Raw genomic sequence first — 55361 nt, 5'->3', positions numbered from 1 at the left:
ACGTGGTCGACGCCTCGACCGGCGAACTGCTGGCCCAGGCCAATGACGAGATCACCGACGAGCAGCTGCAGGCCTTCCGCAAGGCCGGTGTGGATGCCGTGGGCACCCTGTGGGTGAACGATCTGGATCGTGGCCCGTACCTGTCCAACACCCTGCGCATCGACCCGACCAAGACCCAGCTGGAAGCCCTGGTCGAGATCTACCGCATGATGCGTCCGGGCGAGCCGCCGACCAAGGATGCCGCGCAGAACCTGTTCCACAACCTGTTCTTCACCTTCGAGCGCTACGACCTGTCCGCGGTCGGCCGCATGAAGTTCAACCGTCGCGTGGGCCGCAAGGAAACCACCGGCGAAGCCGTGCTGTACGACCGCAAGTACTACGGTGAGCGCAACGACGAAGAGTCCAAGCGCCTGGTTGCCGCCCACGGCGACAGCTCCGACATCCTGGACGTGATCAAGGTCCTGACCGAGATCCGCAACGGTCGCGGCGTGGTCGACGATATCGACCACCTGGGCAACCGTCGCGTGCGTTCGGTCGGTGAAATGGCCGAGAACGTGTTCCGCGTGGGCCTGGTCCGCGTCGAGCGCGCGGTCAAGGAGCGCCTGTCGATGGCCGAGTCGGAAGGCCTGACCCCGCAGGAGCTGATCAACGCCAAGCCGGTCGCCGCTGCCATCAAGGAGTTCTTCGGCTCCTCGCAGCTGTCGCAGTTCATGGACCAGAACAACCCGCTGTCGGAAGTGACCCACAAGCGTCGCGTCTCGGCCCTGGGCCCGGGCGGCCTGACCCGTGAACGCGCCGGCTTCGAAGTGCGCGACGTGCACCCGACCCATTACGGCCGCGTCTGCACCATCGAAACCCCGGAAGGCCCGAACATCGGCCTGATCAACTCGCTGGCCGTGTACGCCCGCACCAACCAGTACGGTTTCCTCGAGACCCCGTACCGCAAGGTCGTGGACGGCAAGGTCTATGACGAAGTCGAGTTCCTGTCGGCGATCGAAGAAAACGAGTACGTCATTGCGCAGGCCAACGCCCTGACCAATGCCGACAGCGTGCTGACCGAGCAGTTCGTTCCGTGCCGCTTCCAGGGCGAATCGCTGCTGAAGCCGCCGGCGGAAGTCCACTTCATGGACGTCTCGCCGATGCAGACCGTGTCGATCGCGGCCGCGCTGGTTCCGTTCCTGGAGCACGATGACGCGAACCGCGCACTGATGGGCGCCAACATGCAGCGTCAGGCCGTGCCGACCCTGCGTGCGCAGAAGCCGCTGGTGGGTACCGGTATCGAGCGCGCCGTGGCGCGTGACTCCGGTGTGACCGTGAACGCCCGTCGTGGTGGCGAGATCGTGCAGATCGACGCCGCCCGCATCGTGGTCAAGGTCAACGAGGAAGAGATCGTTGGCGCCACCGACGCAGGCGTGGACATCTACAACCTGGTCAAGTACACCCGTTCGAACCAGAACACCTGCATCAACCAGCGTCCGCTGGTCCAGGTGGGTGACGTCATCGCCCGCGGCGACGTGCTGGCCGACGGTCCGTCCACCGACATCGGCGAACTGGCCCTGGGCCAGAACATGCTGATCGCGTTCATGCCGTGGAACGGCTACAACTTCGAAGACTCCATCCTGCTCTCCGAGCGCGTGGTGGAAGAGGATCGTTACACCACGATCCACATCGAAGAACTGACCTGCGTCGCGCGTGACACCAAGCTGGGGCCGGAGGAAATCTCCGCCGACATCCCGAACGTCTCCGAGCAGGCGCTGAACCGCCTGGACGAGAGCGGCGTGGTGTACATCGGTGCCGAAGTCCGCGCCGGCGACATCATGGTCGGCAAGGTCACCCCGAAGGGCGAAAGCCAGCTGACCCCGGAAGAGAAGCTGCTGCGCGCGATCTTCGGCGAGAAGGCTTCGGACGTTAAGGACAGCTCGCTGCGTGTTCCGCCGGGCATGGACGGCACCGTCATCGACGTGCAGGTCTTCACCCGCGACGGCATCGAGAAGGACAAGCGCGCCCGTCAGATCGAAGAGTCTGAAATCAAGCGCGTCAAGAAGGACTTCGACGACCAGTTCCGCATCCTGGAAGCCGCCATCTACATGCGTCTGCGTTCGCAGATCGTGGGCAAGGTGGTCAACGGTGGCGCTGGCCTGAAGAAGGGTGACGTGATCAGCGACGCCTTCCTGGACGGCCTGAAGAAGGCTGACTGGTTCGCCCTGCGCATGAAGGACGAAGACGCTTCGGAAGCCATCGAGCGCGCGCAGAAGCAGATCCAGGCGCACGAGAAGGAATTCGAGCGTCGCTTCGCCGACAAGCGCGGCAAGATCACCGCCGGTGACGACCTCGCCCCGGGCGTGCTGAAGATGGTCAAGGTGTTCCTGGCCGTGAAGCGCCGCATCCAGCCGGGCGACAAGATGGCAGGCCGCCACGGCAACAAGGGTGTGGTCTCCAACGTGGTGCCGGTCGAGGACATGCCGTACATGGCCTCGGGCGAAACCGTGGACATTGTGCTGAACCCGCTGGGCGTGCCGTCGCGTATGAACATCGGCCAGATCCTGGAAGTGCACCTGGGCTGGGCCGCCAAGGGCCTGGGCCGCAAGATCCAGGCGATGATGGAAGCCCAGGCGGCGGTTGCCGACCTGCGCAAGTTCCTGGACGACATCTACAACCACGACGACACCAACGTGGCCAACCGTGTCGACCTGTCGCAGTTCAGCGACGAGGAACTGCTGCGTCTGGCCCGTAACCTCACCGACGGCGTGCCGATGGCCACCCCGGTGTTCGACGGCGCCACCGAAGCGGAAATCAAGCGCATGCTGGAACTGGCCGACCTGCCGAGCAGTGGCCAGACCCAGCTGTATGACGGCCGCACCGGTGAAGCGTTCGATCGCCACACCACCGTCGGTTACATGCACTACCTGAAGCTGAACCACCTGGTCGACGACAAGATGCACGCCCGTTCGACCGGTCCGTACTCGCTCGTCACCCAGCAGCCGCTGGGCGGCAAGGCGCAGTTCGGCGGCCAGCGCTTCGGTGAAATGGAAGTCTGGGCGCTGGAAGCCTACGGCGCGGCCTACACCCTGCAGGAAATGCTGACGGTGAAGTCCGATGACGTGCAGGGCCGCAACCAGATGTACAAGAACATCGTCGACGGTGAGCACGAGATGGTCGCGGGCATGCCGGAATCCTTCAACGTGCTCGTGAAGGAAATCCGCTCGCTGGCCATCAACATGGAACTGGAAGACAACTGATCCATGCCGGCGCGGCGGCCTCCGCCGCCGCGCCGCTGGCAGTCAACTGAAAGCCCATCGACACAGCATTCCTCCTTCTGGAGAACACCATGAAAGACCTGCTCAACCTCTTCAACCAGCAGCGCCAGACGCTGGACTTCGACGCGATCAAGATCGCGCTGGCCTCGCCGGACCTGATCCGTTCGTGGTCCTTCGGCGAAGTGAAGAAGCCGGAAACCATCAACTACCGTACCTTCAAGCCGGAACGCGACGGCCTGTTCTGCGCCGCCATCTTCGGCCCGGTGAAGGACTACGAGTGCCTGTGCGGCAAGTACAAGCGCATGAAGCACCGCGGCGTGGTCTGCGAAAAGTGCGGCACCGAAGTGACCCTGGCCAAGGTGCGTCGTGAGCGCATGGGCCACATCGACCTGGCCTCGCCGGTCGCGCACATCTGGTTCCTGAAGTCGCTGCCGTCGCGCATCGGCCTGATGCTGGACATGACCCTGCGCGACATCGAGCGCGTGCTGTACTTCGAAGCCTACGTGGTGACCGAGCCGGGCCTGACCGCCCTGGAGCGCCGCCAGCTGCTGACCGAAGAACAGTACCTGCAGGCGCGCCAGGAGCACGGTGACGACTTCGACGCCGCGATGGGCGCCGAGGCCGTGTACGAACTGCTGCGCACGATCGACCTGCAGTCGGAAATGACCCGCCTGCGCGAGGAAATTGCCGCTACCGGTTCGGAAACCAAGCTCAAGCGCCTCACCAAGCGCATCAAGCTGATCGAAGCCTTCCTGGAATCGGGCAACCGTCCGGAATGGATGGTCATGACCGTGCTGCCGGTGCTGCCGCCGGACCTGCGTCCGCTGGTCCCGCTGGATGGCGGCCGCTTCGCGACCTCCGACCTGAACGACCTGTACCGCCGCGTCATCAACCGTAACAACCGCCTGCGCCGCCTGCTCGAACTGAGCGCGCCGGACATCATCGTGCGCAATGAAAAGCGCATGCTGCAGGAATCGGTCGATGCGCTGCTGGACAACGGCCGTCGTGGTCGTGCCATCACCGGCACCAACAAGCGCCCGCTGAAGTCGCTGGCCGACATGATCAAGGGCAAGCAGGGTCGCTTCCGCCAGAACCTGCTGGGCAAGCGCGTCGACTACTCGGGCCGTTCGGTCATCGTGGTCGGTCCGTACCTGCGCCTGCACCAGTGCGGCCTGCCGAAGAAGATGGCGCTTGAGCTGTTCAAGCCGTTCGTCTTCGCCAAGCTGCAGCGTCGTGGCCTGGCCACCACCATCAAGGCCGCCAAGAAGCTGGTCGAGCGCGAAGAAGCCGAAGTCTGGGACATCCTGGAAGAGGTCATCCGCGAGCATCCGGTGATGCTGAACCGCGCGCCGACCCTGCACCGTCTGGGTATCCAGGCGTTCGAGCCGGTGCTGATCGAAGGCAAGGCCATCCAGCTGCACCCGCTGGTCTGCACCGCGTTCAACGCCGACTTCGACGGTGACCAGATGGCCGTCCACGTGCCGCTCTCGCTGGAAGCCCAGCTGGAAGCGCGTGCGCTGATGATGTCGACCAACAACATCCTGTCGCCGGCCAACGGCGAGCCGATCATCGTGCCGTCGCAGGACGTCGTGCTGGGTCTGTACTACATGACCCGCTCGCTGGAAAACAAGAAGGGCGAGGGCATGGCCTTCGCCAACATCGCCGAAGTGAAGCGTGCCTACGACAACCGCGTGGTGGAACTGCACGCGCGCGTCAAGGTCCGCATCACCGAAGTGGTGACCGACGAAGACGGCGTCAAGCAGCCGAAGACCTCGATCGTGGACACCACGATCGGTCGCGCCCTGCTGGCTGAAATCCTGCCGGAAGGCCTGCCGTTCGCGCTGGCCAACACCGAGCTGACCAAGAAGAACATCAGCCGCCTGATCAACTCCAGCTACCGCCAGCTGGGTCTGAAGGACACGGTCGTGTTCGCCGACAAGCTGATGTACACCGGCTTCGCTTACGCGACCCGCGCCGGCGTCTCCATCGGCATCGATGACATGCTGATCCCGGACGAGAAGAAGGGCATCCTCACCGAGGCCGAAGCCGAAGTGCTGGAAATCCAGGAGCAGTACCAGTCGGGTCTGGTCACCGCCGGCGAGCGCTACAACAAGGTGGTCGACATCTGGTCGCGCACCAACGAGCGCATCGCCAAGGCGATGATGGACACCATCGGTACCGAGAAGGTCGTCAATGCCAAGGGTGAGACCATCGACCAGAAGTCGATGAACTCGCTGTACATCATGGCCGACTCCGGTGCGCGTGGTTCGCAGGCGCAGATCCGTCAGCTGGCCGGTATGCGTGGCCTGATGGCGCGTCCGGACGGCTCGATCATCGAGACGCCCATCAAGGCGAACTTCCGTGAAGGCCTGAACGTGCAGGAGTACTTCAACTCCACCCACGGTGCCCGTAAGGGTCTGGCCGATACCGCGCTGAAGACCGCGAACTCGGGTTACCTGACCCGTCGTCTGGTCGACGTCGCGCAGGACGTGGTGATCACCGAGGTGGATTGCGGTACCACCGAAGGCCTGATCATGACTCCGATCGTGGAAGGCGGCGACGTGGTCGAACCGCTGAAGGACCGCGTGCTGGGTCGCGTGGTTGCCGAGGACGTGTTCCTGCCGGGCAACGACGAAGATCCGATCGTCACCCGTAACACCCTGCTGGACGAAGCCTGGGTCGCCAAGCTGGAAGACGCCGGCGTGCAGAGCATCAAGGTGCGTTCGACGATCTCGTGCGAATCGGCCTTCGGTGTCTGCGGTCGCTGCTACGGCCGCGATCTGGCCCGTGGCCACCTGGTCAACATCGGTGAAGCGGTCGGCGTCATCGCTGCCCAGTCCATCGGTGAGCCGGGTACCCAGCTGACCATGCGTACGTTCCACATCGGTGGTGCGGCGTCGCGAGCTGCTGCGGTCGACAACATCACCGTCAAGACCACCGGCTCGGTCAAGTTCAGCAACCTCAAGTCGGTCGAGCATGCCAACGGCTCGCTGGTGGCAGTGTCGCGCTCGGGCGAAATCTCGGTGCTCGATGCCCACGGCCGTGAGCGTGAGCGTTACAAGCTGCCGTACGGTGCGACCATCACGTCCAAGGACGGTGATGCGATCAAGGCTGGCCAGACCGTGGCCAACTGGGATCCGCATAACCACCCGATCGTGTCGGAAGTGGCCGGCTTCATCCGCTTCATCGACTTCGTCGACGGCATCACCGTCATCGAGAAGACCGACGAGCTGACCGGCCTCGCTTCGCGCGAAATCACCGATCCGAAGCGTCGTGGTACCCAGGCCAAGGACCTGCGCCCGATCGTGCGCATCGTCGACGCCAAGGGCAACGACCTGTCGATCCCGGGCACCGATCTGCCGGCGCAGTACCTGCTGCCGCCGCGCTCGATCGTCAACCTGCAGGACGGCGCTGCCGTCGGCGTGGGTGACGTGGTCGCCAAGATCCCGCAGGAAGCGTCGAAGACCCGCGACATCACCGGTGGTCTGCCGCGCGTGGCCGATCTGTTCGAAGCGCGCAAGCCGAAGGATCCGGCGGTGCTGGCCGAGCGTTCGGGCATCATCAGCTTCGGCAAGGACACCAAGGGCAAGCAGCGCCTGATCATCAAGGACACCGATGGTTCGGAGCACGAAGAGCTGATCCCGAAGTACCGCCAGGTCATCGTGTTCGAAGGCGAGCATGTCACCAAGGGTGAAACCATCGTGGACGGCGAGCCGAGCCCGCAGGACATCCTGCGTCTGCTGGGTGTCGAACCGCTGGCCGCCTACCTGGTGAAGGAAATCCAGGACGTGTACCGCCTGCAGGGCGTGAAGATCAACGACAAGCACATCGAGGTGATCACCCGCCAGATGCTGCGCAAGGTCGAGATCACCGACCAGGGCAGCAGCAAGTTCCTGAACGGTGAACAGGTGGAGCGTCAGCGCGTTATCGAGGAGAATGCGCGCCTGTCGACCCGCAACGAGCTGCCGGCGCACTTCGATCCGGTCCTGCTGGGTATCACCAAGGCCTCGCTGGCGACCGAATCGTTCATCTCGGCCGCGTCGTTCCAGGAAACCACCCGCGTGCTGACCGAAGCGGCCGTCCGCGGCACCTCGGACAACCTGCGTGGCCTGAAGGAAAACGTCATCGTGGGTCGCCTGATTCCGGCCGGTACCGGCCTGGCGTACCACAGCAACCGCCGTCGCGGCGCTTCCGGTCTCACCGAGTCGGAAATGCAGACCCTGGCCGGCACCCCGGCTGCGGTCGAGGCACCGGTGGTTGAAGCCGAAGCTGAACAGGCCTCGGGCGAAGAATGAGGTATCCGGTCCGGCCGCAAGGCCGGACCACCCCATCGGTCCATTGATGGGTAGGGAAAGGGCAGGGGAGGTCGTCCGCGATCGACCCGGCCAACCTGAACGGGGTACATGGAGGCCCCCCAGTAACGTTCCGGGATCAGGAACGGGCTTGACAGGAGGCGTTTGACTGCTTTCCTGGCAGGTTGCTACAATCGTCTGTCTCAGCAGGCCAGAATTTTGGCCTGCTTTAACATTTCCGCATCTCTGGCCGGATTTCCGGCCACCAATCAGAAGAACCTACTGATGGCGACGATCAACCAGCTGGTCCGCAAGCCGCGGCAAGCGACCACCTACAAGAGTGCCTCGCCGGCGCTCGACAAGTGCCCGCAGCGCCGTGGCGTCTGCACCCGTGTCTACACCACCACTCCGAAGAAGCCGAACTCGGCTCTGCGCAAGGTTGCCAAGGTCCGCCTGACCAACCAGGAAGAAGTGATCTCCTACATCGGTGGTGAAGGCCACAACCTGCAGGAGCACTCCGTGGTCCTGATCCGCGGCGGTCGCGTCAAGGACCTGCCGGGTGTGCGTTACCACACCGTTCGTGGCTCGCTCGACGCCGCCGGCGTTGCCAAGCGTCGCCAGGCCCGTTCCAAGTACGGCGCCAAGCGTCCGAAGGCATAAGGAGAGAGCACTATGTCGCGTAAGGGTAATACTCCGCAGCGTTCCGTCCTGCCCGATCCGAAGCACGGAAGCGAAACCATCGCCCGCTTCATCAACATGGTCATGCAGAGCGGCAAGAAGTCCGTCGCCGAAAAGATCGTGTACGGCGCCATGGACGTGATCACCGAGAAGAACAGCAGCGCCAACGCCATTGAGCTGGTGCAGAAGGCTCTGGACAACGTCGCTCCGGCGGTCGAAGTCAAGTCGCGCCGCGTCGGTGGTGCCACCTACCAGGTGCCGGTCGAAGTGCGTTCGTCGCGCAAGATGGCTCTGGCCATGCGCTGGCTGATCGACTCCGCGCGCAAGCGTGGTGAGAACACCATGCCGAAGAAGCTGGCTGCTGAACTGATCGACGCCTCGGAAAACCGTGGCGGCGCCATCAAGAAGCGCGAAGAAACCCACCGCATGGCCGAAGCCAACAAGGCATTCGCCCACTACCGCTGGTGAGTTTGACGGCCTTGTAAAACAGGCAGGGCAGCACCACTTCGGTGCGTGCTGCCTCGCGGTCCCAGAAGGACTGCGCCAATCCGAAGGCCGCCGAAAGGCGGCGTTCGGCCATCCGAAATCCAAGAAATCTGAGAGGCTCCCGTGGCCCGTTCCACTCCCATCGAGCGTTACCGTAACTTCGGCATCATGGCTCACATCGATGCCGGCAAGACCACCACGTCCGAGCGCATCCTGTTCTACACCGGCAAGAGCCACAAGATCGGTGAAGTGCACGACGGCGCCGCCACCATGGACTGGATGGAGCAGGAGCAGGAGCGTGGCATCACGATCCAGTCCGCTGCCACCACTGCGTTCTGGAAGGGCATGGACAAGTCCCTGCCGGAGCACCGCTTCAACATCATCGACACCCCCGGGCACGTCGACTTCACCATCGAAGTGGAGCGCTCGCTGCGCGTGCTCGACGGTGCCGTCTTCGTCCTGTGCGCCGTCGGTGGCGTGCAGCCGCAGTCGGAAACCGTGTGGCGCCAGGCCAACAAGTACCACGTGCCGCGCATCGCGTTCGTCAACAAGATGGACCGCACCGGTGCCAACTTCCAGAAGGTCGTCGGCCAGCTGAAGGCCAAGCTGGGCGCGGTTGCCGTGCCGATGCAGCTGCCGATCGGCGCTGAAGACAACTTCAAGGGCGTTGTCGACCTGCTGAAGATGAAGGCCATCCATTGGGATGAGGCTTCGCAGGGCATGAAGTTCGAATACGGTGAAATCCCGGCCGACCTGCAGGGCCCGGCTGAAGAGGCTCGCCAGTTCATGGTCGAGACCGCTGCCGAAGCCAGCGAAGAGCTGATGGAAAAGTACCTGGGCGGCGAAGAGCTGGCTGAGGCTGAAATCATCAACGCCCTGCGTACCCGCACCCTGGCCACCGAGATCGTGCCGATGTACTGCGGCTCGGCCTTCAAGAACAAGGGCGTGCAGGCCATGCTGGACGGCGTGATCCAGCTGCTGCCGTCGCCGGTCGACGTGCCGGACGTGAAGGGCGTGGACGTTGACGACGATACCGTCGAAATGACCCGCAAGTCGGACGACAAGGCTCCGTTCTCGTCGCTGGCCTTCAAGATCATCACCGACCCGTTCGTCGGCGCGCTGACCTTCTTCCGTGTCTACTCGGGCACCCTGAACGGTGGCGACACCGTGCTGAACTCGGTGAAGGGCAAGAAGGAGCGCATCGGCCGCATCCTGCAGATGCACTCGAACAACCGCGAGGAAATCAAGGAAGTTCTGGCCGGTGACATCGCCGCTGCCGTGGGCCTGAAGGACACCACCACCGGTGACACCCTGTGCGCCGTGGACGCCCCGATCATCCTGGAGCGCATGACGTTCCCGGAGCCGGTGATCTCGATGGCCGTCGAGCCGAAGACCAAGTCGGACCAGGAAAAGATGGGTCTGGCGCTGGGCCGTCTGGCGCAGGAAGATCCGTCGTTCCGCGTCAAGACCGACGAAGAATCCGGCCAGACCATCATCTCGGGCATGGGCGAGCTGCACCTGGACATCATCGTCGACCGCCTGAAGCGCGAGTTCAACGTTGAAGCCAACGTCGGCGCGCCGCAGGTGGCCTACCGCGAAACCATCACCCTGGCCGACGTCAAGTCGGACTACAAGCACGCCAAGCAGTCCGGTGGTAAGGGTCAGTACGGTCACGTCGTGATCGAACTGTCGCCGATCACCGCTGCCGACCGTGCCGATCCGAAGCTGGCTCCGGCCATCAAGGACGACTTCCTGTTCATCAACGACATCACCGGCGGCGTGATCCCGAAGGAATTCATTCCGTCGGTTGAAAAGGGCCTGCGCGAAACCATCACCAGCGGTCCGCTGGCTGGCTTCCCGGTCGTGGACGTCAAGGTGAAGCTGGTGTTCGGTTCGTACCACGACGTCGACTCCTCGGAAATGGCGTTCAAGCTGGCTTCGTCGATGGCCTTCAAGCAGGGCTTCGCCAAGGCCAAGCCGGTGCTGCTGGAGCCGATCATGAAGGTCGAGATCGTGACCCCGGAGGATTACCAGGGTGACGTGATGGGCGACGTCAGCCGTCGTCGCGGCGTGCTGCAGGGTTCCGACACCACCGGTGACGGTTCGGCCAGCATCATCAACGCGATGATCCCGCTGGGTGAAATGTTCGGCTACGCCACTGCGCTGCGTTCGCAGACCCAGGGTCGCGCCACCTTCACCATGGAATTCGATCACTACGAGCCGGCTCCGACCAACATCGCCGAAGCCGTCATGAAGAAGGGCTGAGCCTCGCTCAGCCTCTCTTGAAACCACTTACGAACAATCAAGGTATAGAACAATGGCAAAGGGTAAGTTCGAGCGCACCAAGCCGCACGTCAACGTCGGCACCATCGGTCACGTCGATCACGGCAAGACCACGCTGACCGCTGCACTGACCAAGATCGGTGCCGAGCGCTTCGGTGGCGAGTTCAAGGATTACTCCTCGATCGACGCCGCTCCGGAAGAAAAGGCGCGTGGTATCACGATCTCGACCGCGCACGTCGAATACGAATCCCCGGTCCGTCACTACGCCCACGTCGATTGCCCGGGCCACGCTGACTACGTCAAGAACATGATCACCGGTGCTGCCCAGATGGACGGCGCGATCCTGGTGTGCTCGGCCGCTGACGGCCCGATGCCGCAGACCCGCGAGCACATCCTGCTGTCGCGTCAGGTCGGCGTGCCGTACATCGTCGTGTTCCTGAACAAGGCCGACATGGTTGACGACGCCGAGCTGCTCGAGCTGGTCGAAATGGAAGTGCGTGAGCTGCTGAGCAAGTACGACTTCCCGGGCGACGACACCCCGATCATCGCCGGTTCGGCCCGTCTGGCGCTGGAAGGCGACCAGAGCGACATCGGCGTGCCGGCCATCCTGAAGCTGGTCGATGCCCTGGACAGCTGGATTCCGGAGCCGGAGCGCGCGATCGACAAGCCGTTCCTGATGCCGGTGGAAGACGTGTTCTCGATCTCGGGCCGCGGCACCGTGGTGACCGGTCGTATCGAGCGCGGCGTGATCAAGGTTGGCGACGAAATCGAAATCGTCGGCATCCGTCCGGTGCAGAAGACCACCGTGACCGGCGTTGAAATGTTCCGCAAGCTGCTGGACCAGGGTCAGGCAGGCGACAACGCTGGCCTGCTGCTGCGCGGCACCAAGCGTGACGACGTCGAGCGTGGCCAGGTCCTGGCCAAGCCGGGTTCGATCAAGCCGCACACCAAGTTCGAAGGCGAAGTCTACGTCCTGTCGAAGGACGAAGGCGGCCGTCACACCCCGTTCTTCAACGGCTACCGTCCGCAGTTCTACTTCCGTACCACCGACATCACCGGCGCAGCTGCTCTGCCGGAAGGCGTCGAAATGGTGATGCCGGGTGACAACGTCAAGATGGTCGTCACCCTGATCAACCCGGTGGCAATGGACGAAGGCCTGCGCTTCGCCATCCGCGAAGGCGGCCGTACCGTCGGCGCCGGCGTGGTCTCGAAGATCATCGAGTAATCTGGTAGTATCTGCGCCCCGATGTTGCCTGGGTAGGGCATCGGGGCGTATCAAATGGGAAAGCAGGCACAGGATGTGCCTTGTGTTCCCCGGACCAGGAAGGGTCAATGCCATTCAGGCGGCGTCAACAGGCGACTGTTGACAGCTGCCTTGCGTGCCGTTATGCTTCTACGTCTGGGCAGGCCGGGTAACTGGTCTGCCTACGTTTTTGAGGTCTATGGAGTGACCTTGGCGGCCTGCAGGAGTGTGGGTCGTCCGTATTCAGGAATTTCATGGGACAAAGCAACCCAGAGGCTTTGTCTGTCGCTCTTTTAACGAAGGAACCTACCGCCATGGCGGACCAAAAGATCCGGATCCGGCTGAAAGCGTTCGATCATCGTCTGATCGACCGTTCGGCCAGCGAGATCGTTGAAACGGCAAAGCGGACCGGCGCGCAAGTGCGTGGCCCGATCCCGCTGCCGACCAAGATCGAGCGTTACACCGTTCTCGTTTCCCCGCACGTCGACAAGGACGCGCGTGACCAGTACGAGACCCGCACGCACAAGCGCGTGCTCGATATCGTTGACCCGAATGACAAGACCGTGGACGCGCTGATGAAGCTCGAACTGGCTGCCGGCGTCGACGTTCAGATCAAGCTGACCTGAGGACTACGACCATGACGAAGAAGTATTCGTTGGGCTTCGTGGGCCGCAAGGCTGGCATGAGCCGCGTGTTCACTGAAGATGGCCGCTCCATCCCGGTGACCCTGATCGAAGCAACCCCGAACCGCATCGCGCAGATCAAGACCGTCGAAACCGACGGCTACAGCGCCGTGCAGGTGACCGTCGGCGCGCGTCGCGCTGCCCTGGTCAACAAGCCGGAAGCCGGCCACTTCGCCAAGGCGAAGGTGGAAGCGGGTCGTGGCCTGTGGGAATTCCGCGTTGAAGACGCGCAGCTCGGCGATTTCGCCGTTGGCGGCGAAGTCAAGGCGGACATCTTCGAAGTCGGCCAGATCGTCGACGTCCAGGGTGTCACCAAGGGTAAGGGCTTCCAGGGCACCATCAAGCGCCACAACTTCCGTATGGGCGATGCAACCCACGGTAACTCGCTGTCGCATCGCGCGCCGGGTTCGCTGGGTCAGCGCCAGACTCCGGGTCGCGTTTTCCCGGGCAAGAAGATGTCGGGCCACATGGGCGCAGTGCAGCAGAGCACCCAGAACCTGGAAGTGGTCAAGGTCGACGTCGAGCGCGGTCTGATCGCCGTTCGCGGCGCCGTTCCGGGCGCGGCGGGTGGCGACGTGATCGTCCGTCCGGCGAGCAAGGCATAAGGAGAGATGACGATGGAACTCGTTATCACGGGTAGCAACAACAAGGTCTCGGTCTCCGACGCCGTGTTCGGTCGCGATTTCAGCGAAGATCTGGTCCACCAGGTCGTCGTTGCCTACCGCAACGCCGGTCGCGCCGGCACCAAGGCACAGAAGACTCGCTCCGAAGTGGCTGGTACCACCAAGAAGTCGAAGAAGCAGAAGGGCGGCGGCGCGCGTCATGGCGCACTGACGGCTCCGATCTTCGTCGGCGGCGGTGTCACCTTCGCGGCCAAGCCGCGCAGCTTCGAGCAGAAGGTCAATCGTAAGCAGTACCGTGCCGCCATGTGCGCGATCCTGTCCGAGCTGAACCGTCAGGGCCGTCTGACCATCGTGGAGTCCTTCGACGTCGAAGTGACCAACACGAAGGGTCTGATCGCCAAGCTGGCCGGCCTGGAAGTGGGCAAGCGCCCGCTGATCGTCACCGAAGAAGCGTCCGAGCACCTGTACCTGTCCGCCCGCAATCTGCCGTACGTGCAGGTGCGTGACGTCCAGGGTCTGGATCCGGTCTCGCTGGTGGGTGCCGACACGGTCGTCATCACCGCTGACGCGGTCAAGAAGGTCGAGGAGTGGCTGGCATGAACAGCAACGAAAAAATCTTCAGCGTGCTGCGTGCCCCGCGTGTCTCCGAAAAGACCGCGCGCCTGCAGGAACTCTCCAACCAGTATGTCTTCGAAGTTTCGAACGAAGCCACCAAGGCCGATGTAAAGGCCGCGGTTGAGCAGCTGTTCGACGTCAAGGTCGAAGCCGTCAACGTGGTCAACGTCAAGGGCAAGAACAAGTCCTTCCGTAACCGTGCTGGCCGCCGCGGCGATTGGCGCAAGGCGTACGTTCGCCTGGCCGATGGCCAGTCGATCGATGTAACGGCCAAGGCCTGAGGTACATCCCATGCCATTGATGAAATTCAAGCCCACTTCCCCCGGCCGCCGTTCGGCCGTGCGCGTGGTCACTCCCGACCTGCACAAGGGTGCTCCGCACGCTGCGCTGGTCGAGTCGCAGAGCCGCTCGGGTGGTCGTAACCACCATGGCCGCATCACCGTGCGTCACGTCGGTGGTGGTGCCAAGCAGCACTACCGCATCATCGACTTCAAGCGCAACAAGCTGGGCATCCCGGCGCGCGTGGAACGCATCGAATACGATCCGAACCGCACCGCGCACATCGCTCTGCTGTGCTACGTCGACGGTGAGCGTCGCTACATCATCGCTCCGAAGGGCCTGAAGGCTGGTGATCAGGTGATCGCTGGTTCGGATGCCCCGATCAAGGCTGGCAACACCCTGCCGCTGCGCAACATCCCGGTCGGCACCACCATCCACTGCATCGAACTGAAGCCGGGCAAGGGCGCTCAGATCGCTCGCGCCGCTGGTGCGGCCGTGCAGCTGGTGGCTCGCGAAGGCATCTACGCCACCCTGCGCCTGCGCTCGGGTGAAATGCGTAAGGTTCCGGTCGAGTGCTGCGCCACCATCGGCGAAGTCGGCAACGACGAGCACAGCCTGGAAAAGCTGGGCAAGGCCGGTGCCAAGCGTTGGCGCGGCGTCCGCCCGACCGTTCGTGGTGCTGCCATGAACCCGGTTGACCACCCGCACGGTGGTGGTGAGGCCAAGGCCGGCCAGGGTAACCCGCATCCGGTCACCCCGTGGGGTGTCCCGACCAAGGGTTACAAGACGCGCCATAACAAGCGCACTCAGCAGTTCATCGTCCGCGATCGTAGGGGCTAATCGACCATGGCACGTTCACTCAAGAAGGGCCCGTTCGTCGATCACCACCTCGTCAAGAAGGTGGAGGCCGCTGCGGGCAGCAAGAAGCCGATCAAGACCTGGTCGCGCCGTTCGATGATCCTGCCTGACATGGTAGGCGTCACCATTGCCGTGCATAACGGCAAGAACCACATCCCGGTTCTCGTCAACGAGAACATGGTCGGCCACAAGCTCGGCGAATTTGCCATCACCCGGACCTTCAAGGGTCACGGTGGTGACAAGAAGTCGGGCAAGTAAGGAGAGATGACAATGGAAGCGAAAGCCATCCTGCGCACTGCGCGCATCTCCCCGCAGAAGGCTCGTCTGGTCGCTGACCAGGTGCGCGGTCTGCCGGCCGAGCGTGCGGTCAACCTGCTGAAGTTCTCGGACAAGAAGGCTGCCCACCTGATCAAGAAGGTGGTGGAGTCGGCTATTGCAAATGCCGAGAACAACCAGGGCGCCGACGTCGACGAGCTGAAGGTTCAGACCATCATGGTTGATGAAGGTCCGACCCTGAAGCGTTTCATGGCGCGGGCGAAAGGCCGCGGTACCCGCATCCTCAAGCGCACCAGCCACATCACTGTGGTTGTGGGCGCCGCCAAGTAAGCGGATAAGGAAAAGACCATGGGTCATAAAGTTCATCCGATTGGTATCCGCCTCGGCATTTCCAAGGACTGGAACTCCAAGTGGTACGCCAACAAGGCCGAGTTCGCTGGTTACCTGGCAGCCGACCTGAAAGTGCGCGAAATGCTGCGCAAGAAGCTGGCTCAGGCCGGCATCAGCAAGATCCTGATCGAGCGTCCGGCCAAGACCGCTCGCGTGACGATCCACACCGCCCGTCCGGGCGTGGTGATCGGCAAGCGCGGTGAGGACATCGAGAAGCTGCGCAAGGAAGTGAGCGAGATGATGGGCGTCCCGGCGCACATCAACGTCACCGAAGTGCGCAAGCCGGAACTGGACGCGCAGCTCGTTGCCGAGTCGATCGCCCAGCAGCTGGAGCGTCGCATCATGTTCCGCCGTGCAATGAAGCGCTCGGTCGGCAACGCGATGCGTCTGGGTGCCCTGGGCATCAAGGTCAACGTTGGTGGCCGCCTCAACGGTGCAGAAATCGCCCGTTCGGAGTGGTACCGCGAAGGCCGCGTGCCGCTGCACACCCTGCGTGCCGACATCGACTATGGCTTCGCTGAAGCCAAGACGACCTACGGCATCATCGGCATCAAGGTCTGGATCTACAAGGGCGAGGTCTTCGATTTCTCCCAGGTTGGCCAGGAAAAGCAGGACGACACCCCGTCGCGCAACGATCGTCACGATCGCGGCGACCGTGGTGACCGTCAGCGCCCGGCCCGTGAAGCGAGGTAACGACAATGTTGCAACCCAAGCGAACCAAGTACCGCAAGGTACACAAGGGCCGTAACGATGGCCTGAGCTGGAGCGCCAACGCTGTCAGCTTCGGCGAATACGGCCTGAAGGCAACCGCACACGGTCAGCTGACCGCGCGTCAGATCGAAGCGGCTCGCCGCTCGATCAGCCGCTACGTCAAGCGCGGCGGCAAGATGTGGATCCGCGTGTTCCCCGACAAGCCCATCACCAAGAAGCCCATCGAAGTCCGAATGGGTTCTGGTAAGGGTAACGTGGAATACTGGGTGGCCCAGATCCAGCCCGGCCGCATGATCTATGAAATCGAGGGTGTTTCCGAGGAAGTGGCTCGCGAGGCGTTCCGCCTGGCCGCCGCCAAGCTCTCGGTCACCACCACTTTCGTGACCCGTACGGTGCGCTGATGGATATCAAAACTCTCCGTGAAAAGTCGGCTGACGAACTCAAGGCCCACCTGATCGACCTGCGTAAGGAACAGTTCTCTGTCCGTATGCAGCAGGTCACCGGCCAGCTGCCGAAGACCCACGACATTCGCCGGGTCCGTCGCGAGATTGCTCGCGTCAAGACCCTGCTCGGCAGCACGAAGTAAGGATGGCCGCTATGAGCGACAATACTGAAAAGAAGACGCTGCGCACGGTCGAAGGCCGTGTCGTCAGCAACAAGATGGACAAGACGGTTACCGTCCTGGTTGAGCGTCAGGTCAAGCACGCGCTGTACGGCAAGTACATCAAGCGCTCGACGAAGCTGCACGCCCACGATGCCGACAACGCCTGCAAGGAAGGCGATGTCGTCCGCGTGACCGAGATTGCTCCGATGTCCAAGACCAAGAACTGGCGCGTGGTGGAAGTCATCACGCGCGCGGCTGAATAAGGAGCTGAATCATGATCCAGATGCAGAGCTACCTTGACGTCGCGGACAATTCGGGTGCCAAGCAGGTGATGTGCTTCAAGGTGCTGGGTGGTTCCAAGCGCCGTTACGCCGGCATCGGCGACATCATCAAGGTCACCGTGAAGGATGCGATTCCGCGCGGCAAGGTCAAGAAGGGTGAAGTGTATGACGCCGTCGTGGTGCGTACCCGCAAGGGTGTGCGTCGCGCCGATGGCTCGCTGATCCGCTTCGACGGCAACGCTGCCGTCCTGCTGAACAACAAGCAGGAGCCGATCGGTACCCGTATCTTCGGGCCGGTGACCCGTGAACTTCGTTCGGAGAAGTTCATGAAGATCGTCTCGCTCGCTCCCGAAGTGCTGTGAGCGACAGGAGATAATCATGGCTAACCGTATCAAGAAGGGCGACCAGGTTGTCGTCAACGCTGGCAAGGACAAGGGCAAGCAGGGCGAAGTCGTCCGCGTCGACGGCGACCGTGTGGTCGTCGCCAACGTGAACATCGTCAAGCGCCACACCAAGCCGAACCCGCAGGCAGGTGTTGCCGGCGGCGTGGTCGAGCGCGAAGCTTCGATCCATATCTCCAACGTGAATGTTCTGAACCCGGCTTCGGGCAAGGGCGAACGCGTTGGCTTCAAGGTGCTGGAGGATGGACGCAAACTGCGTGTGTTCCGCTCCAGCGGTGAGGCGCTCGACGCCTGAGGAATGAGAAGATGAGTTCCCGTCTCGAAAAGTTCTACAAGGACGAAGTGGTGCCGGCGCTGATGAAGCAGTTCGGCTACACCAATCCGATGGAAGTGCCGAAGCTGGTCAAGGTCACCCTGAACATGGGTGTCGGCGAAGCGGCCACCAACAAGAAGATCCTGGAAAACGCCGTCGGCGACATGACCAAGATTTCCGGCCAGAAGCCGGTTGTCACCAAGTCGCGTGTGTCGGTTGCGTCGTTCAAGATCCGCGATGGTTGGCCGATCGGCTGCAAGACCACGCTGCGTCGCCACAAGATGTACGAGTTCCTGGATCGCCTGATCAACATCTCGCTGCCGCGCGTGCGCGACTTCCGTGGTGTTTCCGGTCGTTCCTTCGACGGCCGCGGCAACTTCAACATGGGTGTGAAGGAACAGATCATCTTCCCGGAAATCGACTTCGACGCCGTCGACGCGATCCGCGGTATGGATATCGCCATCACCACCACTGCGAAGACCGACGCGGAAGCGAAGGCGCTGCTGGCAGCGTTCAAGTTCCCGTTCCGTAACTGATCTGTCGAGGAAACCGAAATGGCAAAGACCTCCATGGTCAACCGCGACATCAAGCGGGAAAAGCTGGCAAAGAAGTACGCTGAAAAGCGTGCAGCTCTGAAGAAGATCGTGTCCTCCGTGGACGCGACCTACGAAGAGAAGATCGACGCCGCAACCAAGCTGGCCAAGCTGCCGCGCGATTCGTCGCCGAGCCGCCAGCGCAACCGTTGCGAGCTGTCGGGTCGTCCGCGTGGCGTCTACAGCAAGTTCGGCCTGGGCCGTAACAAGCTGCGTGAAGCCACCATGCGTGGCGACGTCCCGGGTCTGCGCAAGGCCAGCTGGTAATCCCAGCCGGCCCTGCGATCAGGTGCCCCTTCGGGGGTTCCTGAACCGGGCAGGGGAGGCATTCAGCTTTCCCGACGCAAAAAAACCGAAGAGCCCGGCGCAAGCCGGGCTCTTTTGGCGTATACTCCCGCGTCTTGCCCTGTGCAAACGGGGTTGTAGGAGTGGGCCCCTGGCCCGCTGCATCAAGGGACCTGGCCCGTTTCCAGGAGACAACAGATTTTCGCGAAAGCGGATATCGGTGCACTCAAAGGTACTCATATGAGCATGACTGATCCCATCGCCGACCTGCTGGTCCGCATCAAGAATGCGGCCGCGGTTGGCAAGCAGACGGTGAAAGCCCCGTCGTCCAAGATCAAGGTTGCGATCGCCCAGGTCCTGAAGGACGAGGGTTACATCACCGACCTGCGCGTGACCCAGCTGGAAAACAACAAGTCCGAGCTGGAAATCGTGCTGAAGTATTTCGAAGGCAAGCCGGTCATCGCGACCCTGAAGCGCTTCTCGCGTTCGGGCCTGCGCCAGTACCGCGGCAAGAGCGAGCTGCCGAAGGTCATGAACGGCCTGGGTATCTCCATCATTTCCACCTCCAAGGGCATCATGACTGATGCGCAGGCGCGCCAGCTGGGCGTCGGCGGCGAAGTCCTGTGCTTCGTGGCCTAAGGCGAGAGGAGTAGAACTATGTCCCGCGTAGCCAAGAAGCCCGTCACCCTGGGCAAGGTTGAACTGAACGTCCAGCCGGAAAGCGTCACCGTCAAGGGCCCGAAGGGCACCCTGTCGCTGCCGAAGCCGGCCGGTATTGCCATCAACGTCGACAGCGGCGTTGCCACCCTGAGCACCGAGAACGCCGAGCTGGTCGCACTGACCGGTACCGTGCGTGCGATCCTGGCCAACATGGTCAAGGGCGTGTCCGAAGGCTTCGAGCGCAAGCTGGAGCTGGTCGGCGTGGGTTACCGCGCTGCCATGCAGGGCAAGGACCTGAGCCTGTCGCTGGGCTTCTCGCACCCGGTCGTGTTCGTGGCGCCGGAAGGCATCACCATCACCACCCCGACCCAGACCGAGATCCTGGTCCAGGGCGCTGACAAGCAGGTCGTCGGTGAAGTTGCCGCCAAGATCCGTGCGTTCCGCAAGCCGGAGCCGTACAAGGGCAAGGGCGTGAAGTACTCCGACGAAGTCATCATCCGTAAGGAAGCCAAGAAGGCCTAATTAGGCACTTCCGCTTTCAAAGGAAAAACATCATGAACAAGAACATCGCCCGCCTGCGTCGCGCCAAGTCGACCCGCGCCCACATCCGTGAGCTCGGCGTCGCCCGCCTGTCGGTGCTGCGCACCGGCCAGCACCTGTACGCCCAGGTCTTCACCGCCGACGGTTCCAAGGTGCTGGCTGCTGCCAACACCACCCAGACCGACGTCATGGAAGGTCTGAAGAACGGCAAGAACGCCGATGCCGCCGCCAAGGTCGGCCGTATCGTCGCTGAGCGCGCCAAGGCCGCCGGCGTCGAGAAGGTTGCCTTCGATCGTTCGGGCTACCGCTACCACGGCCGCATCAAGGCCCTGGCAGAAGCCGCCCGCGAAGCCGGCCTGCAGTTCTAAGGGACAAGGGCAGGGGACCTGTGGTCTCCTGCCCGCCTGCTCGCCCGCCTGAGTGAGGCGGGACGGCGCCACTCTTCTGCAGTGGCCCACCGGAACAACGCGACATTCCACAACCATAAGCGGCCCCGAGCCGTACATACCCAAACTACCAAGGAATCAAAATGGCAGAAGAGCGTCAGCAGCGGGGTCGCGATCGCGACCGTAACCGCGAAGAGAAAGTCGACGACGGCATGATCGAAAAGCTGGTCGCGGTCAACCGCGTCAGCAAGACCGTCAAGGGTGGCCGCCAGTTCACCTTCACCGCCCTGACCGTGGTCGGCGACGGCGAAGGCAAGGTCGGTTTCGGCTATGGCAAGGCGCGCGAAGTGCCGGTCGCCATCCAGAAGTCGATGGAACAGGCCCGCAAGAACCTGGTCAGCGTTGACCTGAACAACGGCACCCTGTGGCACACCATCAAGGATGGTCACGGCGCTGCCCGCGTGTTCATGCAGCCGGCTTCGGAAGGTACTGGCGTCATCGCCGGCGGTGCCATGCGCGCCGTGCTGGAAGCCGTTGGCGTGAAGAACGTGCTGGCCAAGGCCACCGGTTCGCGCAACCCGATCAACCTGGTGCGTGCCACCGTGAAGGGCCTGTCTGCTGCGCAGTCGCCGGCTCGCATCGCGGCCAAGCGCGGCAAGAAGGTGGAGGAACTCAACCATGGCTAATGAGTCCAACAAGACTGTGAAGGTGCGCCTGGTGCGCGGCCTGCGTGGTGCTCAGTCGCGTCACCGCCTGTCGGTGCGTGCTCTGGGTCTGAACAAGCTCAACGATGTGCGTGAACTGAAGGACAGCCCGCAGGTTCGCGGTCTGATCAACACCGTTCACTACCTCGTCAAGGTTGAGGAGTAATCGATCATGACTCTGCGTCTCAATGAACTGAGCCCGGCACCGGGCGCCCGCACCGAGCGCACCCGCGTCGGTCGCGGTATCGGCTCGGGCCTGGGCAAGACTGCCGGCCGCGGCCACAAGGGTTCGTTCGCCCGTAAGGGTGGCGGCAAGATCAAGGCTGGCTTCGAAGGCGGCCAGACCCCCATGCAGCGTCGTCTGCCGAAGATCGGCTTCCGTTCGCCGATCGCCAAGGACACCGCTGAAGTGCTGCTGTACGCGCTGGACAAGCTGCCGGCCGGTGAGATCGACTTCGCCGCCCTGCGTGCTGCCAAGCTGGTCCCGAGCACTGCAAAGAAGGCCAAGGTCGTCGTCAAGGGCGAAGTGACCAAGGCGTTCACCCTGAAGGGTATCGCTGCCACGGCTGGTGCCAAGGCCGCGATCGAAGCTGCCGGCGGCAGCGTAACGGAGTAAGAAAATCATGGCGCAAGCTGGCATCGGTAACCTCGCGGGCGGAATGGGCAAGTTCACTGAACTTCGCCAACGTTTGCTGTTCGTCGTCGGGGCTTTGATCGTCTATCGCATCGGCTGCTACGTGCCGGTGCCGGGCGTCAATCCCGATGCCATGCTTGCCATGATGCAACAGCAGGGCGGCGGCATCGTGGACATGTTCAACATGTTCTCGGGCGGCGCCCTGCACCGTTTCAGCATCTTCGCGCTGAACGTGATGCCGTACATCTCGGCATCGATCGTGATGCAGCTGGCCGTGCACATCTTCCCCGCCCTGAAGGCGATGCAGAAGGAAGGTGAGTCCGGCCGCCGCAAGATCACCCAGTATTCGCGCATCGGCGCCGTGCTGCTGGCAGTGGTGCAGGGCGGCTCGATCGCGCTGGCCCTGCAGGGCCAGGTCTCGCCGTCGGGCGCTCCGGTGGTGTACGCGCCGGGCATGGGCTTCGTGCTCACCGCCGTGGTCGCGCTGACCGCCGGCACCATGTTCCTGATGTGGGTCGGTGAGCAGGTCACCGAGCGTGGCATCGGCAACGGCGTGTCGCTGATCATCTTCGCCGGTATCGTCGCTGGCCTGCCGGGTGCCATCATCCACACCTTCGACGCCTACCGCGACGGCAACATCCAGTTCATCCAGCTGCTGCTGATCGCCATCGTCGTGCTCGCCTTCACCTTCTTCGTGGTGTTCGTCGAGCGTGGCCAGCGCCGGATCACGGTCAACTACGCGCGCCGCCAGGGCGGTCGCAACGCGTACATGAACCAGACCTCGTTCCTGCCGCTGAAGCTCAACATGGCCGGCGTCATCCCGGCGATCTTCGCCTCCAGCCTGCTGGCCTTCCCGGCCACCCTGGCCATGTGGTCCGGCCAGGCTGCCAACCAGAGCAGCTTCGGTCAGGTCCTGCAGAAGGTCGCCAACGCGCTGGGCCCGGGCGAGCCGCTGCACATGATCGTATTCGCTGCGCTGATCACCGGTTTCGCGTTCTTCTATACCGCGCTGGTGTTCAACTCGCAGGAAACCGCCGACAACCTGAAGAAGTCGGGCGCGCTGATTCCGGGCATCCGTCCGGGCAAGGCCACCGCCGACTACATCGACGGCGTGCTGACCCGCCTGACCGCGGCCGGCTCGGCCTACCTGGTGATCGTCTGCCTGCTGCCGGAACTGATGCGCACGCAGCTGAACGCCTCGTTCTACTTCGGCGGTACTTCGCTGCTGATCGTGGTGGTGGTGGTGATGGACTTCATCGCCCAGGTGCAGGCGCACCTGATGTCCCACCAGTATGAGAGCCTGCTGAAGAAGGCCAACCTGAAGGGCGGCAACCGCGGCGGTTTTGCCCGCGGCTGATTGGCCTGTTATACTTTCGTCTTCCTGACGTGATGGTCCCTCCGCTTCGCGGACTCCGGCCACACAAACGAAGGGCGGCCCCCGCAGCGGTTCCGGGTGGGGGTGTGATGAGGTGGTCCCGCGCTGGAGTAGCGCGGGCGGCTCCGGGGGAAACTCCAGATCCAACCCCATCCGGCGCCGGAGCCTGGGCACACTCCCCAGGCCGGGTTCATGAAACCAATGGTTTCACGGGCTTCCATGTAAACCGGAACCTTGTTAGTATCGCTAGTTCACTTTTTTGATCCATCCTGCCGGATTGGCGTGCCCGAGGCGCGCTGTCGGCCATCACTCAGCTGGAGAACCGCGTCATGGCGCGTATTGCAGGCGTCAACCTGCCAGCCCAGAAGCACGTCTGGGTCGGGTTGCAAAGCATTTACGGCATCGGCCGTACCCGTTCGAAGAAGGTCTGCGAAGTCGCAGGCGTTGCTTCGACCACCAAGATCCGCGATCTGTCGGAGCCGGAAATCGAGCGCCTGCGCGCCGAAGTCGGCAAGTACATCGTGGAAGGCGATCTGCGCCGTGAGATCGGCATCGCGATCAAGCGCCTGATGGACCTGGGCTGCTACCGCGGCCTGCGTCACCGTCGTGGCCTCCCGCTGCGTGGCCAGCGCACCCGTACCAACGCCCGCACCCGCAAGGGTCCGCGCAAGGCGATCAAGAAGTAAGGGACTGAGAAATGGCTAAGCCCGCTGCTAAGACCAAGAAGAAGATCAAGCGCGTCGTCACCGACGGCGTTGCCCACGTCCACGCTTCGTTCAACAACACCATCGTCACCATCACCGACCGCCAGGGCAACGCTCTGTCGTGGGCGACCTCCGGTGGCGCTGGCTTCCGCGGTTCGCGCAAGTCGACCCCGTTCGCTGCCCAGGTGGCTGCTGAAAAGGCCGGTCGTGCTGCGCTGGACTACGGCGTGAAGTCGCTGGAAGTCCGCATCAAGGGCCCGGGTCCGGGCCGTGAGTCGGCCGTGCGTTCGTTGAACAACGTCGGCTACAAGATCACCAACATCATCGACGTGACGCCTATCCCGCACAACGGGTGCCGTCCGCCGAAGAAGCGTCGCGTCTAAAGGGAGCGATAAGAAATGGCTCGTTATATCGGTCCTACCTGTAAGCTCGCCCGTCGCGAAGGCGCCGACCTGTCCCTGAAGAGCCCGGCGCGTGCGCTGGACTCGAAGTGCAAGCTGGAGCAGAAGCCCGGCCAGCACGGCGCCACTGCCCGCAAGGGCAAGCTGTCCGACTACGCCACCCAGCTGCGTGAAAAGCAGAAGGTCAAGCGTATCTACGGCCTGCTGGAGCGTCAGTTCCGCAACTACTACAAGAAGGCCTCGACCAAGAAGGGCAACACCGGCGAGAACCTGCTGCAGCTGCTGGAAACCCGCCTGGACAACGTCGTCTACCGCATGGGCTTCGCCGTGACCCGTCCGGCTGCCCGTCAGCTGGTGTCGCACCGCGGCGTCACCGTGAATGGCAAGTCGGTCAACCTGGCTTCGTACCAGGTCAAGGCTGGCGACGCCATCGCTCTGTCTGAAAAGGCTGCCAAGCAGCTGCGCGTCCAGGAAGCCCTGACCGTCGCCGCCCAGCATGACCTGAGCCCGTCGTGGGTTGAAGTGGATTCCGGCAAGTTCACCGGCATCTTCAAGGCTGTTCCGGATCGTTCGGATCTGCCTGCGGACATCAACGAAGCGCTGATCGTCGAGCTGTATTCGAAGTAATTCACATTGGAGAGCCCCCGGCGACGGCCGGGGGTTCACTAGGAGAACCCGCAACATGACGGTTACCGCCAACCAGGTTCTGCGTCCTCGCGGTCCGCAGATCGAACGCCTTACCGACACCCGTGCAAAGGTCGTTATCGAACCTTTGGAGCGGGGTTACGGGCATACGCTGGGTAATGCCCTGCGTCGCGTGCTGCTGTCGTCCATCCCGGGCTTCGCCATCACGGAAGTCGAAATCGACGGCGTGTTGCATGAGTACACCACGGTCGAAGGTCTGCAGGAGGACGTGCTCGAAGTCCTGCTGAACCTGAAGGACGTGGCCATCCGTATGCACTCCGGCGACAGCGCCACCCTGTCCCTGTCCAAGCAGGGCCCGGGCGTTGTCACCGCTGCCGATATCAAGGTCGACCACAATGTGGAGATCCTGAACGGCGAACACGTGATCTGCCACCTGACCAAGGATACGGCGATCAACATGCGTCTGAAGATCGAACGTGGTTTCGGCTACCAGCCGGCTGCCGCGCGTCGTCGTCCGGACGAAGAAACCCGTGCCATCGGCCGCCTGGTCCTGGATGCCTCGTTCTCGCCGGTCCGCCGCGTCGCCTATGCCGTGGAAGCGGCCCGCGTCGAACAGCGTACCGACCTGGACAAGCTGGTCATCGATATCGAGACCAACGGCACCATCGATGCCGAGGAAGCCGTGCGCACCGCCGCCGACATCCTCAGCGACCAGCTGTCGGTGTTCGGTGACTTCACCCACCGCGACCGCGGTGCAGCCAAGCCGGCCAACAACGGCGTGGATCCGGTGCTGCTGCGCCCGATCGACGATCTGGAGCTGACCGTGCGTTCGGCCAACTGCCTGAAGGCTGAAAGCATCTACTACATCGGCGATCTGATCCAGAAGACCGAAGTGGAGCTGCTGAAGACCCCGAACCTGGGCAAGAAGTCGCTCACCGAGATCAAGGAAGTGCTGGCTCAGCGCGGCCTGTCCCTCGGCATGAAGCTGGAGAACTGGCCGCCGGCCGGTGTCGCCAGCCACGGCATGCTGGGCTGATATCGGTAATGCCTGAAGGCTCCACCGTTCGCGGTGGGGCCTTCAACGCAACACAACATGCCACGACGAACCCCAGGTTCGCGCGGCAGGTCGCCCAGGACGGGTGGCCAGGACCAACCGCAGTCCGCGCAGCAACGCCAGGAAGGCGACAACGATCCGCACAGTCTCATCATTAACCAAGGAATATCACCATGCGTCACCAGAAGTCTGGCCGTAAGTTCAGCCGTACCAGCGCCCACCGCGAAGCGATGTTCAAGAACATGGCTGCCTCGCTGTTCAAGCACGAGCTGATCAAGACCACCCTGCCGAAGGCCAAGGAACTGCGCCGCGTTGCCGAGCCGCTGATCACCCTGGCCAAGGTCGACTCCGTCGCCAACCGCCGTCTGGCCTTCGCCCGCCTGCGCGACAACGAAGCCGTGGGCAACCTGTTCACCATCCTGGGCCCGCGCTACGCGAACCGTCCGGGCGGCTACCTGCGTCTGCTGAAGTGCGGCTTCCGCGCCGGCGACAACGCGCCGATGGCCTACGTCGAGCTGGTTGACCGTCCGGTCGTGGCCGAGGAAGTGGCCGAGTAATCGGACCGCTCCAACGCGACTCAGCGAAAGCCCGGCCTCTGCCGGGCTTTTGCGTTCAAGGGGGCCGGATTCCGTTCCCACGGAACGGGCGCTGACCCACACCGTTCCGACAGGCGTCACCTGTGGCGGTTCGAATGGCGCGCACTCTCGGTTACGCTTGGCGCCTGATCCATTCGAGCGTTGACGATGAATCCACTGCGCTGGCCCTTCCGCGCCCAGTTCTTCCTGGGCTTCCTGATCTGCGCGGGCCTGCTTGGCTACGCGATCTTCCTGCAGCTGAAGATGGGCCTGGAGCCGTGTCCGCTGTGCATCTTCCAGCGCCTGGCCTTCGCCGCGCTCGGCCTGCTGTTCCTGATCGGTGCGCTGCACGGGCCGTCCAACCGCCCGGGACGCGCGACCTATGGCGTGCTGGCCTTCATTGCCGCCGCAGTGGGCGTCGGCATTGCCGCGCGCCACGTCTACGTGCAGATGCTGCCGCCGGAAATGGGTTCCACCTGTGGCCCGCCGCTGGCCTTCCTGAGCGAGACCATGGGGCCGCTGGAAGTGTTCCGCACGGTGCTGACCGGTACCGGCAACTGCGGCAACATCGACTGGACCTTCCTGGGCCTGACCATGCCGATGTGGTCGGGCGTGTGGTTCGTGCTGCTGGCGCTGTGGGCGCTGGTGGTGTCGCTGCGCAAGGTCAAGCGCTGAAGCAGGCGAGTGCCGGCCGCTGGCCGGCACACCGTGGCAATGCCGGCCAGCGGCCGGCACTACCTCAGAAGTCCTGCTGCAGGCTCAGGTAAGCACCGCGGCGCGGTCCCCACTGCGGGGCAAACACGCCGACACCGCCGCCATCGCGCAGCCGGTAGCTGCGATCCAGTGCGTTGATCACCGCCAGCTGCACATGCAGCGGATGGCCGCTGTCGGCGTTGAAGTCGTGCCCGGCGCTGAGGTTCACCTGCAGGTAGGACGGCAGCTCGCCGCCATTGGGCACGCCCTCGATGTCCGAACGCAGGCCGCTACCGAACACGTAGTTGGCGCCGACCCGGTTGTGCCCGGCGAAGGCATAGCTGAGGCCTCCTGACGAGGTAAGCTTCTGGTCGTGGTCGAGGTGGATCCAGTGGTTGGCCACATAGGTCAGCGCTTCCGGGTCGAGGTTGTACTGGCTGGTGATGACGTCGGTACCGATGGCCTTGTTCAGCGCGGCGTTGAAGTAGGCACTGAACGGACCGTTGCTGTAGTCGGCACTAAACTCCAGGCCGCGGATATGGCCGCGGCGGTAGTTGAACGTCGAGTAGATATAGGCGGCGCCGAACTGGCCTTCGTCCTGCAGGCGCGCGACACGGCGGTCGTACGCATCCAGGCCCAGGGTCAGGTGTTCACCCAGCTGCTGCGAGACGCCGATGTCGTAGTAGTCGCTGCGTTCGGCCAGTGGCGTGTTGTTGCCGCCGCTCGGCTGCTGGTTGGTGGTGCCGTCGTACAGGGCGATGTCGCCGCTGGCGATCAGCTCGCTGGCCGGTGGCGTGAAGTAGCGCGAGTAGCCGGCATGCACGGTGGTGCTGTCGCTGGCATTCCAGACCACGCCCACGCGCGGGCTGAGCTGGCCCTCGGTGCGGCCAAAGGCCTTGTAGCGGTCTCCGCGCAGGCCGTAGTTGACGGTCCAGTCGTCGCCGATCTTCCATTCGTCCTGCACGTACAGTGCCAGCGTGCTGGCATGGAAGGCGCTGCGATCCGGAATCAGCAGCGGTGTGGTGCTGGACTGCTGGCCGCCGTCATCAACCGGGAACACCCAGCTGTTGCTGTTCGCCCGCGCGTTCTCGTAATTGCCGTACAGGCCATAGCGCAGCGTGTGGTCGTTGCCCAACGGCGTCGAGAAGTCGGCCTGCAGGGTGTTGGCGCGGTTGCTGCGCTGGACCTGCGAGGCGACGCCACTGAACACCAGATCGCCCGCCACGTCCGGGTTGAACGCCACGTCGCTGTAGCGCTGCCCGGCCGAGAGCTGATAGGCGGTGCCGCCCAGCGTGCCCTGCAGCACCAGCATGCCGAAGCGGGTGGTCTCGCGCTGGGTCTCATCCAGCTGGCTGGAATCGAAGGTGGTGGTGTCCAGGTAACCGAACTGCGGGGTCTGGCCCGGGTTGGCCGGGATCTGGAAACGATTGTTGGCGAAGCCGGCGAACACGCTCAGACGGGTGTTGTCGTTGACCAGGTAGGTGAGGTCGGCGAACGCCTTGCCCTGGTGGGTGTCGTCGTGCAACGGCTTGCGCGTGTGGGTGGGGTTCTCCAGGCCGACCTCGTTCTGGTCGTAGTTGCCGGTCAGGAACCAGCTCCAGCGCCCCTGGTTGCCCCACCACGAGGCATTCGGATTGATCTTGCCGAACGAGCCTGCGGTCAGCCCGGCGCTGCCGCCATTGCCGAGCTCGGCGCCACTGCGGGTGGTGATGTCGACTACTGCAGCGGTGCGCTCGCCGAACTGCGCCGGGAGTGCGCCATCCATCAGGCGGATGCTCTTGATGGTGCGGGCATCCAGGGTCTGGCCGAAGCCCGAGATCGATTCGGGCAGCAGCACGCCGTTGATGCGGTACTGCAGATTGGCGTGGTCGCCGCGCACGTGCACGCCGCCGTAGGAATCCTGGACCACGCCCGGGGCCTGCAGCAGCACCTGGCTGAGCGGCGCGGAGGCACCCAGCGGCTGTTTCTGGATGTCCTCGGCGGTGATCTGGTACTGGCTGCTGCCGATGTCCGGCGACAGCGTGTTGCGGGCCTGGTCGAGCTGGGCGTGGACGGTGACCGCATCCAGATCCTTGACGGACGAAGAGGGGGCGTCAGCTGCCGAGGCGAAGGCGGGCAGGCTGGCCAGAGCCAGGGTCAGGGCGAAGGTGATGCCGGTAGCGAGGGGCGAGGGCTTCATGGTGGGAGAGGTGGCGGCTGGATGTGGAAGGGGCCGGTCCATGACATGGAAGTGTTACTCCGTAACAAAGCATGCGCCTGTCCGAGGCGGCTGACCATGCAGGATCTGGCCGCTGGCGTCGGCCTTTCTCTGCCGTTCAGGCGAGCAGGCCGGCCGGACCGGCCCTTTGCGTCAGCGGCCGGCTCTGCGACCATGACCGCCCCCCATCCCGGAAGTCTGCAATGAGCCTGTCCGCCGTTCCGCCCGTGCCCGATCCCGCCGCAGCCACCGCCACCGCTGGCGCCGCCTGGTCGCCGGAGAGCTGGCGTGGCAAGACCGCGCTGCAGATGCCGACCTACCCGGACCCGGTGGCGCTGGACGCCGCCCTGCACGAGCTGAAGCGGCTGCCGCCGCTGGTCACCTCCTGGGAGATCCTGGCGCTGAAGCAGCAGCTGGCCGAGGCCCAGGAAGGCAAGCGCTTCCTGCTGCAGGGCGGCGACTGTGCCGAGAACTTCAGCGACTGCGAATCGGGCACCATCTCCAACCGGCTGAAGGTGCTGCTGCAGATGAGCCTGGTGCTGGTGCATGGCCTGCGCCAGCCGGTGATCCGCGTCGGCCGCTTCGCCGGCCAGTACGCCAAGCCGCGCTCGGCCGATACCGAGACCCGCGACGGCGTGACCCTGCCGAGCTACCGCGGCGATGTGATCAACGCACCCGCCTTCACGGAGGCAGCGCGTCTGCCGGACCCGAAGCGGATGCTGCAGGCGCACGCCCATTCGGCGATGACGATGAACTTCGTGCGGGCGCTGATCGATGGTGGTTTCGCCGATCTGCACCACCCCGAGTACTGGAACCTGGAGTGGGTGCGGCATTCACCGTTGGCGGCCGACTACCAGAAGATGGTGGCGTCGATCGGCGATGCCGTGCACTTCATGGAGACCCTGGCCGGGGCCCGCGTGCACAACCTCAACCGCATCGATTTCTACACCTCGCATGAAGCGCTGCTGTTGCCGTACGAGCAGGCGCTGACCCGCCAGGTGCCGCGCCAGCAGGGCTGGTTGAACCTGAGCACGCATTACCCGTGGATCGGCATGCGCACAGCCGCGCTGGACGGCGCGCACGTGGAATACCTGCGTGGCGTGCGCAATCCGATTGCGATCAAGGTCGGTCCGTCGGTGACGCCGGACCAGCTGCTGCGCCTGATCGACGTGCTCAATCCGCATGACGAACCGGGCCGTCTGAGCTTCATCCACCGCATGGGTGCGGCGCAGATTGCCGAGAAGCTGCCGCCGCTGCTGGATGCGGTCAAGCGTGATGGCCGCCGCGTGCTGTGGGTGTGCGATGCGATGCATGGCAACACCGAAAGCACCGCCAACGGTTTCAAGACGCGCCGCTTCGACAACGTCCGTGGCGAAGTGGAGATGTCGTTCGATCTGCATGCGGCCGCAGGCACGCGCCTGGGCGGCGTGCACCTGGAACTGACCGGCGAAGACGTGACCGAGTGCACCGGTGGCGCGCGCGAACTGACCGAGCGTGACCTGGAGCGCGCGTATCGTTCGACGGTGGACCCACGGTTGAACTACGAGCAGTCGCTGGAGATCGCGATGGCGATCGTGCGCAAGCAGGAGCAAGTGCGGTAAGTGTGTTGCGGCAGGGCTTGCAGCCCTGCACCTGCGGAGGCAACGGCAACGGCCGAAGCAACGGCAACAGCCGAAGCAACGGCAACAGCATGCATTCCGTGGGATGGCTGGGCGGTGTCGGAGTGCGGGGACGCTGCAAGTACGTCCCTGTAAGCTTGGCAGCCGCATCCATGCGGCTGACACCCCGCACTCCGACACCGCCCCGCCTATGACAGATTCCGGCGGCTGTTGGTAGGTGTCGACCTTGGTCGACACGGTAGATCCACGCCATGCGTGGATGCTTTTGGATTCCAATTCGAAATATTCGATTCCGATGGAGATTCATCCACGCATGGCGTGGATCTACTGCAGATCGCAAGAATCTGTCGAAGGCGGGGTGGGTCCGGTTGCGGGGGCGTGAGCCGCATGGATGCGGCGACCGAGCTTACATGGACGTACTTGCAGCGCCCTCCGCCACCGGACCCACCCCGCCATCCCACGGAATGCCAGCTTCTGCTGTTGCTGTTGCTTCGGATTCTGGCAGGTGCAGGGCTGCAAGCCCTGCCGACCAACACCCTGCTTACGAACGGCTGACGTGACGCTCATGCGCCATGCGCGAAGCTGTCCGCTTGGCTGTTCGAGTGGAGGTGGCAACGGTGCACTGGCAAAGCGCACAGGCCTATGCATGGCCGTTGGGTCTGGCAGCGTTGGTGGGCGGCATCGGCGCGTGGCTGATCCTGTGGATCTATCACCGGCTGAAAGGGCGTGATCGCCGGCGTGCGCGCATCGGTCGTGTACTCGGGCTGCCGATGGCCACCGCATGGCCGCTGCTGCTGCTGATTCCCGCGTTGCAGGCGACGCCGCTGCAGGATCCGTTGCTGGGCCATCTGCAGCACGTACTGCACATCGCGCTGACCGCGTGCTTCATCTGGCTGCTGGTGCGGGCGGTGGCAGCAGGTGAGCGGGCGATCCTGCGCAGCCATCCCATCGATGTTTCCGACAACCTGGAAGCGCGCCGCATCCAGACCCAGACGCGGGTACTCAGTCGCGTGCTGATGGGTGGCATCATCGTGCTGGGCGCATCGTTGGTGCTGCTGACCTTCCCCATGGTGCAGAAGATCGGCACCGCCCTGCTTGCCTCGGCCGGCCTGATCGGCCTGGTGGCCGGTATCGCGGCCAAGCCGGTGTTCGGCAACCTGATCGCTGGCCTGCAGATTGCAGTGACGCAGCCGATCCGGCTGGATGACGTGGTGATCGTCGAAGGTGAGTGGGGGCGCATCGAGGAGATCGGCAGCAGCTACGTGGTGGTGCGTATCTGGGATGAGCGGCGGATGGTGGTGCCGCTGACCTGGTTCATCGAGAACCCGTTCCAGAACTGGACGCGGCGCAGCGCCGACCTGCTCGGCACCGCGTTCCTGTGGTTGGACTACCGTGCGCCGATCGCGGCGATCCGCGCCGAGCTGGAGCGCATCTGCCGGGGCGAAGCGCTGTGGGATGGCCGGGTCTGCGTGACCCAGGTGACCGAGACCAGTGAGCGTGCGATCCAGGTGCGCCTGCTGGTCAGCGCGCGCAGCTCCGGTGATGCCTTCGACCTGCGTTGCCTGGTGCGCGAGCGCATGCTCGATTTCCTCGCGCGTGAGCATCCGCAGTCGCTGCCGCAGGTGCGTGCGCGGCTGCAGCACGACGACGAGCTGGATATGCCGCGCGGCCCATGTGCGCGCACTGCGGATGTGCGTTCGCCAGGTGCTGAAGATGGCGAGGCAGCCATCGTGCCGGTAGAGCTGGAGCCCGAACGGTAGTGCCGGCCGCTGGCCGGCAGATCCAAGGTCGCCGGCCAGCGGCCGGCGCTACCGCATCAGGGCTCGCCGGCGTCGATCAGCGCATCGGTATCGAAGTGTGGCGGGCGCCGTGCGCGCGTGCGCTGTTCGTAGGCGTAGGCCATTTCGATCAGCTTCGGTTCGCTCCAGGCGGTGCCCATGAACAGCAGGCCGACCGGCAGGCCATCGATCTGGCCCATCGGCACGGTCAGACTGGGATAGCCGGCCACGGCGGCGGCGCTGTAGCTCTCGCCGGGGAAGTCGTCGCCTTCGCTGCGGATCGGCCACGCCACGCCGGTGGTCGGTGCCACCAGGGCGTCAAGCTGATGGGCGGCGAGGGCGGCGTCGATGCCCTCCGGGCCGGCCAGGCGGCGCGCATCGCTGCGCGCGCGGATGTAGGCGGGGTCAGCCAGGCCGGCGGTGGCATCGGCCTCCACCAGCAGCTCCTGGCCGAACAGGCCCAGTTCCTGCTTGCTGTGCGCCTGGTTGAAGGCGATCAGCTCGGCCAGGCTGCGCAGCGGTGCGCGGTGGGTGCTGAAGTAGCGCTCCAGCCCGGCCTTGAATTCGTACAGCAGCAGCCTGCGCTCGGCTTCGGCCCAGGCGCCCTGGTTGGGCAGCTCCACCGGCACCACCACGGCGCCGGCGCGGCGCAGCTCGGTCGCCGCCTGTTCGATCAGTGGCGGCATGCCACGGTACTTCAGCAGCGGCGTCTGCAGCAGGCCGATGCGCTTGCCGCGCAGGCCCTGCGGGTCCAGTCGCGCGGTGTAGTCGTAGACCGCACGGCCGGGCATGGTCGCGGTGGCCGGGTCGGCATCATCGCGGCCGGCGATCGCGGTCAGCACGGCGGCAGCGTCGGCGACGCTGCGTGCCATCGGTCCGGCAGTGTCCTGGCTGAAGGAGATCGGGATGATGCCGTCGCGGCTGACCAGGCCGACGGTCGGCTTCAGCCCGACCACGCCGTTGATCGCCGCCGGGCAGACGATGCTGCCATCGGTCTCGGTACCGATCGCCACGCTGGCGAGGTTGGCGGCCACGGCCACCGCGCTGCCGCTGCTGGAACCGCACGGCGAATGGCTCAGCCGATAGGGATTGCGGGTCTGGCCGCCGCGCGCGCTCCAGCCGGAGATCGAATCATTGCCGCGGAAATTGGCCCATTCGCTGAGATTGGTCTTGCCCAGTACCACCGCACCGGCTTCGCGCAGCCGGCGTACCAGGTAGGCATCGTCCGGACGGAAGCCCTGCAGGGCCAGTGAGCCGGCACTGGTGGCCATCGGCGCGGCGTTGATGTTGTCCTTCAGCAGCAGCGGGATGCCATGCAGCGGGCCGCGCAGGCGGCCATCACGGCGCTCGCGGTCGCGCGCGGCGGCTTCCTTCAGGGCATCGGGGTTGAGCTCGATCACCGCGCGCAGGCGTGGCCCGGTGCGGTCCAGGGCGGCGATACGCTGCAGGTAGGCCTGGGTCAGGGTGGTGCTGTCCAGTTCACCGGCGGTCATCCGCGCCTGCAGGTCGGCGACATCGGTTTCGGCGTACGGGAACGGCACGTTGCGGCTCGCAGGTTCGGCCGCATGCGCGCTGGGCGTGGCCGGGCTGCAGCCAGCCGAAAGCAGCGCCGGCAACGCGGCGAGCAGGCAGGTCAGCAGAGGCGGCAAGGACGGGCGCATGGGGCGGCTTGGTCGGCTCCAATCCCCAGTGTAGCGGGTGCTCAGCGGTGGCGCTTGCGCAGGTCGCGGGCGAGGACGTAGACCACGATCAGGTTGATCGCCAGGATCGTCCATGACGGCCAGCCGGGGTGGCGGATGATCGCGAAGATATCGAAAGGCAGGTACAGGGCGGCGGTCAGGCAGCCCAGCCAGGACGCCCAGGCCTTGGCCCGCCACAGGCCCCAGGCCTCGACCAGGTGCAGCAGGCCGTAGCCGATCATTCCCGCCGCGGCCAGATGGACCGCGTCGGGACTGATCATGTGCAGCAGCGAGGGCAGGGTGCCATGGTCCGGATCCAGGCTGAAACGCCGGATCAGGGCCATGATGCCGTGCCGTAGCGGCTGCGGTCCGAGCACTTCCAGCCCGGTGGCGGCCAACAGCGCCAGCATCGCCTTGCTCGCTTCGAGCAGGGCGATGACATGGAGACCCGGATGCCGGTGTGGATCCGGGTTGTAGCCGCTCTGGTTCACGGGGTGCTGGCTCAGCCGCCGCGCGAAGCCTTCTTGCGGTCGCTTTCGGTCAGGAACTTCTTGCGCAGGCGGATCTCCTTCGGGGTGATCTCGACCAGCTCGTCGTCTTCGATGAAGTCCAGGGCCTGTTCCAGCGAGTACTTGATCGCCGGGGTCAGCTGGATCGCATCGTCCTTGCCCGAAGCGCGCATGTTGGTCAGCGGCTTGGTCTTGATCGCGTTGACGGTCAGGTCGTTGTCCTTGGAGTGGATGCCGACCAGCTGACCTTCATACACGTTGTCGCCTTCAGCAGCGAACAGCTTGCCGCGCTCCTGCAGCGGGCCCAGCGAGTAGGCCGGCGTGGTGCCCGGCGCATTGGCGATCATCACGCCGTTGATGCGCTTGGCGATCGCGCCCTGTTCCTTCGGACCGTAGTGGTCGAACACGTGGAACAGCAGGCCCGAACCCTGGGTCAGGGTCTTGAACTCGTTCTGGAAGCCGATCAGGCCACGGGCCGGGATCGAGTATTCCAGGCGCACGCGGCCCTTGCCGTCCGATTCCATGTTCTTCAGCTGGCCCTTGCGGGTGCCCAGCTTTTCCATCACGCCGCCCTGGTGGATTTCTTCGATGTCCACCACCAGCTGCTCGATCGGCTCCATCATCTGGCCGTCGATTTCCTTGATGATCACTTCCGGGCGCGACACGGCCAGCTCGTAGCCTTCGCGACGCATGTTCTCGATCAGCACCGACAGGTGCAGTTCGCCACGGCCGGAGACCAGGAACTTGTCGGCGTCTTCCAGCTGCTCGACCTTCAGGGCCACGTTGTGGACCTTTTCACGGTCCAGGCGGTCCTTGATCTGGCGGCTGGTCAGGAACTTGCCACCGGACAGGTCCTTGTTGCCGGCGAACGGCGAGTTGTTGACCTGGAAGGTCATCGAGATGGTCGGCTCGTCGACGGTCAGCGCCGGCAGGGCTTCCGGGGTGTCCGGGGCGCAGATGGTGTCGGAGATGGTCAGCTCCTGGATGCCGGAGATGGCCACGATGTCGCCAGCCTCGGCGGTATCCTGCTCGATGCGCTCCAGGCCCATGAAGCCCAGCACCTGCAGCACCTTGCCGTTGCGCTTCTTGCCTTCACGGTCGATGACCGCGACCTGCATGTTCTTCTTCAGGGTGCCGCGCTGGATGCGGCCGATGCCGATCACGCCCACGAAGTTGTTGTAGTCCAGCTGGCTGATGCGCATCTGGAACGGGCCTTCCGGATCAACTTCCGGACGCGGCGCGTGCTGCATGATCGCTTCGTACAGCGGGGTCATGTCGCCATCGCGCACGGTGTCTTCCAGGCCGGCGTAGCCGTTCAGGCCCGAGGCGTAGACGATCGGGAAGTCCAGCTGCTCGTTGGTGGCGCCGAGCTTGTCGAACAGATCGAAGACCTGGTCGATCACCCACTCCGGACGGGCGCCCGGACGGTCGACCTTGTTGACCACGACGATCGGCTTGAAGCCCATCGCGAAGGCCTTCTGGGTCACGAAGCGGGTCTGCGGCATCGGGCCGTCCATCGCATCGACCAGGATCAGCACGGTGTCGACCATCGACAGCACGCGCTCGACCTCACCACCGAAGTCGGCGTGGCCGGGGGTGTCGACGATGTTGATCCGGTTCTTGATGCCGGTCTTCTTGTCTTCCCAGGTGATGGCGGTGTTCTTGGCCAGGATGGTGATGCCGCGTTCCTTTTCCTGGTCGTTGCTGTCCATCACGCGCTCGGCGAGGACGGTGCGCTCGGACAGGGTGCCGGACTGCTTCAGCAGCTGGTCGACCAGGGTGGTCTTGCCATGGTCGACGTGGGCGACGATGGCGATGTTGCGAAGATTTTCGATGGACATACGAAAGGGGGCCAGTCGGCGCCGGATTTGGAAAAAGAAGTCCAACATTATACGTCGAACTTGACGATTCGCGAAAAGGTGGATTTCACACCCGTCATGGGGCCCATTCAGCTGGCTGTCCGCCGCGGCGGCCGAGGCCGCCAGGACCGTCGTGCGGGGCTCCCCCGCCGGCGGCTGAAGCCGGGGTCTGCGCCGATGGTCGAAGCCGCCGCCGCCACGAGGCAGGTGTAAACTAGGTGGCTAGACGCATTCCCCTCTGCATCAAGGATCTTCATGTCCCTCATCGCCACTTTCGACACCACCCAGGGCCCGATCAAGGTCGAGCTGTTCGCCGACAAGGCGCCGCTGACCGTGGCCAACTTCGTGAACCTGGTCAAGCACGGCTTCTATGACGGCCTGATCTTCCACCGCGTGATCGCCGACTTCATGATCCAGGGCGGTTGCCCGCAGGGTCGTGGCACCGGCGGCCCGGGCTACAAGTTCGAAGACGAGAAGAATGGCGTGAAGCACGAGGTCGGCTCGCTGTCGATGGCCAACGCCGGCCCGAACACCAACGGCAGCCAGTTCTTCATCACCCACATCAAGACCGACTGGCTGGACGGCCGCCACACCGTCTTCGGCAAGGTCCTGGAAGGCCAGGCCATCGTCGATTCGGTCAAGCAGGGCGACGTGATCCATTCGATCACCCTGGAAGGCGACGTCGACGCCGTGCTGGCCGCCCAGGCCGAGCGCGTCGCGGAGTGGAACAAGCACCTCGCCGCCTGATCCCCCTTCGAAACGGCCACCCACGGGTGGCCGTTTCCCTGTTCCCCGCCGCCCGCCCGGCCTGCGTGGCCATGCCCGCGGCGTCCCATCAAACGCTTGCAAGCAAGAGGAAACCCCCATGAAAGCACCCGTTCGTGTTGCCGTGACCGGCGCCGCCGGCCAGATCGGTTACGCCCTGCTGTTCCGCATCGCCTCCGGCGAAATGCTGGGCAAGGACCAGCCGGTCATCCTGCAGCTGCTTGAACTGCCGGTCGACAAGGCCCAGGCCGCCCTGAAGGGCGTGATGATGGAGCTGGAAGACTGCGCCTTCCCGCTGCTGGCCGGCATGGTCGGCACCGACGACGCCGAAGTGGCCTTCAAGGACGCCGACATCGCCCTGCTGGTCGGCGCGCGTCCGCGCGGCCCGGGCATGGAGCGCAAGGACCTGCTGCTGGAAAACGCCAAGATCTTCACCGCCCAGGGCGCGGCGCTGAACAAGGTCGCCAGCCGTGACGTGAAGGTGCTGGTGGTCGGCAACCCGGCCAACACCAATGCCTACATCGCCATGAAGTCGGCCCCGGACCTGAAGCCGGAAAACTTCACCGCCATGCTGCGCCTGGACCACAACCGCGCGCTGAGCCAGCTGTCGACCAAGCTCGGCAAGCCGGTGGGTGGCATGGAGAAGCTGGTCGTATGGGGCAACCACAGCCCGACCATGTACCCGGACTACCGTTTCGCCACCGCCGATGGTGCCTCCATCGCCGATGCGATCAACGACCAGGAATGGAACGCCAACACCTTCATCCCGACCGTGGGCAAGCGCGGCGCGGCGATCATCGAAGCCCGTGGTTCGTCCTCGGCTGCTTCGGCCGCCAACGCAGCCATCGACCACGTGCGTGACTGGGTGCTGGGCAGCAACGGCAAGTGGGTCACCATGGGCGTGCCGTCCGACGGTTCCTACGGTATTCCGGAAGGCGTGATCTTCGGCTTCGCGGTGACCACCGAGAACGGCAAGTACACCCTGGTCAAGGATCTGCCGATCGACGACTTCAGCCAGAAGTACATCGACAAGACCCTGGCCGAGCTGGAAGAAGAGCGCGCCGGCGTCGCCCACCTGCTGGGCTGATACCGGCGTTGACCGGTAGGTACCGACCGTTGGTCGGTACGTGATCCAGAAGGTAGGTACCGACCGTTGGTCGGTACGCAGAAAACGGGGAAGCTTCGGCTTCCCCGTTCTCATTTGGAATTCCTGGAACCGCATGATCCACCTGCACTACATCGATGACGCACTGCTGGTGGCCGAGAAACCGGCCGGCCTGCTGTCCGTGCCCGGCCGCAGCGCCGAGAACCAGGACTGCGTGGTCGCGCGCCTGCAGGCGCTGTACCCGGATGCGTTGACCGTGCATCGGCTGGACCAGGTGACCTCCGGCCTGCTGCTGCATGCGCGTGGCAAGGACATGCAGGCGGCGTTGTCGATGCAGTTCGAGCAGCGCCAGGTTGGCAAGCGGTATGAAGCGGTAGTGCAGGGGCTGCTCGAAGGCGATGCCGGCGAAGTGGACCTGCCGCTGATCGTGGACTGGCCGAACCGGCCGAAGCAGATGGTCGATCACGAACGCGGCAAGCCGGCGCTGACGCGCTGGCGCGTAATGGCGCGGGACGTTGAAGCGCAGCGCACCCGCGTGGCGCTGGAGCCGATCACTGGCCGCAGCCATCAGCTGCGCCTGCACATGGCCAGTCTCGGCCATCCCATCGTCGGTGACGTGCTGTATGGCGCCGCACCGGCGCAGCGCGTGCATCTGCATGCGCGCAGCCTGCAGTTCTCCCACCCGGTGACGGGCGAGGCGCTCGCGTTCGAGTCCGCGGCTCCCTTCTAGGGGTTCGGCAGGGCTTGCAGCCCTGCACCCGCAGAATCAACGTCAACGTCAAAAGCCGGCTATCCGTGGGTTGGCGGGACGGTGTCGGAGTGCGGGGACGCCGCAAGTACGTCCGTGTAGGCTTGGCAGCCGCATCCATGCGGCTGACACCCCGCACTCCGACACCGCCCCACCTTCGACAGTTGGCCGGCGGCCAGTAGATCCACGCCACGCGTGGATGAATCTCCATCGGAATCGAATATTTCGAATTGAAATCGAAATGCATCCACGCATGGCGTGGCTCTGCCGTGTCGACCAAGGTCGACACCCACCAAGGCAGAACGCCGTTCTGACAGATCGCGGAGAACTGTCGAAGGCGGGGTGGGTCCGGTTGCGGGGGCGTGAGCCGCATGGATGCGGCGACCGAGCCTCCAAGGACGGATTCACGGCGTCCCCCGCAATCGGACCCACCCCGCCATCCCACGGGAAGCCAGCATTTGACGTTGACGTTGCTCTGGCCTCTGCAGGTGCAGGGCGCAGCCCTGCATGAAAAACCCACCCCCTACCAAGGTAGGGCGGCCCGCGCGCCAGCGCCGGACTATCCTCGAACCCATGACTTTGTCTGGGAGGGCTGCGTCATGAACTACGAGGAAACCTACCGTCGCTCGATCGACGAGCCGGAGGCCTTCTGGGGCGAGGAAGCCAAGCGCATCCATTGGCACAAACCGCCGCAGCAGGTGCTCGACTACAGCAACCCGCCGTTCCGGCGCTGGTTCGTCGGTGGTGAAACCAATCTCTGCTACAACGCCGTCGACCGCCACCTGGCCGAGCGCGCCGACCAGCTCGCGCTGGTCGCCATTTCCACCGAAACCAACAGCACGCGCGAGATCACCTATCGCCAGCTGTATCGCGAAGTGAACGACTTCGCCGCGGTACTCAAGCACCTCGGCGTCGGCCACGGTGACCGTGTGGTGATCTACATGCCGAACATGGCCGAAGCCGTGTTCGCGATGCTGGCCTGCGCGCGCATCGGTGCGGTGCACTCGGTGGTGTTTGGTGGCTTCGCCGCGCACAACCTGGCGCTGCGCATCGACGATGCCAAGCCGAAGCTGCTGATCGCCGCCGATGCCGGCATGCGCGGTGGCAAGCTGATTCCGTACAAGCCGATGGTCGACGCCGCCTGCGCCGAAGCGGCTTCGCCGCCACCGCATGTACTGATCGTGTCGCGTGGGCTGGATGCCGCCGAACCACGCGTGCCGGGCCGCGATGTGGACTACGCCACGCTGCGTGCGCAGATCGGGGAAGTCGATGTGCCGGTGCAGTGGCTGGAAGCGAGCGAACCGAGCTATCTGCTGTATACCTCCGGCACCACCGGCAAGCCGAAGGGCGTGCAGCGCGATGTGGGCGGCTATGCGGTGGCGATGGCACAGTCGATGGAGACCGTGTTCGATTGCAAGCCGGGCCAGGTGATGTTCTCCACCTCTGATGTCGGCTGGGCGGTGGGCCATTCCTACAATGTGTACGGCCCGCTGATCGGTGGCTGCACTTCGCTGCTGTACGAAGGGCTGCCGACGAATCCGGATCCGGGCATCTGGTGGGCACTGTGCGAGCAGTACAACGTGCGCACGATGTTCTCGTCGCCCACCGCCATCCGCGTGTTGAAGAAGCACGACGCGGACTTCATCCATCGCCACGATCTGCGCGCGCTGAAGTACCTGTTCCTGGCCGGCGAGCCGCTGGACGAGCCGACCGCGCACTGGATCAGCGAAGCGCTTGGCAAGCCGATCATCGACAACTACTGGCAGACCGAAACCGGCTGGCCGGCACTGACCCTGTTGCCGGGCCTGGAGATGAAGCCGGTGCGCTTCGGTTCGCCGGGCTTCCCCAATCTCGGCTACCGGATGAAGGTGATCGACGAGAACACCGGCGAGGAAGTCGCACCGGGGCAGAAGGGCGTGCTGGTGGTGTCGCCGCCGTTGCCGCCGGGCTGCATGAGTACGGTGTGGAACGACGACAGCCGCTTCCTGCAGAGCTACTTCAGCCACTTCAAGGAACTGCTGTACAGCTCGCTGGACTGGGCGATCCGCGACGATGATGGTTACACCTTCATCCTCGGTCGCACCGATGATGTGATCAATGTGGCCGGGCACCGCCTGGGTACGCGCGAGATCGAAGAGGCCATTTCCAGCCATCCGCGCGTGGCCGAGGCCGCCGTGATCGGGGTCAAGGATGAACTGAAGGGGCAGGTGCCGCTGGTGTTCGTCACCCTCAAGCAGGGCCTGGATGGCGAGGATCCGGCGCCGGTGGTGGCCGAGATGATGGCCACGGTGACGACTTCGCTTGGTGCGGTTGCGCGCCCGGCGCATGTGCATGTGGTCAATGCGCTGCCCAAGACCCGTTCGGGCAAGCTGCTGCGGCGCTCGTTGCAGGCGCTGGCCGAACAGCGCGACCCGGGTGACCTGTCGACGCTGGACGACCCCAGCGCGCTGGAGGAGATCCGCCGGGCGCTGGGCCGCTGATCCGGTAGTGCCGGCCGCTGGCCGGCACCCCCATCAATCCCGAGGTTGCCGGCCGGCGGCCGGCACTACCCGCAGCACTTGCGCTAAGCTCGGCCTGTCATCGACCTGCAATACGCGGCGCGCGCCGGGGAAGGCGCGTGCCGTCCGGGGATGGCACACAGGGGAGCGTGCCCGCCAGGGCGCGCCGGCATTGCGCATCGAGGGAGGGGGAGGCAATGGCATTGCTGCACGCCAAGACGGCTGCTGGCCGTCAGGAAATCGAAGACCGTGGCCGGCGCCTGCCGGCGGCACTGCGTTCGATCCTGCTGATGGTCGACGGCCATCGCGATGACACTGAATTGCGCGGCCTGTTCGAAGGCCTGCGCGCACCACCGGACGCACTGGAGCAGTTGTCAGCACAGGGCCTGATTGAAGTGATCGACGGAAGTGCCGAAACCGCACCGACGCGCAGCATCAGCAGCGGTCGCGAACAGGATCCGGCGCTGTACCAGCAGCTGTACGACGCGATGAGTGAGGCAGTGCGTCGGCATCTGGGCCTGAAGGGCTACTTCATTCAGTTGAAGATCGAACGCTGCACCGATGCGCTGGCGCTGGAACGCCTGTGCCCGGAACTGCTGGCGGCGGTGGGCAAGGCGCGCAGTCCGGCGCTGGCGCAGCGCTGGTGGCAGGAAACCCAGGCGGCCGTGGTGAATGGTGGCGATGAGGTCGTGCAGGCCTGAGCCACCGCGTAAAGTGATCGGTTCACTTCCCCACAAGGAGTCCCGCGTGCAGGACGACCACGACGACACCGATACCCCCGGCTGGGACGCGATCAATGCGGCGCTGGCGCCGCTTTATGCCGGGCAGGAGCCGCGTCACTTCGGCACCGCGCTGCCGTACACGCTCGGTGGCCAGGATCCGCTCGATGGCATCAGCGTGTACTGGGCGGATGCGCCGGTTCCGCACTGGCACTACGTCACTTACGGCTTCTCCGAGCTGTATGCCAAGGAGAGCAGTGATGCCGCCACCAGCGGCTATGGTTTCGAGCTGACCTTCCGCCTCGCTGCCGACGTCGGTGAGAACGCCGGCAGCACACCGCCGGTGTGGCCGATGAACCTGCTGCAGAACCTGGCGCGCTATGTGTTCGGCAGTGGCAACGTGTTCGAGGATGGTCATCACCTCAATGCCAACGGCCCGATCGCGCTGGAGACCGGCACGCGCTTGTGCCATCTGGCCTTCGTCGCGGACCCGCAGTTGCCCGCAAGCGACACCGCCAATGGCCACCTGCAGTTCCTGCAGCTGGTCGGTTTGACCGATGAAGAGATGGAGGCGGTCAAGCGCTGGTCGACGCGCGGCGTGCTGCAGGCGCTGCAACCGGCGATGCCGCTGTGGGTCAGCGACCTGCATCGCGGCAACCTGCTGGACGATCCGGCACTGGCCGCACAGGTGCAGGCCGGCAGCGAGCGCGAGGGCTCCAGTACCGGCATGTTGTTCATCGAGACACTGGATTGGCGGCAGGAGGCAGGCGTCACCACCCTGGTGCTCGGTGCCGGCCAGGTGGCCAGCGTGTGCGAGCTGCTGCCATTGCGCCTGCGCCACGGCAGATCGCTGGAACTGGTCAGCCGCGAGCGGCAGTGGGAATTCATTCCGGCCGCGCGCGGTGAAACCGGCGAGGTATCGGCCGACAGCGCGCGCTGGGCGTTGGACGAGACGGGTCTGGAAGCCCTGGCAGGCGTGCGTGCCGAGCGCGGGATCTACCCGGTGGCGGCGGCGCTGCGCATCGAAGTGGTGCCGACCTACCTGCGCGATGCCAAGGGCGAAGTGATCCGCCAGATCGGTTGATCAGGCTGTTGGAACCGAGGGGGTCGAAGCCGCCTGCTGCGCAGACGGATCCGACCCCGGCTCAGACCCGGCGGGCAGGTCAGGCCAGGCCTTCAGCCTTCAGTGCGGCCTGCACGCCGGCATCGGCGTCCATGCGCGCCTTGTAGGCGGCCAGGTTGTCCAGACCGGACAGGTCGACCCTGGTGCCGGCAGCCCAGCGCAGGGTGATGTAGAAGTACGGGTCGGCGAAGCTGCGGAAGCCGGCCAGCCACGGCTTGTCGGCCAGCTGCTTGTCGGCGGTCTCGAACAGGCTACGCAGGCGCTTGTGCGCGGCGGCACGGATCGCATCGAACTGGCTCTCGTCGGCGATGAACTTGCCCGGTGCGAACAGCGGTGAGAAGGCCGGATGCACATCGGAATTGACGAAGGCCAGCCAGCGGGTGGCTTCGGCGCGCTGGCGCGGGCTGCCGTCGCCGCCGAGGCCGGCCTGCGGGAAGCTGTCGGCGATATAGCCCATGATCGCGGCGTTCTGCAGCAGCACGAAGTCGCCGTCGACCAGTGCGGGGACGGCGCCGGCCGGATTGATCTTGAGGAATTCCGGGCCCTTCAGGGTGTCCTTGTTCAGCAGTTCAACCTCGAACGGCTGGCCGGTCCACTGCAGGGCGATGTGGTCGGCGGTGGAACAGGCACCGGGCTTGCTGTACAGCTTCATGGGAACTCCAGGTGATGCGGGCGGGAAGCGCCCACTATCCCAGAGCCTGGCGGCGGGCGGCAACGCTGCCGCCAGCACGGATCGTTACGACTGCCGCGGCTTGAGGTTCTGCACCTTATAGAAGGTGTGATCGCCGATGGTGGCCACCTGGTAGGCATTGCGCCAGTTCGGGCTGGCGATGGACAGCGCGGCGAAGTGGCTGGCACCGGGCACGATCTCGCGGCGCTCGCCGGCCGGCAGCGCCCAGTTGCGCTCGGCGTCGAAGGCCACGTTCATCGCCTCGCTCCAGGCCGCGTCATTGCCCAGCTGGGTGCCGGGGGAGACAATGGTCGGTGCGAACTGCTTGCGCGCGGTGACCACCTGGCACATCGAGTCGCCCCACAGGCCACTGTCGAGGCGGCGCAGGGCGACCTCGGCGACGGCCTGCTGGCCGCGCAGGGTCTGGTCGCGGGCTTCCAGGTAAACGGTGGTGCTCAGACACAGTGAATCAGCGGCCGGCTGCGGCAACAACTGCGACAGCCAGAGAATCCAGGCCAGTTTCATATAACTCCTTGCTCCGTATGGGCCGCACGCTCCGGTTCCGGCCGCGGCGGCGACAGGAGGCGGGGTACGACTTGGCGTCATGGGGAGGCGGCCATCGGGGCCGCCCCGTGGGCAGCCCCAAAAGAATCGATCAGTACCGATCGAGGGGGCTGCGCCGGCTCACCGGAAACTGGCTGGTGAGCGGAAAGATGGCGCAAGGTAGGGGGGGATAGCCGAACGCATCGTGAACCGTCCGGCTTGACATTCAGGTTCGGCAGGGGTGACGGAAATCACATTCCGCCCCCCATTCAGCCGCTCATCAGAGCGCGGCGGCGACCCGGCTGCCCTGGTCGATCGCCCGCTTGGCGTCCAGTTCGGCCGCTACATCGGCACCGCCGATCAGCTGCGCGTTGATGCCGGCGGCCTGCAGTTCGGCCTGCAATGCGCGGTTCGGTTCCTGCCCGGCGCAGATCACCACATGGTCGACCGGCAGCAGCTGTTCGCTGCCTTCCACGCGGATGCGCAGGCCTTCGTCGTCCACACCCAGGTACTCGACGCCACCGAGCATGCGCACGCCCTTGGCCTTCAGCGTGGCGCGGTGGATCCAGCCGGTGGTCTTGCCCAGCCGCGCGCCGGGCTTGCCCGGGCTGCGCTGCAGCAGCCACAGGCGCCGCGGCGATGCCTCGGCCTGCGGCCTGGCCAGCGAGCCGCGGGCCTCGAACGTGCTGTCCACGCCCCATTCGGCCATCCAGCGCTGCGGGTCGAGGGAGGGCGACTCACCAGCGTGGCTGAGGAATTCGCCGACATCGAAGCCGATGCCGCCGGCGCCGATGATCGCCGCATTGGCGCCCACTTCGACCCGGCCCAGCAGCACGTCCAGGTAGCTCACCACCTTGGCGTGGTCGGCACCGGGGAAGTCGACCTTGCGCGGGGTGATGCCGGTGGCCAGCACCACCTCGTCGAAGCCGGCCAGGTTGGCGGCATCGGCGCGGGTGCCGAGGCGCAGCTGCACACCGGTTTCGGCCAGCGTGTGGCGGAAGTAGCGCAGGGTCTCGTGGAACTCTTCCTTGCCGGGGATGCGCTTGGCCACGTTGAACTGGCCGCCGATCTCCTCGTTGGCATCGAACAGGGTGACCTGGTGGCCGCGCTGGGCAGCGACGGTGGCACAGGCCAGGCCGGCAGGGCCGGCACCGACCACGGCAACCGTCTTCGGCGTGGCGGTGGGGCGGTAGACCAGCTCGGTCTCATGGGCGGCGCGCGGATTGACCAGGCAGCTGGCCAGCTTGTTCTCGAACACGTGGTCCAGGCAGGCCTGGTTGCAGGCGATGCAGGTGTTGATCGCCTCGGCGCGGCCGGCGCGGGCCTTGTTGGGCCATTGCGGGTCGGCCAGCAGCGGGCGCGCCAGCGACACCATGTCGGCACCGCCGCTGGCGAGGATGTGCTCGGCGACATCGGGCATGTTGATGCGGTTGGTCGCCACCAGCGGCACCGTTACATGCGGCTTGAGCTTGGCGGTGACCCCGGCGAAGGCAGCACGCGGCACCGAGGTGGCGATGGTCGGAATGCGCGCTTCGTGCCAGCCGATACCGGAATTGATGATCGTCGCGCCGGCCGCCTCGATCGCCTGCGCCTGCTGCACGATCTCTTCCCAGTTGCTGCCGTCATCGACCAGATCCACCAGCGACAGGCGGTAGATGATGATGAAGTCCGGGCCGCAGGCCTCGCGGATACGGCGCACGATCTCCACCGCGAAGCGCATGCGCTGGCTGGCTTCACCGCCCCAACGGTCGGTGCGCTTGTTGGTGCGCGGGGCGATGAACTCGTTGATGAGGTAGCCCTCCGAGCCCATCACTTCGACGCCGTCGTAGCCAGCCTCGCGGGCCAGCTTCGCGCTGCGTGCGTAGTCGGCGATATGGCGCTCGACGCCGCTGGCCGACAACGCACGCGGGGTGAACGGGTTGATCGGTGCCTTCAGCTTCGACGGCGCCACCGACAAAGGGTGGTAGGCATAGCGGCCGGCATGCAGCAGCTGCAGGCAGATCTTCGCGCCGTGCTGGTGCGCGGCGGCGGTGAGCTGCCGGTGCGGGCGTACTTCCCAGGGCCAGGACAGCTTGCCGCCGAACGGCTTCAGCCAGCCGACCACGTTCGGCGCGAAGCCACCGGTGACGATCAGGCCGACGCCGCCCTCGGCGCGTTCGGCGAAATAGGCCGCCAGCCGCGGGAAGTCGCGGGCGCGATCCTCCAGGCCGGTGTGCATCGAGCCCATCAATACGCGGTTGCGCAGCTGGGTGAAGCCCAGGTCCAGCGGGGCGAACAGGTGGGGGTAGGCGCTTTCGTTGGCTGGCGACATGGTCGATACGCTTGCGTACGGAAGCGCGAAGCGTGCCGCGAAACGGCGGCCGGGGCAAGGGCCGCTTCGCAGGGCGGGGCTGGCCGCTGTCTGACGGTTTGGTAGTGCCGGCCGCTGGCCGGCATACGGGGCAGTTCAGGGTGATTGCGGTTGCCGGCCAGCGGCCGGCATTACCGTAGCGGGCCGGCCAATCCCGAACCAGCCCAGCGTGACCCCGCACAGCGGCCCGATCAGCAGGGCGAAGGCCAGTGTGCCGAGGCCGACATTGCCGCCCAGCCACCAGCCCAGCAGCAGCACGCTGCCCTCGATCAGGCTGCGCACCTTCCAGATCGGCCAGCCGGTGCGGGCGTGCAGGCCGGTCATCAGGCCGTCGCGCGGGCCAGGGCCCAGCTTGGCACCGATGTACAGGCCGGTGGCCAGCGCGACCAGCAGCATGCCGGCGCAGAACATCGCCAGCTGCCAGCCAAGGCCGGCCGCTGGCGGCAGCAGCCACAGCCCGAACTGCGCGGAGGGGCCGATCAGCATCACGTTGAGCACGGTGCCGACACCCGGCTTCTGCCGCAGCGGCCACCACAGCAGCAGCACCAGCGCACCGATCACGTTGGTGGCCAGCCCGAACGACAGCGGCGTCTGCGCGGCGATGCCCTGCGACAGCACGTCCCAGGGCGCCACGCCGATGGCGGCACGGATCATCAGCGATGCGCCGAAGCCATACAGGAACAGGCCGGTGATCAGTTGCAGCAGGCGCAGGGGCAGGGCGGTGGGCATGGCACGCTCGGGGGAAGGGAGGATCTGTTTCCACCGTAATCCCGATTCATCCGTCGCCATAGATACAGATGCCGCCCAATCCGCTGCCACAGGCGGAATCTGTAGAGCCGAGCCCATGCTCGGCTGGCGGTGCCAGGCAGAGCAGCCGAGCATGGGCTCGGCTCTACGTCGGCGTTCCAGCCTGGCTCAATCGTCCCAGCCTGCCAGCGCCAGCTTGCCCACCGTACGTCCGCCGGCCAGGCGCTGATGCGCGATGTCCAGATTTGCTGCATTGATCGGGCCCAGCGTCTGGCTGAGGGTGCCGCGCAGCTGGCCGGCATCGATCATGCTGGCCGTGCGGCTGAGGATGCGGTGCTGCTCGATGCAGTCGGCAGTGGCAAAGCGCGAGCGCGCGAACATGAACTCCCAGTGGATGCCGATGCACTTGGCCTTGTAGGGATCGCCGATGCGCAGCGGCCCACGCGGCTCGACGATCAGGCCGACGTGTCCCTGCGGCGCCAGCAGCAGGCCCAGTTCGTCCCAGTAGTGATCGGTGTCGGCCAGGTTGAGTGCGACCTGCACCGTGTCGATGCCCAGCGCCTGCAGCTGGGCCTGAAGTGGTTGCCGGTGGTCGATCACGTGCCGGGCACCCATCTGCCGGCACCAGTCGACCGAGGCCTCGCGCGACGCTGTGGCGATCACCTCGAAACCCGCATGGCGGGCCAGCTGGATCGCCATCGAGCCAACCCCGCCCGCACCACCGATCACCAGCAGGTGCTGGCCGGCGTGGCGGCGATCGTCCAGCCGCAGGGGCATGCGCTCGAACAGCAGCTCCCAGGCGGTGAGCGTGGTCAGCGGCAGCGCGGCGGCTTCAGCGAAATCCAGCGTGGTCGGCTTGCGCGCGACCAGGCGTTCGTCCACCCAGTGGTACTGCGCATTGCAGCCGGGGCGGGTGACATCACCGGCGTAATAGACCTCGTCGCCAGACGCGAACAGGCTGGCCTCGTCGCCGATCGCCTCGACCACGCCGGCGGCGTCCCAACCCAACACGCGGGGCGCCTGGAGCGTGGCCGGGTCCGTGCTGGCACGCTGCTTGCCGTCGACGGGGTTGACCGAAACCGCCTCGACCCGGACCAGCAGGTCACGCCCCCGGGGAGGCAGCGGCGGGGGCAGGTGGATATCGCACAGGGCAGGGGCGGATTCACGACTCAGGGCGACGGCTTTCATCACGGCTCCGGCTGGGTTCGTGGCTCCATCATAAGGTTCCTCACCTTTCCGCAAACACGCTGAACCGTGTGATGCAGCGTGCTGCGCAATATGTCGTTTCCCCCGCCTAAACCCCGTCAAACCCTTGCAGCGTGAGGGTCTTGCGGATTTTCATCATCCTGTATAGGGTTTCAACGTCGGACCGGTGGACGGTCGGGCGCAACACTTCACATGTTACGGGACTGTTAACATGGCCTTCACCCGCCTGAGCATAATGTTCGCGGCGGTGGCGTGCTGAATCGGCTGTCGTACATCGACGCACTTGTGCTGGCCCATGCCTCTACCGGTTTCATACCCCCGAAATAGGAGCTGTACTCAATGAACAAGAAGATCCTTACTGCCGCGCTGCTGGGCGGCCTGGCTTTTGCCCAGGCAGCTTCGGCGCAGGAGTTCGATGACCGCTGGTACCTGACCGGTTCGGCCGGCTTCAACTTCCAGGACAGCGACCGTCTGACCAATGACGCTCCGTTCGTGACCCTGGGCCTGGGCAAGTTCATCAGCCCGAACTGGTCGCTGGACGGTGAGCTGAACTATCAGAACCCGAACTTCGATTCGAACAAGGACCTGAACTGGTCGCAGTACGGCGTCTCGCTGGACCTGCGTCGCCACTTCATCAAGGAAGGCCGCGGCTGGAACCCGTACATCGTCGGTGGCCTGGGCTACCAGAAGTCGGAAGAAGAGTACCCGGCGCTGAATGCCAATGGTCCGCGCCAGCGTAAGGACGGCAACGTTGCCGCCAAGCTGGGCGTCGGCCTGCAGACCACCTTCGAAAAGCGCGTTGCTGTCCGCGCCGAAGTGGCCTACCGCGCTGACTTCGACGACCAGAGCGTTGCCGCTCCGAAGGAAGACTGGTTCGGTGACGTGCTGGCTTCGGTCGGCGTCGTGATCCCGCTGGGCCCGGCTCCGGTCGCGGCTGCTCCGGCTCCGGCTCCGGTTGCCCCGAGCTGCGCCGACCTGGATGACGACGGTGACGGCGTCAACAACTGCGACGACAAGTGCCCGAACTCGCAGCCGGGTCAGACCATCGGTCCGGACGGTTGCCCGGTGCCGGTCTCCATCGACCTGAAGGGCGTCAACTTCGACTTCGACAAGTCGAACCTGCGTCCGGACGCCGTGGCGATCCTGAGCGAAGCCACCGAGATCCTGAAGCGTTACCCGGATCTGCGCGTTGAAGTTGCCGGTCACACCGACTCGAAGGGTACCGACGCTTACAACCAGAAGCTGTCGGAGCGTCGTGCTACCGCCGTGTACAACTACCTGACCAAGAACGGCGTTGACGCCGGTCGCCTGGTCGGCCCGATCGGCTACGGCGAGAGCCGTCCGATTGCTCCGAACACCAACCCGGATGGTTCGGACAACCCGGAAGGTCGCGCCAAGAACCGTCGTACCGAGCTGAACGTCCAGAACTAAGTTCTGACGCTCTGCCAGTAAGACACAGCAGGACCCGGCTTCGGCCGGGTCTTGTTGTTTCTGCGGCCCGGAATGCGGGTATCTGCGGGTGCGGTAGCAACCGTTCGTCGGGTTTTTATCCGTAAAACCAATGAGTTGCCGTATTCATTGAAAGTGGCGCTTGAAAGCTGTCGCGGCATTGCTAAACTCGCCGCGTCACTTCCTTTCCTGGATGCCCTTCATGCTGCGCTCTGCATCGGCTGCCTTCCTGGCGCTGGCCCTGGTTCCCGCCGCCCACGCTGCGGTCGATTGCTCGGTCAACACCAGCGCCTCGCCGCTGCCGTTGCCGGCCACGACCATCGCGCCGGTGGCCGACGAGCTCTACATCCGTGGCAATCAGCTGGGCATGCCGGCCGGCGTGCTGAGCGGCAATTACGATCCGTCGCAGTCGCTGGACCAGGTGCTGCAGCGCCTGCGCATCGATGGCTGCCAGAACATCGCCAAGGCCATCCCGAGCGCGCCGGCAGTGAAGCCGAACGATCCGGCGGCCTACAAGCCGCAGACCGAGTTCGACAACACGCCGTGGCGCTTCGACATGAGCCAGAACGGCAAGCGCATGACCGCCGAAGAATTCGACGCCTGGATGAAGGCGCGTGGCGTGCGTGTGGTCAAGGCGCGTCCGGCTCCGGCCGCCACTCCGGCCCCGGCCGAAGCACCGGCTGAGACCAAGCCGGTCGACAAGAAGTAAGCGCCGCGGGGAGCAGAGGCTTGCGCACGCGCCGCCCACCTGCCGCCCCCGCCGCCCGCTCCCACGCACCGCGTGGGCGTGCGACTCCCGCTGCCACAGCCGCCGGTGTCCGTCATGGCCTGGCGCGCGTGCTGTCCAAGGCCGGCGTGTGCTCGCGCAGCGAGGCCGCGCGCTGGATTGCCGAGGGACGCGTACGCGTCTCCGGCCGCATCGTGCGCGATCCCGAGTTCCCGATTGGCCAGCCGGCGCCGCCGATCGAGGTCGATGGCCAGCCGATGGGCGCGCCGCAGCGTCTGTACCTGATGCTCAACAAGCCGCGCGGGGTGGTGACCACCGCGCAGGACGAGCGTGGCCGCGACACCGTCTACCGCTGTTTCGATGGTGCAGGGCTGCCGTGGATCGCGCCGGTCGGGCGCCTGGACAAGGCCAGTGAAGGGTTGTTGCTGTTCAGCAACGATCCGCAATGGGCGGCGCGCCTGACCGACCCGCAGACCGGGCCGGACAAGACCTATCACGTGCAGGTTGATGGCCTGCCCGATGACGCCACGCTGGCGGCACTGCAGGCCGGCGTGGAGGACGAGGGCGAGTTCCTCGTGGCCCAGGCCGTGCGCGTGCTGCGCAGCGGTGACAAGACCGCGTGGCTGGAGGTGGTCCTCGACGAGGGCCGCAACCGCCACATCCGCCGCCTGCTGGCGGCCTTCGACCTGCAGGTGCTGCGCCTGGTCCGGGTTGCGATCGGCGGGCTGCAGCTCGGCGATCTCGGCAAGGGCCAGTGGCGGATGCTGGAGGTCAGTGACCAGCAGCGGCTGGGGGCCGCTGCACCGGGCTGATCACCGCCCGCGGCCGGCGGTTGCCGGCCACCGTTCCAGGCGTAGGGGGCGCCTGGCTGCTGAATTTCCCGAACGGAGCCTGCCCATGTACCACCCGACCCTCAACCAAACCCTGCGCTGCGCAGGCCTGCTGCTGCCGATGGTGCTGCTGACCGCCTGTGGTGGCCACAAGAAGGTGGCCAAGGCGGAAACGCCGGCCGAAACCCCGGTGGTGGAAGTGAAGACCCCGGAGCTGGATGGTCGCGGCAGCTACCGCTTCCTGATGAGCAACGGCGACAAGAAAATGACCGCCGATGAGTTCGATGCCTGGATGAAGGCCAACGGCATCCGCGTTGCCAAGGGCAACGGCCAGGATGCTGCCGCCAAGCCGGTGGTGGTGGCCAGCAAGGACGAGCCGAAGGGCAAGAAGAAAAAGAAGTGATGCCGGGAAGGTGCCGACCTCGGTCGGCACGCCCTCACGCCCGGTAGGTGCCGACCTCGGTCGGCACGCTTTGACCGGGGGGGATCAACCCTTGATCACGCCCAGCTCGACACCGATGCGGGTGAACGCATCGATCGCGCGGTCCAGGTGCTCGCGGCTGTGCGCAGCGCTGATCTGGGTGCGGATGCGCGCCTGGCCCTTGGGCACCACCGGGAAGAAGAAGCCGATCGCGTAGATGCCTTCTTCGAGCAGGCGCTCGGCGAACTTCTGCGCCAGCGGTGCGTCGTACAGCATCACCGGGCTGATCGGGTGCACGCCCGGCTTCACGTCGAAACCGGCTGCGACCATCTTTTCGCGGAAGTAGCGGGTGTTCTCCACCAGGGTGTCGCGCAGGTCGTCAGCGGCGGCCAGCATCTCGAACGCCTTGATGCCGGCGGCCACCACATGCGGCGGCAGCGAGTTGGAGAACAGGTACGGCCGCGAACGCTGACGCAGCAGTTCGATCACCTCGGCGCTGGCGCAGGTGAAGCCGCCCAGGGCGCCGCCCATGGCCTTGCCCAGGGTGCCGGTGATGATGTCGATCTTTTCCAGCACGCCCTTCACTTCGGCCGAACCGCGGCCGGTGGCACCGAGGAAGCCGGTAGCGTGGCATTCGTCGATGTGCACCAGCGCGTTGTACTTCTTCGCCAGCGCGGTGATCTCGTCCAGCGGCGCAATGAAGCCGTCCATCGAGAACACGCCGTCGGTGGTGATCAGCTTGGTCTTGCAGCCGGCGGCATCGGCGGCCTGCAGCTGGGCTTCCAGGTCGGCCATGTCGCAGTTGGCGTAGCGGAAGCGCTTGGCCTTGCACAGGCGCACGCCGTCGATGATCGAAGCATGGTTCAGTGCATCGGAAATGATCGCGTCGTTCTCGCCGAGCAGCGGTTCAAACAGGCCGCCGTTGGCGTCGAAGCAGGCGGCGTACAGGATGGTGTCCTGCTTGCCGAAGAAATCGGCGATCTGCTTCTCCAGCTGCTTGTGCAGGTCCTGGGTACCGCAGATGAAGCGCACCGAGGCCATGCCGAAGCCGTGGGTATCCAGCGCATCCTTGGCGGCCTGGATCAGGTCAGGATGGTCGGCCAGGCCCAGGTAGTTGTTGGCACAGAAGTTCAGCACCTTGCGGCCGTCCTCGAGGGTGATCTCGGCCGACTGCGGGCTGGTGATGATCCGCTCGGACTTGAACAGGCCCTGGGCGCGGATGGCGTCCAGTTCCTCGGCGTAGTGGCGGGTCAGGGCGGAGGAGGCGTCGGTCATGGCGTGGGCACGGCTCTGAACGGGGAAACCGCTGATTCTACCGGGCATCGAGGCTTGCCGACCGGCCCGGCTGGGGCATCGCCACGGCCGGCACATGTTGCATCGCAATAGCAAACTGGTTAAAAATTCGTGAACCGGAGCTGTCCCGTTCCGGCCGCTACGCCCGCTCCCCGCCTTCCACGCCACCGCCCCCACCGGAGACGCTCATGAAGCACGCCCGTGCCTGCCTCGCCATTGCCGCTGCCCTGACCCTGGCCGCCCCGTTCGCCGCCAGCGCCCAGGAAAACGAATCGCCATACAGCTGGAACGTCACCGCCGTTTCCGATTACCTGTTCCGTGGTGTGTCGCAGACCGACGAGGATCCGACCCTGCAGGCCGGTTTCACCTACACCAGCCCGGTTGGCCTGTATGCCGGCGTGTGGGGCTCGGGCGTGGATTTTGGTACGGGTGACCCGAAGACCGAGGTCGATTACCTGATCGGCTACGGCGTGGATGTCACCGAGCGCGTCAACGTCGATGTGCTGTTGAACCGCTACACCTACCTGAAGTCCAGCCACCAGAACTACAACGAGCTGATCACCACCACCACGCTGGATGACACCTACAAGCTGACGGTGGCCTACACCAACGATGTCTGGAACAGCAGCACCGATGGCTGGTACTTCGGCCTGGGCGGCAGCTGGGGCCTGCCGAAGGACTTCACCCTGAATGCCAACGTCGGTCGCAGCACGTTTGAAGACGGCATCGCCAAGGATTACACCGACTGGAATGTCGGCGTTGAGCGCCAGTTCGGGATGGCCAAGGTCGGCCTGGGTTACTACGGCACCGACGGCAACGGCCGCGACAACTCCGGCAAGCTGGCCCACAGCCGCGTGATGCTGAGCGTCGCGATCGGTAACTGATGCGCCTTCGCTGATGTCCACGAAAAAGGCGCCCAATGGGCGCCTTTTTCAATTCCAGCAGCATGCCTCACCCCGGCTGGGGGAGAGCCCCCTTGTTGTTCAAGGGGGCGCGCCGACGGC

Annotated in this window: 57 protein-coding genes (1 of these 57 running past the window's edge); 47 read left to right on the top strand and 10 right to left on the bottom strand. The window is 64.9% G+C overall.

Going from position 1 to position 55361, the window contains the following annotated elements:
• The 34 genes from rpoB to AC13GF_RS03305 form a co-directional block, all read left to right on the top strand.
• A protein-coding gene (gene rpoB / locus AC13GF_RS03470) for a DNA-directed RNA polymerase subunit beta (protein WP_049401089.1) crosses the window boundary here: on the top strand, positions 1–3239 show its 3' portion. It extends 916 nt beyond the left edge of the window; only the last 3239 of its 4155 coding nucleotides appear in the window; its start codon lies beyond the left edge, outside the window; the stop codon is at positions 3237–3239.
• An 89-nt stretch (positions 3240–3328) separates the two neighbouring features.
• Positions 3329–7552: a DNA-directed RNA polymerase subunit beta' gene (gene rpoC / locus AC13GF_RS03465; RefSeq protein ID WP_483003251.1), complete on the top strand. Its 4224-nt coding sequence runs from the start codon at positions 3329–3331 to the stop codon at positions 7550–7552.
• Positions 7553–7834: 282 nt separating this feature from the next.
• Positions 7835–8209, top strand: a complete 375-nt coding sequence (gene rpsL / locus AC13GF_RS03460; protein WP_004145320.1) for a 30S ribosomal protein S12 — start codon at positions 7835–7837, stop codon at positions 8207–8209.
• Positions 8210–8221: 12 nt separating this feature from the next.
• Positions 8222–8695, top strand: a complete 474-nt coding sequence (gene rpsG / locus AC13GF_RS03455; RefSeq protein WP_004145321.1) for a 30S ribosomal protein S7 — start codon at positions 8222–8224, stop codon at positions 8693–8695.
• A gap of 141 nt (positions 8696–8836) precedes the next feature.
• Positions 8837–10978 (top strand): elongation factor G, encoded by a 2142-nt coding sequence (fusA, locus tag AC13GF_RS03450; protein ID WP_049435135.1) that lies wholly within the window; start codon positions 8837–8839, stop codon positions 10976–10978.
• A gap of 52 nt (positions 10979–11030) precedes the next feature.
• The gene (tuf, locus tag AC13GF_RS03445) at positions 11031–12221 is read left to right on the top strand and encodes an elongation factor Tu (RefSeq protein WP_004154360.1); all 1191 of its coding nucleotides are present in this window, start codon (positions 11031–11033) and stop codon (positions 12219–12221) included.
• 332 nt (positions 12222–12553) lie between these two features.
• Positions 12554–12865, top strand: a complete 312-nt coding sequence (gene rpsJ, locus AC13GF_RS03440; protein WP_005408208.1) for a 30S ribosomal protein S10 — start codon at positions 12554–12556, stop codon at positions 12863–12865.
• A gap of 11 nt (positions 12866–12876) precedes the next feature.
• Complete coding sequence (rplC, locus tag AC13GF_RS03435; RefSeq protein ID WP_004145336.1) at positions 12877–13527, top strand: 50S ribosomal protein L3; 651 nt, start codon at positions 12877–12879, stop codon at positions 13525–13527.
• Between the two features lie 12 nt (positions 13528–13539).
• The gene (gene rplD / locus AC13GF_RS03430) at positions 13540–14145 is read left to right on the top strand and encodes a 50S ribosomal protein L4 (RefSeq protein WP_004145337.1); all 606 of its coding nucleotides are present in this window, start codon (positions 13540–13542) and stop codon (positions 14143–14145) included.
• Positions 14142–14441: a 50S ribosomal protein L23 gene (gene rplW / locus AC13GF_RS03425; RefSeq protein ID WP_004145338.1), complete on the top strand. Its 300-nt coding sequence runs from the start codon at positions 14142–14144 to the stop codon at positions 14439–14441. Before rplD ends, rplW begins: the two co-directional genes overlap by 4 nt.
• Before the next feature lie 10 nt (positions 14442–14451).
• Positions 14452–15279, top strand: a complete 828-nt coding sequence (gene rplB, locus AC13GF_RS03420) for a 50S ribosomal protein L2 (RefSeq protein ID WP_004145339.1) — start codon at positions 14452–14454, stop codon at positions 15277–15279.
• A 6-nt stretch (positions 15280–15285) separates the two neighbouring features.
• Positions 15286–15555 carry a 30S ribosomal protein S19 gene (rpsS, locus tag AC13GF_RS03415; RefSeq protein ID WP_004154485.1) on the top strand — a complete coding sequence of 90 codons (270 nt, stop codon included), beginning with the start codon at positions 15286–15288 and terminating at the stop codon, positions 15553–15555.
• 12 nt (positions 15556–15567) lie between these two features.
• A complete protein-coding gene (rplV, locus tag AC13GF_RS03410; RefSeq protein ID WP_004145348.1) occupies positions 15568–15903 on the top strand; it encodes a 50S ribosomal protein L22 in 336 nt (111 codons plus the stop codon).
• Between the two features lie 18 nt (positions 15904–15921).
• Positions 15922–16656 (top strand): 30S ribosomal protein S3, encoded by a 735-nt coding sequence (gene rpsC, locus AC13GF_RS03405; RefSeq protein ID WP_004145350.1) that lies wholly within the window; start codon positions 15922–15924, stop codon positions 16654–16656.
• 5 nt (positions 16657–16661) lie between these two features.
• Positions 16662–17075, top strand: a complete 414-nt coding sequence (rplP, locus tag AC13GF_RS03400) for a 50S ribosomal protein L16 (RefSeq protein ID WP_004154486.1) — start codon at positions 16662–16664, stop codon at positions 17073–17075.
• Complete coding sequence (rpmC, locus tag AC13GF_RS03395; protein WP_004154487.1) at positions 17075–17260, top strand: 50S ribosomal protein L29; 186 nt, start codon at positions 17075–17077, stop codon at positions 17258–17260. The genes rplP and rpmC overlap by 1 nt, the downstream gene beginning before the upstream one ends.
• Positions 17261–17271: 11 nt before the next feature.
• Positions 17272–17541: a 30S ribosomal protein S17 gene (gene rpsQ, locus AC13GF_RS03390; RefSeq protein ID WP_004154489.1), complete on the top strand. Its 270-nt coding sequence runs from the start codon at positions 17272–17274 to the stop codon at positions 17539–17541.
• 11 nt (positions 17542–17552) lie between these two features.
• On the top strand, positions 17553–17921 hold the full coding sequence (rplN, locus tag AC13GF_RS03385) for a 50S ribosomal protein L14 (RefSeq protein WP_010483978.1): 369 nt from the start codon (positions 17553–17555) through the stop codon (positions 17919–17921).
• Positions 17922–17937: 16 nt separating this feature from the next.
• Positions 17938–18255, top strand: a complete 318-nt coding sequence (rplX, locus tag AC13GF_RS03380; protein WP_004154490.1) for a 50S ribosomal protein L24 — start codon at positions 17938–17940, stop codon at positions 18253–18255.
• Positions 18256–18266: 11 nt separating this feature from the next.
• Positions 18267–18809: a 50S ribosomal protein L5 gene (rplE, locus tag AC13GF_RS03375; protein WP_004154491.1), complete on the top strand. Its 543-nt coding sequence runs from the start codon at positions 18267–18269 to the stop codon at positions 18807–18809.
• 18 nt (positions 18810–18827) lie between these two features.
• Positions 18828–19133 (top strand): 30S ribosomal protein S14, encoded by a 306-nt coding sequence (rpsN, locus tag AC13GF_RS03370; protein WP_005408209.1) that lies wholly within the window; start codon positions 18828–18830, stop codon positions 19131–19133.
• A 258-nt stretch (positions 19134–19391) separates the two neighbouring features.
• On the top strand, positions 19392–19790 hold the full coding sequence (rpsH, locus tag AC13GF_RS03365; protein WP_005408210.1) for a 30S ribosomal protein S8: 399 nt from the start codon (positions 19392–19394) through the stop codon (positions 19788–19790).
• Positions 19791–19808: 18 nt separating this feature from the next.
• Entirely contained in the window at positions 19809–20333 is a 525-nt protein-coding gene (rplF, locus tag AC13GF_RS03360) for a 50S ribosomal protein L6 (RefSeq protein ID WP_126930100.1), read from the top strand.
• Between the two features lie 32 nt (positions 20334–20365).
• Positions 20366–20719 carry a 50S ribosomal protein L18 gene (gene rplR / locus AC13GF_RS03355; protein WP_005408212.1) on the top strand — a complete coding sequence of 118 codons (354 nt, stop codon included), beginning with the start codon at positions 20366–20368 and terminating at the stop codon, positions 20717–20719.
• Positions 20720–20880: 161 nt separating this feature from the next.
• Positions 20881–21423, top strand: coding sequence for a 30S ribosomal protein S5 (rpsE, locus tag AC13GF_RS03350; protein WP_004145411.1), 543 nt, complete (start codon positions 20881–20883; stop codon positions 21421–21423).
• Entirely contained in the window at positions 21416–21607 is a 192-nt protein-coding gene (rpmD, locus tag AC13GF_RS03345; RefSeq protein ID WP_004145412.1) for a 50S ribosomal protein L30, read from the top strand. The genes rpsE and rpmD overlap by 8 nt, the downstream gene beginning before the upstream one ends.
• A gap of 6 nt (positions 21608–21613) precedes the next feature.
• Complete coding sequence (gene rplO, locus AC13GF_RS03340; RefSeq protein ID WP_004154498.1) at positions 21614–22057, top strand: 50S ribosomal protein L15; 444 nt, start codon at positions 21614–21616, stop codon at positions 22055–22057.
• 7 nt (positions 22058–22064) lie between these two features.
• Positions 22065–23432 (top strand): preprotein translocase subunit SecY, encoded by a 1368-nt coding sequence (secY, locus tag AC13GF_RS03335; protein WP_005408215.1) that lies wholly within the window; start codon positions 22065–22067, stop codon positions 23430–23432.
• 347 nt (positions 23433–23779) lie between these two features.
• Positions 23780–24136, top strand: coding sequence for a 30S ribosomal protein S13 (rpsM, locus tag AC13GF_RS03330; protein ID WP_004154500.1), 357 nt, complete (start codon positions 23780–23782; stop codon positions 24134–24136).
• 11 nt (positions 24137–24147) lie between these two features.
• Positions 24148–24537: a 30S ribosomal protein S11 gene (gene rpsK, locus AC13GF_RS03325; RefSeq protein ID WP_004145443.1), complete on the top strand. Its 390-nt coding sequence runs from the start codon at positions 24148–24150 to the stop codon at positions 24535–24537.
• A gap of 15 nt (positions 24538–24552) precedes the next feature.
• Positions 24553–25182 (top strand): 30S ribosomal protein S4, encoded by a 630-nt coding sequence (gene rpsD, locus AC13GF_RS03320; protein WP_004145446.1) that lies wholly within the window; start codon positions 24553–24555, stop codon positions 25180–25182.
• A gap of 55 nt (positions 25183–25237) precedes the next feature.
• Positions 25238–26236: a DNA-directed RNA polymerase subunit alpha gene (locus AC13GF_RS03315; protein WP_010483975.1), complete on the top strand. Its 999-nt coding sequence runs from the start codon at positions 25238–25240 to the stop codon at positions 26234–26236.
• 191 nt (positions 26237–26427) lie between these two features.
• Positions 26428–26811, top strand: coding sequence for a 50S ribosomal protein L17 (gene rplQ / locus AC13GF_RS03310; protein ID WP_005408217.1), 384 nt, complete (start codon positions 26428–26430; stop codon positions 26809–26811).
• A gap of 186 nt (positions 26812–26997) precedes the next feature.
• Positions 26998–27504, top strand: a complete 507-nt coding sequence (locus tag AC13GF_RS03305; RefSeq protein ID WP_010483974.1) for a disulfide bond formation protein B — start codon at positions 26998–27000, stop codon at positions 27502–27504.
• A gap of 64 nt (positions 27505–27568) precedes the next feature.
• On the opposite strand, the gene AC13GF_RS03300 is transcribed toward AC13GF_RS03305, so the two are convergent.
• A complete protein-coding gene (locus AC13GF_RS03300; RefSeq protein ID WP_483003250.1) occupies positions 27569–29701 on the bottom strand; it encodes a TonB-dependent receptor in 2133 nt (710 codons plus the stop codon).
• Between the two features lie 221 nt (positions 29702–29922).
• On the opposite strand from AC13GF_RS03300, the gene AC13GF_RS03295 reads away from it, so the two are divergent.
• On the top strand, positions 29923–31320 hold the full coding sequence (locus tag AC13GF_RS03295) for a class II 3-deoxy-7-phosphoheptulonate synthase (RefSeq protein ID WP_483003249.1): 1398 nt from the start codon (positions 29923–29925) through the stop codon (positions 31318–31320).
• A 590-nt stretch (positions 31321–31910) separates the two neighbouring features.
• Entirely contained in the window at positions 31911–33098 is a 1188-nt protein-coding gene (locus AC13GF_RS03290; protein ID WP_483003248.1) for a mechanosensitive ion channel family protein, read from the top strand.
• A gap of 56 nt (positions 33099–33154) precedes the next feature.
• On the opposite strand, the gene AC13GF_RS03285 is transcribed toward AC13GF_RS03290, so the two are convergent.
• From AC13GF_RS03285 to typA, 3 genes are read right to left on the bottom strand one after another with little or no spacing between them, the layout of a single operon-like run.
• The gene (locus tag AC13GF_RS03285; protein WP_483003246.1) at positions 33155–34777 is read right to left on the bottom strand and encodes an amidase; all 1623 of its coding nucleotides are present in this window, start codon (positions 34775–34777) and stop codon (positions 33155–33157) included.
• A 41-nt stretch (positions 34778–34818) separates the two neighbouring features.
• The gene (locus AC13GF_RS03280; RefSeq protein WP_005408223.1) at positions 34819–35286 is read right to left on the bottom strand and encodes a DUF2127 domain-containing protein; all 468 of its coding nucleotides are present in this window, start codon (positions 35284–35286) and stop codon (positions 34819–34821) included.
• A gap of 11 nt (positions 35287–35297) precedes the next feature.
• A complete protein-coding gene (gene typA / locus AC13GF_RS03275) occupies positions 35298–37145 on the bottom strand; it encodes a translational GTPase TypA (protein ID WP_032129766.1) in 1848 nt (615 codons plus the stop codon).
• A 273-nt stretch (positions 37146–37418) separates the two neighbouring features.
• On the opposite strand from typA, the gene AC13GF_RS03270 reads away from it, so the two are divergent.
• The 6 genes from AC13GF_RS03270 to AC13GF_RS03245 all read left to right on the top strand — a co-directional run bounded on the left by AC13GF_RS03270 (position 37419) and on the right by AC13GF_RS03245 (position 44082).
• Positions 37419–37910, top strand: a complete 492-nt coding sequence (locus AC13GF_RS03270) for a peptidylprolyl isomerase (RefSeq protein WP_004153629.1) — start codon at positions 37419–37421, stop codon at positions 37908–37910.
• Between the two features lie 118 nt (positions 37911–38028).
• Positions 38029–39015: a malate dehydrogenase gene (locus tag AC13GF_RS03265; RefSeq protein ID WP_004153634.1), complete on the top strand. Its 987-nt coding sequence runs from the start codon at positions 38029–38031 to the stop codon at positions 39013–39015.
• A gap of 133 nt (positions 39016–39148) precedes the next feature.
• On the top strand, positions 39149–39763 hold the full coding sequence (locus AC13GF_RS03260) for an RluA family pseudouridine synthase (RefSeq protein WP_483003245.1): 615 nt from the start codon (positions 39149–39151) through the stop codon (positions 39761–39763).
• Positions 39764–40380: 617 nt separating this feature from the next.
• Positions 40381–42261 (top strand): propionate--CoA ligase, encoded by a 1881-nt coding sequence (prpE, locus tag AC13GF_RS03255; RefSeq protein ID WP_043033750.1) that lies wholly within the window; start codon positions 40381–40383, stop codon positions 42259–42261.
• 215 nt (positions 42262–42476) lie between these two features.
• On the top strand, positions 42477–42980 hold the full coding sequence (locus AC13GF_RS03250; protein ID WP_483003243.1) for a hypothetical protein: 504 nt from the start codon (positions 42477–42479) through the stop codon (positions 42978–42980).
• A 46-nt stretch (positions 42981–43026) separates the two neighbouring features.
• Entirely contained in the window at positions 43027–44082 is a 1056-nt protein-coding gene (locus AC13GF_RS03245) for a suppressor of fused domain protein (protein WP_483003241.1), read from the top strand.
• Between the two features lie 79 nt (positions 44083–44161).
• On the opposite strand, the gene AC13GF_RS03240 is transcribed toward AC13GF_RS03245, so the two are convergent.
• The 5 genes from AC13GF_RS03240 to AC13GF_RS03220 form a co-directional block, all read right to left on the bottom strand.
• A complete protein-coding gene (locus AC13GF_RS03240; protein ID WP_483003240.1) occupies positions 44162–44773 on the bottom strand; it encodes a glutathione S-transferase N-terminal domain-containing protein in 612 nt (203 codons plus the stop codon).
• An 84-nt stretch (positions 44774–44857) separates the two neighbouring features.
• The gene (locus AC13GF_RS03235; protein WP_004154513.1) at positions 44858–45316 is read right to left on the bottom strand and encodes a cell wall hydrolase; all 459 of its coding nucleotides are present in this window, start codon (positions 45314–45316) and stop codon (positions 44858–44860) included.
• A 298-nt stretch (positions 45317–45614) separates the two neighbouring features.
• Positions 45615–47645 (bottom strand): FAD-dependent oxidoreductase, encoded by a 2031-nt coding sequence (locus AC13GF_RS03230; RefSeq protein WP_483003238.1) that lies wholly within the window; start codon positions 47643–47645, stop codon positions 45615–45617.
• 135 nt (positions 47646–47780) lie between these two features.
• On the bottom strand, positions 47781–48413 hold the full coding sequence (yczE, locus tag AC13GF_RS03225) for a membrane protein YczE (RefSeq protein WP_483003236.1): 633 nt from the start codon (positions 48411–48413) through the stop codon (positions 47781–47783).
• 186 nt (positions 48414–48599) lie between these two features.
• Positions 48600–49619 carry a zinc-binding alcohol dehydrogenase family protein gene (locus AC13GF_RS03220; RefSeq protein WP_483003235.1) on the bottom strand — a complete coding sequence of 340 codons (1020 nt, stop codon included), beginning with the start codon at positions 49617–49619 and terminating at the stop codon, positions 48600–48602.
• 357 nt (positions 49620–49976) lie between these two features.
• Between AC13GF_RS03220 and AC13GF_RS03215 the strand changes: the two genes are divergently transcribed.
• From AC13GF_RS03215 to AC13GF_RS03200, 4 genes are all read left to right on the top strand, one after another.
• The gene (locus AC13GF_RS03215) at positions 49977–51068 is read left to right on the top strand and encodes an OmpA family protein (RefSeq protein WP_010483958.1); all 1092 of its coding nucleotides are present in this window, start codon (positions 49977–49979) and stop codon (positions 51066–51068) included.
• A gap of 220 nt (positions 51069–51288) precedes the next feature.
• Positions 51289–51795, top strand: coding sequence for a hypothetical protein (locus tag AC13GF_RS03210; protein WP_422353740.1), 507 nt, complete (start codon positions 51289–51291; stop codon positions 51793–51795).
• 20 nt (positions 51796–51815) lie between these two features.
• Entirely contained in the window at positions 51816–52625 is an 810-nt protein-coding gene (locus tag AC13GF_RS03205; RefSeq protein WP_483003234.1) for a pseudouridine synthase, read from the top strand.
• Positions 52626–52710: 85 nt separating this feature from the next.
• A complete protein-coding gene (locus tag AC13GF_RS03200) occupies positions 52711–53046 on the top strand; it encodes a hypothetical protein (RefSeq protein WP_005412356.1) in 336 nt (111 codons plus the stop codon).
• A gap of 84 nt (positions 53047–53130) precedes the next feature.
• On the opposite strand, the gene kbl is transcribed toward AC13GF_RS03200, so the two are convergent.
• Positions 53131–54339: a glycine C-acetyltransferase gene (kbl, locus tag AC13GF_RS03195; protein WP_005408238.1), complete on the bottom strand. Its 1209-nt coding sequence runs from the start codon at positions 54337–54339 to the stop codon at positions 53131–53133.
• Positions 54340–54545: 206 nt separating this feature from the next.
• Here kbl and AC13GF_RS03190 point away from each other — a divergent pair, with 206 nt between their 5' ends.
• Positions 54546–55241 (top strand): TorF family putative porin, encoded by a 696-nt coding sequence (locus tag AC13GF_RS03190; protein WP_483003233.1) that lies wholly within the window; start codon positions 54546–54548, stop codon positions 55239–55241.
• Positions 55242–55361: the final 120 nt, after the last annotated feature.

The organism is Stenotrophomonas sp. 22LJNL06-5-1 (assembly GCF_056861455.1).
This window is presented reverse-complemented; position numbering and strand designations above follow the sequence as displayed.

Bases quoted from the DNA above. Each gene is read 5' to 3' on its own strand.
- rpoC (WP_483003251.1), top strand. From the start codon at position 3,329: ATGAAAGACCTGCTCAACCTCTTCAACCAGCAGCGCCAGACGCTGGAC.
- rpsL (WP_004145320.1), top strand. From the start codon at position 7,835: ATGGCGACGATCAACCAGCTGGTCCGCAAGCCGCGGCAAGCGACCACC.
- rpsG (WP_004145321.1), top strand. From the start codon at position 8,222: ATGTCGCGTAAGGGTAATACTCCGCAGCGTTCCGTCCTGCCCGATCCG.
- tuf (WP_004154360.1), top strand. From the start codon at position 11,031: ATGGCAAAGGGTAAGTTCGAGCGCACCAAGCCGCACGTCAACGTCGGC.
- rpsJ (WP_005408208.1), top strand. From the start codon at position 12,554: ATGGCGGACCAAAAGATCCGGATCCGGCTGAAAGCGTTCGATCATCGT.
- rplC (WP_004145336.1), top strand. From the start codon at position 12,877: ATGACGAAGAAGTATTCGTTGGGCTTCGTGGGCCGCAAGGCTGGCATG.
- rplD (WP_004145337.1), top strand. From the start codon at position 13,540: ATGGAACTCGTTATCACGGGTAGCAACAACAAGGTCTCGGTCTCCGAC.
- rplW (WP_004145338.1), top strand. From the start codon at position 14,142: ATGAACAGCAACGAAAAAATCTTCAGCGTGCTGCGTGCCCCGCGTGTC.
- rplB (WP_004145339.1), top strand. From the start codon at position 14,452: ATGCCATTGATGAAATTCAAGCCCACTTCCCCCGGCCGCCGTTCGGCC.
- rpsS (WP_004154485.1), top strand. From the start codon at position 15,286: ATGGCACGTTCACTCAAGAAGGGCCCGTTCGTCGATCACCACCTCGTC.
- rplV (WP_004145348.1), top strand. From the start codon at position 15,568: ATGGAAGCGAAAGCCATCCTGCGCACTGCGCGCATCTCCCCGCAGAAG.
- rpsC (WP_004145350.1), top strand. From the start codon at position 15,922: ATGGGTCATAAAGTTCATCCGATTGGTATCCGCCTCGGCATTTCCAAG.
- rplP (WP_004154486.1), top strand. From the start codon at position 16,662: ATGTTGCAACCCAAGCGAACCAAGTACCGCAAGGTACACAAGGGCCGT.
- rpmC (WP_004154487.1), top strand. From the start codon at position 17,075: ATGGATATCAAAACTCTCCGTGAAAAGTCGGCTGACGAACTCAAGGCC.
- rpsQ (WP_004154489.1), top strand. From the start codon at position 17,272: ATGAGCGACAATACTGAAAAGAAGACGCTGCGCACGGTCGAAGGCCGT.
- rplN (WP_010483978.1), top strand. From the start codon at position 17,553: ATGATCCAGATGCAGAGCTACCTTGACGTCGCGGACAATTCGGGTGCC.
- rplX (WP_004154490.1), top strand. From the start codon at position 17,938: ATGGCTAACCGTATCAAGAAGGGCGACCAGGTTGTCGTCAACGCTGGC.
- rplE (WP_004154491.1), top strand. From the start codon at position 18,267: ATGAGTTCCCGTCTCGAAAAGTTCTACAAGGACGAAGTGGTGCCGGCG.
- rpsN (WP_005408209.1), top strand. From the start codon at position 18,828: ATGGCAAAGACCTCCATGGTCAACCGCGACATCAAGCGGGAAAAGCTG.
- rpsH (WP_005408210.1), top strand. From the start codon at position 19,392: ATGAGCATGACTGATCCCATCGCCGACCTGCTGGTCCGCATCAAGAAT.
- rplF (WP_126930100.1), top strand. From the start codon at position 19,809: ATGTCCCGCGTAGCCAAGAAGCCCGTCACCCTGGGCAAGGTTGAACTG.
- rplR (WP_005408212.1), top strand. From the start codon at position 20,366: ATGAACAAGAACATCGCCCGCCTGCGTCGCGCCAAGTCGACCCGCGCC.
- rpsE (WP_004145411.1), top strand. From the start codon at position 20,881: ATGGCAGAAGAGCGTCAGCAGCGGGGTCGCGATCGCGACCGTAACCGC.
- rpmD (WP_004145412.1), top strand. From the start codon at position 21,416: ATGGCTAATGAGTCCAACAAGACTGTGAAGGTGCGCCTGGTGCGCGGC.
- rplO (WP_004154498.1), top strand. From the start codon at position 21,614: ATGACTCTGCGTCTCAATGAACTGAGCCCGGCACCGGGCGCCCGCACC.
- secY (WP_005408215.1), top strand. From the start codon at position 22,065: ATGGCGCAAGCTGGCATCGGTAACCTCGCGGGCGGAATGGGCAAGTTC.
- rpsM (WP_004154500.1), top strand. From the start codon at position 23,780: ATGGCGCGTATTGCAGGCGTCAACCTGCCAGCCCAGAAGCACGTCTGG.
- rpsK (WP_004145443.1), top strand. From the start codon at position 24,148: ATGGCTAAGCCCGCTGCTAAGACCAAGAAGAAGATCAAGCGCGTCGTC.
- rpsD (WP_004145446.1), top strand. From the start codon at position 24,553: ATGGCTCGTTATATCGGTCCTACCTGTAAGCTCGCCCGTCGCGAAGGC.
- AC13GF_RS03315 (WP_010483975.1), top strand. From the start codon at position 25,238: ATGACGGTTACCGCCAACCAGGTTCTGCGTCCTCGCGGTCCGCAGATC.
- rplQ (WP_005408217.1), top strand. From the start codon at position 26,428: ATGCGTCACCAGAAGTCTGGCCGTAAGTTCAGCCGTACCAGCGCCCAC.
- AC13GF_RS03305 (WP_010483974.1), top strand. From the start codon at position 26,998: ATGAATCCACTGCGCTGGCCCTTCCGCGCCCAGTTCTTCCTGGGCTTC.
- AC13GF_RS03300 (WP_483003250.1), bottom strand. From the start codon at position 29,701: ATGAAGCCCTCGCCCCTCGCTACCGGCATCACCTTCGCCCTGACCCTG.
- AC13GF_RS03295 (WP_483003249.1), top strand. From the start codon at position 29,923: ATGAGCCTGTCCGCCGTTCCGCCCGTGCCCGATCCCGCCGCAGCCACC.
- AC13GF_RS03290 (WP_483003248.1), top strand. From the start codon at position 31,911: ATGCGCGAAGCTGTCCGCTTGGCTGTTCGAGTGGAGGTGGCAACGGTG.
- AC13GF_RS03285 (WP_483003246.1), bottom strand. From the start codon at position 34,777: ATGCGCCCGTCCTTGCCGCCTCTGCTGACCTGCCTGCTCGCCGCGTTG.
- typA (WP_032129766.1), bottom strand. From the start codon at position 37,145: ATGTCCATCGAAAATCTTCGCAACATCGCCATCGTCGCCCACGTCGAC.
- AC13GF_RS03270 (WP_004153629.1), top strand. From the start codon at position 37,419: ATGTCCCTCATCGCCACTTTCGACACCACCCAGGGCCCGATCAAGGTC.
- AC13GF_RS03265 (WP_004153634.1), top strand. From the start codon at position 38,029: ATGAAAGCACCCGTTCGTGTTGCCGTGACCGGCGCCGCCGGCCAGATC.
- AC13GF_RS03260 (WP_483003245.1), top strand. From the start codon at position 39,149: ATGATCCACCTGCACTACATCGATGACGCACTGCTGGTGGCCGAGAAA.
- prpE (WP_043033750.1), top strand. From the start codon at position 40,381: ATGAACTACGAGGAAACCTACCGTCGCTCGATCGACGAGCCGGAGGCC.
- AC13GF_RS03250 (WP_483003243.1), top strand. From the start codon at position 42,477: ATGGCATTGCTGCACGCCAAGACGGCTGCTGGCCGTCAGGAAATCGAA.
- AC13GF_RS03240 (WP_483003240.1), bottom strand. From the start codon at position 44,773: ATGAAGCTGTACAGCAAGCCCGGTGCCTGTTCCACCGCCGACCACATC.
- AC13GF_RS03235 (WP_004154513.1), bottom strand. From the start codon at position 45,316: ATGAAACTGGCCTGGATTCTCTGGCTGTCGCAGTTGTTGCCGCAGCCG.
- AC13GF_RS03230 (WP_483003238.1), bottom strand. From the start codon at position 47,645: ATGTCGCCAGCCAACGAAAGCGCCTACCCCCACCTGTTCGCCCCGCTG.
- yczE (WP_483003236.1), bottom strand. From the start codon at position 48,413: ATGCCCACCGCCCTGCCCCTGCGCCTGCTGCAACTGATCACCGGCCTG.
- AC13GF_RS03220 (WP_483003235.1), bottom strand. From the start codon at position 49,619: ATGAAAGCCGTCGCCCTGAGTCGTGAATCCGCCCCTGCCCTGTGCGAT.
- AC13GF_RS03215 (WP_010483958.1), top strand. From the start codon at position 49,977: ATGAACAAGAAGATCCTTACTGCCGCGCTGCTGGGCGGCCTGGCTTTT.
- AC13GF_RS03210 (WP_422353740.1), top strand. From the start codon at position 51,289: ATGCTGCGCTCTGCATCGGCTGCCTTCCTGGCGCTGGCCCTGGTTCCC.
- AC13GF_RS03200 (WP_005412356.1), top strand. From the start codon at position 52,711: ATGTACCACCCGACCCTCAACCAAACCCTGCGCTGCGCAGGCCTGCTG.
- kbl (WP_005408238.1), bottom strand. From the start codon at position 54,339: ATGACCGACGCCTCCTCCGCCCTGACCCGCCACTACGCCGAGGAACTG.
- AC13GF_RS03190 (WP_483003233.1), top strand. From the start codon at position 54,546: ATGAAGCACGCCCGTGCCTGCCTCGCCATTGCCGCTGCCCTGACCCTG.